This is a genomic window from bacterium (assembly GCA_024224155.1).
Taxonomy (GTDB): Bacteria; Acidobacteriota; Thermoanaerobaculia; order Multivoradales; family JAHEKO01; genus CALZIK01.
In genome coordinates, this window is the sequence record JAAENP010000311.1 from 1 (window position 1) to 57472 (window position 57472).

At 64.7% G+C, this 57472-nt stretch carries 53 protein-coding genes (1 of these 53 cut by a window edge); 24 read left to right on the top strand and 29 right to left on the bottom strand.

Annotated features, from left to right (window positions below):
- The first annotated feature begins 31 nt into the window (after positions 1–31).
- Both GY769_16070 and GY769_16075 read left to right on the top strand, forming a co-directional pair.
- On the top strand, positions 32–307 hold the full coding sequence (locus GY769_16070; GenBank protein ID MCP4203434.1) for a hypothetical protein: 276 nt from the start codon (positions 32–34) through the stop codon (positions 305–307).
- Between the two features lie 214 nt (positions 308–521).
- Entirely contained in the window at positions 522–734 is a 213-nt protein-coding gene (locus GY769_16075) for a hypothetical protein (protein ID MCP4203435.1), read from the top strand.
- Positions 735–961: 227 nt separating this feature from the next.
- On the opposite strand, the gene GY769_16080 is transcribed toward GY769_16075, so the two are convergent.
- Both GY769_16080 and GY769_16085 read right to left on the bottom strand, forming a co-directional pair.
- Complete coding sequence (locus GY769_16080; GenBank protein MCP4203436.1) at positions 962–1249, bottom strand: hypothetical protein; 288 nt, start codon at positions 1247–1249, stop codon at positions 962–964.
- A 75-nt stretch (positions 1250–1324) separates the two neighbouring features.
- A complete protein-coding gene (locus tag GY769_16085; protein ID MCP4203437.1) occupies positions 1325–1765 on the bottom strand; it encodes a hypothetical protein in 441 nt (146 codons plus the stop codon).
- Positions 1766–1950: 185 nt separating this feature from the next.
- Between GY769_16085 and GY769_16090 the strand changes: the two genes are divergently transcribed.
- The gene (locus GY769_16090) at positions 1951–2934 is read left to right on the top strand and encodes a ketopantoate reductase family protein (protein MCP4203438.1); all 984 of its coding nucleotides are present in this window, start codon (positions 1951–1953) and stop codon (positions 2932–2934) included.
- 205 nt (positions 2935–3139) lie between these two features.
- Here GY769_16090 and GY769_16095 read toward each other — a convergent pair whose 3' ends face one another.
- The 10 genes from GY769_16095 to GY769_16140 all read right to left on the bottom strand — a co-directional run bounded on the left by GY769_16095 (position 3140) and on the right by GY769_16140 (position 14138).
- Entirely contained in the window at positions 3140–3703 is a 564-nt protein-coding gene (locus GY769_16095) for a hypothetical protein (GenBank protein MCP4203439.1), read from the bottom strand.
- Positions 3704–3771: 68 nt separating this feature from the next.
- A complete protein-coding gene (locus tag GY769_16100; protein ID MCP4203440.1) occupies positions 3772–4386 on the bottom strand; it encodes a hypothetical protein in 615 nt (204 codons plus the stop codon).
- Positions 4387–4537: 151 nt separating this feature from the next.
- Entirely contained in the window at positions 4538–5044 is a 507-nt protein-coding gene (locus GY769_16105) for a hypothetical protein (GenBank protein ID MCP4203441.1), read from the bottom strand.
- Between the two features lie 82 nt (positions 5045–5126).
- Positions 5127–5693 (bottom strand): hypothetical protein, encoded by a 567-nt coding sequence (locus GY769_16110; protein ID MCP4203442.1) that lies wholly within the window; start codon positions 5691–5693, stop codon positions 5127–5129.
- 662 nt (positions 5694–6355) lie between these two features.
- On the bottom strand, positions 6356–8386 hold the full coding sequence (ligA, locus tag GY769_16115) for an NAD-dependent DNA ligase LigA (protein ID MCP4203443.1): 2031 nt from the start codon (positions 8384–8386) through the stop codon (positions 6356–6358).
- Positions 8387–8792: 406 nt separating this feature from the next.
- Positions 8793–9923, bottom strand: a complete 1131-nt coding sequence (locus tag GY769_16120) for a hypothetical protein (protein MCP4203444.1) — start codon at positions 9921–9923, stop codon at positions 8793–8795.
- Positions 9920–10429: a hypothetical protein gene (locus GY769_16125; protein MCP4203445.1), complete on the bottom strand. Its 510-nt coding sequence runs from the start codon at positions 10427–10429 to the stop codon at positions 9920–9922. Before GY769_16125 ends, GY769_16120 begins: the two co-directional genes overlap by 4 nt.
- A gap of 523 nt (positions 10430–10952) precedes the next feature.
- On the bottom strand, positions 10953–11531 hold the full coding sequence (locus tag GY769_16130; GenBank protein ID MCP4203446.1) for a hypothetical protein: 579 nt from the start codon (positions 11529–11531) through the stop codon (positions 10953–10955).
- Between the two features lie 471 nt (positions 11532–12002).
- Positions 12003–13043 carry a hypothetical protein gene (locus GY769_16135; protein ID MCP4203447.1) on the bottom strand — a complete coding sequence of 347 codons (1041 nt, stop codon included), beginning with the start codon at positions 13041–13043 and terminating at the stop codon, positions 12003–12005.
- 3 nt (positions 13044–13046) lie between these two features.
- Entirely contained in the window at positions 13047–14138 is a 1092-nt protein-coding gene (locus GY769_16140; protein ID MCP4203448.1) for an N-acetylmuramoyl-L-alanine amidase, read from the bottom strand.
- 192 nt (positions 14139–14330) lie between these two features.
- Here GY769_16140 and GY769_16145 point away from each other — a divergent pair, with 192 nt between their 5' ends.
- Genes GY769_16145 through GY769_16160 form a run of 4 tightly spaced genes read left to right on the top strand, consistent with a single transcriptional unit; the run spans position 14331 to position 18144 of the window.
- Positions 14331–14936, top strand: a complete 606-nt coding sequence (locus tag GY769_16145) for a PH domain-containing protein (GenBank protein MCP4203449.1) — start codon at positions 14331–14333, stop codon at positions 14934–14936.
- A complete protein-coding gene (locus GY769_16150) occupies positions 14933–15733 on the top strand; it encodes a PH domain-containing protein (GenBank protein MCP4203450.1) in 801 nt (266 codons plus the stop codon). Before GY769_16145 ends, GY769_16150 begins: the two co-directional genes overlap by 4 nt.
- 50 nt (positions 15734–15783) lie before the next feature.
- Entirely contained in the window at positions 15784–16908 is a 1125-nt protein-coding gene (locus tag GY769_16155; GenBank protein ID MCP4203451.1) for a hypothetical protein, read from the top strand.
- A 36-nt stretch (positions 16909–16944) separates the two neighbouring features.
- The gene (locus tag GY769_16160; protein ID MCP4203452.1) at positions 16945–18144 is read left to right on the top strand and encodes a M24 family metallopeptidase; all 1200 of its coding nucleotides are present in this window, start codon (positions 16945–16947) and stop codon (positions 18142–18144) included.
- Positions 18145–18351: 207 nt separating this feature from the next.
- Here GY769_16160 and GY769_16165 read toward each other — a convergent pair whose 3' ends face one another.
- The 6 genes from GY769_16165 to GY769_16190 form a co-directional block, all read right to left on the bottom strand.
- Positions 18352–18861 (bottom strand): DinB family protein, encoded by a 510-nt coding sequence (locus tag GY769_16165; GenBank protein ID MCP4203453.1) that lies wholly within the window; start codon positions 18859–18861, stop codon positions 18352–18354.
- A gap of 93 nt (positions 18862–18954) precedes the next feature.
- A complete protein-coding gene (locus tag GY769_16170) occupies positions 18955–19389 on the bottom strand; it encodes a winged helix-turn-helix transcriptional regulator (GenBank protein MCP4203454.1) in 435 nt (144 codons plus the stop codon).
- Positions 19390–19651: 262 nt separating this feature from the next.
- Positions 19652–21988: a molybdopterin-dependent oxidoreductase gene (locus GY769_16175; GenBank protein ID MCP4203455.1), complete on the bottom strand. Its 2337-nt coding sequence runs from the start codon at positions 21986–21988 to the stop codon at positions 19652–19654.
- 494 nt (positions 21989–22482) lie between these two features.
- The gene (locus GY769_16180) at positions 22483–23343 is read right to left on the bottom strand and encodes a hypothetical protein (protein MCP4203456.1); all 861 of its coding nucleotides are present in this window, start codon (positions 23341–23343) and stop codon (positions 22483–22485) included.
- Entirely contained in the window at positions 23340–24005 is a 666-nt protein-coding gene (locus GY769_16185; protein MCP4203457.1) for a metal-dependent transcriptional regulator, read from the bottom strand. Before GY769_16185 ends, GY769_16180 begins: the two co-directional genes overlap by 4 nt.
- 36 nt (positions 24006–24041) lie before the next feature.
- Positions 24042–24776, bottom strand: coding sequence for a metal-dependent hydrolase (locus GY769_16190; protein ID MCP4203458.1), 735 nt, complete (start codon positions 24774–24776; stop codon positions 24042–24044).
- A gap of 60 nt (positions 24777–24836) precedes the next feature.
- Between GY769_16190 and lpxA the strand changes: the two genes are divergently transcribed.
- Positions 24837–25619, top strand: coding sequence for an acyl-ACP--UDP-N-acetylglucosamine O-acyltransferase (lpxA, locus tag GY769_16195; GenBank protein ID MCP4203459.1), 783 nt, complete (start codon positions 24837–24839; stop codon positions 25617–25619).
- A gap of 50 nt (positions 25620–25669) precedes the next feature.
- On the opposite strand, the gene GY769_16200 is transcribed toward lpxA, so the two are convergent.
- Together GY769_16200 and GY769_16205 are read right to left on the bottom strand one after the other, a co-directional pair.
- Complete coding sequence (locus GY769_16200; GenBank protein MCP4203460.1) at positions 25670–26233, bottom strand: porin family protein; 564 nt, start codon at positions 26231–26233, stop codon at positions 25670–25672.
- A 160-nt stretch (positions 26234–26393) separates the two neighbouring features.
- Complete coding sequence (locus GY769_16205; GenBank protein MCP4203461.1) at positions 26394–27278, bottom strand: hypothetical protein; 885 nt, start codon at positions 27276–27278, stop codon at positions 26394–26396.
- Positions 27279–27322: 44 nt separating this feature from the next.
- Between GY769_16205 and GY769_16210 the strand changes: the two genes are divergently transcribed.
- The 4 genes from GY769_16210 (at position 27323) to GY769_16225 (ending at position 33683) form a co-directional block, all read left to right on the top strand.
- The gene (locus tag GY769_16210; GenBank protein ID MCP4203462.1) at positions 27323–28357 is read left to right on the top strand and encodes a zinc-binding dehydrogenase; all 1035 of its coding nucleotides are present in this window, start codon (positions 27323–27325) and stop codon (positions 28355–28357) included.
- Positions 28358–28390: 33 nt separating this feature from the next.
- Entirely contained in the window at positions 28391–31276 is a 2886-nt protein-coding gene (locus GY769_16215; GenBank protein MCP4203463.1) for a hypothetical protein, read from the top strand.
- A 91-nt stretch (positions 31277–31367) separates the two neighbouring features.
- Entirely contained in the window at positions 31368–32159 is a 792-nt protein-coding gene (locus GY769_16220; GenBank protein MCP4203464.1) for an SDR family oxidoreductase, read from the top strand.
- Positions 32160–32207: 48 nt separating this feature from the next.
- Positions 32208–33683, top strand: a complete 1476-nt coding sequence (locus GY769_16225) for a glycosyltransferase (protein ID MCP4203465.1) — start codon at positions 32208–32210, stop codon at positions 33681–33683.
- Here GY769_16225 and GY769_16230 read toward each other — a convergent pair.
- Genes GY769_16230 through GY769_16240 form a run of 3 tightly spaced genes read right to left on the bottom strand, consistent with a single transcriptional unit; the run spans position 33630 to position 36984 of the window.
- Positions 33630–35711 carry a phospholipid carrier-dependent glycosyltransferase gene (locus tag GY769_16230; protein ID MCP4203466.1) on the bottom strand — a complete coding sequence of 694 codons (2082 nt, stop codon included), beginning with the start codon at positions 35709–35711 and terminating at the stop codon, positions 33630–33632. The two genes, GY769_16225 and GY769_16230, sit on opposite strands and share 54 nt — an antisense overlap.
- Positions 35708–36184 (bottom strand): winged helix-turn-helix transcriptional regulator, encoded by a 477-nt coding sequence (locus tag GY769_16235; GenBank protein MCP4203467.1) that lies wholly within the window; start codon positions 36182–36184, stop codon positions 35708–35710. Before GY769_16235 ends, GY769_16230 begins: the two co-directional genes overlap by 4 nt.
- 41 nt (positions 36185–36225) lie before the next feature.
- The gene (locus GY769_16240; protein ID MCP4203468.1) at positions 36226–36984 is read right to left on the bottom strand and encodes a GNAT family N-acetyltransferase; all 759 of its coding nucleotides are present in this window, start codon (positions 36982–36984) and stop codon (positions 36226–36228) included.
- Between the two features lie 40 nt (positions 36985–37024).
- On the opposite strand from GY769_16240, the gene GY769_16245 reads away from it, so the two are divergent.
- The 8 genes from GY769_16245 to GY769_16280 all read left to right on the top strand — a co-directional run bounded on the left by GY769_16245 (position 37025) and on the right by GY769_16280 (position 46807).
- Positions 37025–37990 (top strand): pyrroloquinoline quinone biosynthesis protein PqqB, encoded by a 966-nt coding sequence (locus GY769_16245; GenBank protein MCP4203469.1) that lies wholly within the window; start codon positions 37025–37027, stop codon positions 37988–37990.
- A 32-nt stretch (positions 37991–38022) separates the two neighbouring features.
- Positions 38023–38745: an MBL fold metallo-hydrolase gene (locus GY769_16250; GenBank protein MCP4203470.1), complete on the top strand. Its 723-nt coding sequence runs from the start codon at positions 38023–38025 to the stop codon at positions 38743–38745.
- A 111-nt stretch (positions 38746–38856) separates the two neighbouring features.
- Positions 38857–39549: a TetR/AcrR family transcriptional regulator gene (locus GY769_16255; GenBank protein ID MCP4203471.1), complete on the top strand. Its 693-nt coding sequence runs from the start codon at positions 38857–38859 to the stop codon at positions 39547–39549.
- The gene (locus tag GY769_16260) at positions 39546–41075 is read left to right on the top strand and encodes an efflux transporter outer membrane subunit (GenBank protein MCP4203472.1); all 1530 of its coding nucleotides are present in this window, start codon (positions 39546–39548) and stop codon (positions 41073–41075) included. Before GY769_16255 ends, GY769_16260 begins: the two co-directional genes overlap by 4 nt.
- Complete coding sequence (locus tag GY769_16265; protein MCP4203473.1) at positions 41072–42262, top strand: efflux RND transporter periplasmic adaptor subunit; 1191 nt, start codon at positions 41072–41074, stop codon at positions 42260–42262. The genes GY769_16260 and GY769_16265 overlap by 4 nt, the downstream gene beginning before the upstream one ends.
- Complete coding sequence (locus GY769_16270; GenBank protein ID MCP4203474.1) at positions 42259–45441, top strand: efflux RND transporter permease subunit; 3183 nt, start codon at positions 42259–42261, stop codon at positions 45439–45441. Before GY769_16265 ends, GY769_16270 begins: the two co-directional genes overlap by 4 nt.
- 45 nt (positions 45442–45486) lie before the next feature.
- Positions 45487–46281 carry a thymidylate synthase gene (locus GY769_16275; GenBank protein ID MCP4203475.1) on the top strand — a complete coding sequence of 265 codons (795 nt, stop codon included), beginning with the start codon at positions 45487–45489 and terminating at the stop codon, positions 46279–46281.
- A 22-nt stretch (positions 46282–46303) separates the two neighbouring features.
- The gene (locus tag GY769_16280; protein MCP4203476.1) at positions 46304–46807 is read left to right on the top strand and encodes a dihydrofolate reductase; all 504 of its coding nucleotides are present in this window, start codon (positions 46304–46306) and stop codon (positions 46805–46807) included.
- Here GY769_16280 and GY769_16285 read toward each other — a convergent pair.
- On the bottom strand, positions 46804–47301 hold the full coding sequence (locus GY769_16285) for a peroxiredoxin (GenBank protein MCP4203477.1): 498 nt from the start codon (positions 47299–47301) through the stop codon (positions 46804–46806). The two genes, GY769_16280 and GY769_16285, sit on opposite strands and share 4 nt — an antisense overlap.
- 102 nt (positions 47302–47403) lie before the next feature.
- On the opposite strand from GY769_16285, the gene GY769_16290 reads away from it, so the two are divergent.
- On the top strand, positions 47404–48459 hold the full coding sequence (locus tag GY769_16290) for an amino acid dehydrogenase (GenBank protein ID MCP4203478.1): 1056 nt from the start codon (positions 47404–47406) through the stop codon (positions 48457–48459).
- A gap of 97 nt (positions 48460–48556) precedes the next feature.
- Here GY769_16290 and GY769_16295 read toward each other — a convergent pair whose 3' ends face one another.
- Together GY769_16295 and GY769_16300 are read right to left on the bottom strand one after the other, a co-directional pair.
- Positions 48557–50182 (bottom strand): sulfatase-like hydrolase/transferase, encoded by a 1626-nt coding sequence (locus GY769_16295; protein ID MCP4203479.1) that lies wholly within the window; start codon positions 50180–50182, stop codon positions 48557–48559.
- Positions 50179–51261, bottom strand: a complete 1083-nt coding sequence (locus tag GY769_16300; protein ID MCP4203480.1) for an aminopeptidase — start codon at positions 51259–51261, stop codon at positions 50179–50181. Before GY769_16300 ends, GY769_16295 begins: the two co-directional genes overlap by 4 nt.
- A 20-nt stretch (positions 51262–51281) precedes the next feature.
- On the opposite strand from GY769_16300, the gene GY769_16305 reads away from it, so the two are divergent.
- Positions 51282–52400 carry a peptidase gene (locus GY769_16305; GenBank protein MCP4203481.1) on the top strand — a complete coding sequence of 373 codons (1119 nt, stop codon included), beginning with the start codon at positions 51282–51284 and terminating at the stop codon, positions 52398–52400.
- On the opposite strand, the gene GY769_16310 is transcribed toward GY769_16305, so the two are convergent.
- Entirely contained in the window at positions 52397–53572 is a 1176-nt protein-coding gene (locus tag GY769_16310) for an EAL domain-containing protein (GenBank protein ID MCP4203482.1), read from the bottom strand. The two genes, GY769_16305 and GY769_16310, sit on opposite strands and share 4 nt — an antisense overlap.
- A 157-nt stretch (positions 53573–53729) precedes the next feature.
- Here GY769_16310 and GY769_16315 point away from each other — a divergent pair, with 157 nt between their 5' ends.
- Positions 53730–54698, top strand: coding sequence for a metalloregulator ArsR/SmtB family transcription factor (locus tag GY769_16315; GenBank protein MCP4203483.1), 969 nt, complete (start codon positions 53730–53732; stop codon positions 54696–54698).
- Positions 54699–54767: 69 nt separating this feature from the next.
- Positions 54768–56252: an adenosylhomocysteinase gene (locus GY769_16320; protein ID MCP4203484.1), complete on the top strand. Its 1485-nt coding sequence runs from the start codon at positions 54768–54770 to the stop codon at positions 56250–56252.
- A gap of 676 nt (positions 56253–56928) precedes the next feature.
- Here GY769_16320 and GY769_16325 read toward each other — a convergent pair.
- Entirely contained in the window at positions 56929–57429 is a 501-nt protein-coding gene (locus GY769_16325) for a hypothetical protein (GenBank protein MCP4203485.1), read from the bottom strand.
- A 5-nt stretch (positions 57430–57434) separates the two neighbouring features.
- A protein-coding gene (locus GY769_16330; protein MCP4203486.1) for an NAD(P)/FAD-dependent oxidoreductase crosses the window boundary here: on the bottom strand, positions 57435–57472 show its 3' end. 1168 nt of this gene lie beyond the right edge of the window; only the last 38 of its 1206 coding nucleotides appear in the window; its start codon lies off the right edge, out of view; its stop codon occupies positions 57435–57437.

Genomic DNA, 57472 nt, shown 5'->3' on the forward strand with positions numbered 1-57472 from the left:
CCCGATCAAGATGCACGTGGAGGCGCCGCCGATGACCGTAGCCATCGTCGAGAAACCTACGACTCTCGTGTTGCACGGCAATCCCGCTGAATCGGATGACAGCGCGGTGCTCTCGACCACCTGGGCTTTCCTCCTCCTCAAGCAGCCAGACGGGACCACAAAACTCCTCTCCCGAACTCGCTACCACCACAATAACGATTTCCGCTCCAAGCTTATGGGAGGTCAGTTGCTGATAGAGCCCATATCGTTCGTGATGGAGCGCAAAATGCTCAAGGTCATCAAAGCGCTCGTGGAGTCATCTCAATGACCTCTACTTCCCCGCCGACGACAAGACCATCGAATGGTGGACAGTTCTCAAGAAGTGGGTGGCACCTCGGTCTTGCCCCGATCTCGTAGACAGTTATCGTACTTAGCATCGTCATCTTAGGTCAGGGTGGGGGAAGCGGTGGCTGGGGCCGCGAAAGCGGGCGGCCGCTGGGAGATCGACACCGACCACCGCTTCTTCAACGACGACATCTCCTATGGCGTCTGCATCGCCAAGTGGATGGCCCAGGAGCTCGGCCTCGAGGTTCCGACCATGGACGGCCATCATCGCCTGGGCCCAAGAGCTGCGCGGCGAGAGCTATCTCGAAGACGGCCGGCTGCTGATCGACAGCCCCAGCCTCGCCGCGCCGCTGCGCTCCGGCATCCCGCCGGTCTACGGCATGCGCACCGTAGACGATGTGGTCGACTGAAACGGCCCCGGCGCGAGTCGCTCGAGCCGACGGCCTAGTCCCCGGTTCCAAAGCCGACCGGAGCTACCGAGAAGTCAGAGCGCCTATTGCACAAGAAACTGTGGAGGCGGGTGAGGTGACGGTACGCCGGCGAGCGCCGACGACCGAGACGGCACTGCGCCGGTTCTTCGGTCCTCGTGAGCGTTCGACCGACTCATCTCACCTAGCACCTCTTAGTGGGGGCACCTCTATGAGGGCAGCTCGGTGTCGGATTCAACATCGTAGATCAGCTCGAGCATCGAACTGGCCGCGGTATTGACTCCAGTCACGTGCTCGCGCTGGCCGGGGGTGAGACTGGTCTCCAAGAGTCGGCCCGACGTTTCGACGATGCCATTCAAGGGTTTCTGGATCTCATGACTCATCCGCGCAAGAAACTCGGACTTCGCGCGGTCGGCTCTCTCCATCGCGAGGAGAGCGCTGCGCCTCTGGGTTTCGTAGATGATGGAGATCGTCAGCAGCAGGAGAAGAAACGCCACTAGGCCGAACAGATCTATCCAGCGTTCCTGAATCGAGCTCAGCCGAACCGGCAGGCCGCGCCCGGAGAGCGTCAGCTATCCGAGAATCGCGTACTTGCCAGCGACCGCCAGCAGCCAGACGCCGGCCGCTCTCCGCTGCCCGAGGAACACCGCCAGCATCGGAACGGAGATGCTCCACATCAACGCCGAGACTGGATAGCCGCCTCTGACTACGCTGACTCCGACAACGGTTGCAAAAAGGGTCGCGAACAGAACATTGGCGGACATCGAGAGACTTCCACTCGTCCGGAGAATCAAGGGGATGGCGGCGATCGTGAACCCGGAGAGGAGCAGCGCGGTCGCTACTTCGAGCGAGGCACCCACCAAGACAAACACGAGTGCGAACACGGGACCCCAGACGAACCCACAGAACGACAGGAGGACCAGAATCCGTCCTCGACGGAACTCCTCGCTGCCCGCTTTCAGGTGGCCCGGAACAAACCGGTCCGCAAGAGAGACAATGCTCGACAGTTGCACGCCCGGCTAGTTTCTCACAGCCCTGCCCTAAGAGGTGTCCCCTAAGAGGTGCCAGCCTCCTCTGGATTGGGCGCACAGGGCGCCCTCAGGAAACGGGTGGCACCTCTATCTGGGGGGGCGCCACCCCTCTGGACGGTGTGCGCCGATTGGACCGGCCCGTACACTGACTCGGAGAGGTTTTCACGATGAGGATCCTCGTATACGGCGCAGGCTGCCTCGGCAGCCTCTACGCTGCACTGCTCACCGAGTCCCGGCAGGAAGTCACTATTCTGGCGCGGGGCGAGCGGCTTGCTCGCATCCAAAGCCATGGCATCGAACTGACGGAAGGCAAGTCGGGCCACGCGCTAGACGTTCGCGTGCCTGCGATCGAGGTTCTAGACCCGGCCGACGTCTTTGACCTCGTGCTGGTCGTCCTGCCGCGGCACCGGGTCGGCGAGGTGCTGCCCGCCCTGGGGCGCAGCGATTGCCGGAACGTCCTGTTCCTTGGGAACAACGCATCCGGCCCGGGGGAGCTCGTCGACGCGCTCGGCCCCGAGCGAGTTCTTCTCGGATTTCCGGGTGCCGCAGCCGTTCATGCGCGTGACCGCATCCGCTACCTCATCCTGTCGCGACGGGAACAACCCACCACCCTTGGAGAGCTCAACGGGGGACGAACGCCGCGGCTGCGAGCCATTGCCGACACCCTCAGCAGCGCCGGATTCCCGACTGCGACCAGCGCCAACGTGGACGCCTGGCTCAAAACCCACGCGGCCGAGGTCTCGCCCACGGCCAACGCCTTCTACCTGGCCGCCGGCGACCACCGCCGTCTCGCCCGCACCCCTGACGGAGTCCTGCTGATGCTCCGAGCCATTCGCGAGCTCTACGCTTGCCTGAACCGCCTTGAAGTGCCGATCACGCCAGCCGCTCACCGGGTCTTCCAGTGGCTGCCCGAGTCCGTCCTGCAATCGATTATGAAGCGGATGCTCGCAAGCGAGACCACCGCGATCAAGGTCGGCCACGCCCTTGAAGCCCGAGACGAGTGGCGAGTGATCGCCAAGGAGCTCCGCGTCCTCGCGGCATCGGCTGAGCTTCCAACGCCGGCGTACGACCAGCTGTGTAGATACCTTGACGCCGAAACTCCTCCGCTTCCGGACGGATCCGCAGTGCTGACCGCCCGACGGGCGGCCTAGCGCCGGGCAGGGAAAAGGGATAGACACCTGATCGCTCCGGGTGCCTTTCTCCCCAAAGGGTGCCTGTCCCCTTTTCTCCCACCAAAAGTCGCTCAGTCCATCCATCAACGCCTCATACTAGCCTCAACGGTGCTCACCGTGAGCCGGACTTGCACAGGAAACTGTGCACGTTCCGAGAAATGGGTGGCACCTCTATTGGGGGGCCTTAGGATCCCTCAGCAATAGCCAAATCGTGCTCCAAGTAGTTGATCCCCGGAATCGTCACTTCAATACCATCGGTGGAAGCAGTGTCGAGCCAGCCCTTTCTGGCTGCAGTGTCAATCAGGCTCTGCCGCAATGCGGAAGGTACCTTGAGGCCCGGGATGTCGCGATAGCAGGTGAAGATATGGTCGACCGAGATCGCCTCAATCTTCGCCAGCTGCTGTAGCCAGTACGCGAATATGAGATTCCGCTCAAAGTTCGTCGTAGGAGCGTATTTGCTGTAGAAGTCCCGGAGTCTGGGTCTGGAGCCTGAAGCTGACAGGTCCAGGTCTTGTACCAGAGCGGGCTTGCCACTGCCCTTCCGCGCGCTCCTCTTCGTTGACCTTTGTGCGTCGGCGCCCTTGGATACCGTTCGACGCTGGTCGGCAGGAGCGCTCTTTCGCCTTGTCGATGTGACATCCGTCAGCAGCTCCTTGTAGTCAGCGTAGATCATGCGTACAAACTCCTCGGTACCCTCCACCTCAACCGCCCTCTCCGCAAGATCGATCCTCAACCGTGTGTCAGCCATTTCATTCTCCTTTCCATTTCCCCAAAACAGGCTCTAAGCTTACGTGCTCGGCTCGTCTCACTGGGCGTTCAGACCATGCCTGCCAGGTGCAGAAGCTCCTCCGAAGCGAGTCGAACTCCATCGCGAACCCTGTCGATGTCGTTCTTTCGTGCATTGAATCGGCGGTTGTGAGCAGATTGATCTCCCAGCCTCTTGCAGTCCCTCAGACCTTTGGAGGTATTTCGGCCTGGCGAGATCGTCTTGTCTCTCTCGAGAATCGCTAGGAGCGCTGAGAACATCAGATAGTTGCCGTCGCTTCCCCTTAGCTCTGCTTGCCTCCCAAGATGCTCGTAGAGTTCTATTACGAGCGTTTCCAGCAGTCTGCGACACATGACGGCGCAACAATCGTAGAGGCCTCCGTCGTAACTTCCGTTGATCTGAGCCACGACCCGCTCCAGGTAACCGCGCGTCCCATCGAACAGCTCACGCGGAAGCACTGAGTCGCTTGGTTTGAGTGGCCTTACCTGCAGATACGTACCGAACTTCTGCTCGATCTCCTGTAGTGAGTTTGTCCGAATTCGAAAGGCGCCTCTCTTGGCCTTTGCCGTGAGTGGACTTCTGGTGAGGTTTTCCTTCAACCGCGTGAGGTTCTGACGTGCGTACCCTGCGTCCTCCATCGCCTCTCCGATCTCAGCTGCGGTCATCGAACTCCTACCGCCGACCAACTGGCCCCACCACAACAGCCCGACTGCTCGATCGGTCTGGGTCAACCTCGCTTGGCGAGCGAGCACTTCAAGAAACTCCGTCGAGGTTGGATTGCTCAACGGGCCTCCCACGTGTCAGATAGCCGCCTGATCATTCCTTGTTGTCCTTACTTTGGCGCGGCTTCTTCCCCTTCAGTACCTTGTAGGTCTCCTTGATGAAGGCTTCGCCATTGACAGTCAGTCGGTAGCCTTTGCCTTGCCTTCTGAACAAACTCTTTCCCCCCTTTCGAGCTTGGCGCATCGTCATGTCGGGGCGCTCAGGTATCGTGAGACCGGTGTCCTCAGCAATGCAGCGGAGGTCCTCCACTTGGATGGGGAAAACTCCATGCTGGAGGTAGAGCCAGGCCACAATGCGGAACAAACAACGACTCGGCCTCTCGGAAGAGTCAACGCTACTGAAGAACGACTCGTAGTCCGACTTCGACGGCTCCGCGCTCGATCCTCCGTCTCTCTCTTCCGCCCCGCCCGAACCTCCACCGACCTTTTCCTTCCCGAGCAGTTCATCCAGCGCTCGATTGAATGCGGCCTCTTGGAGGTTTTCGGGTACCTTCTTTGCCATCGCAGCCGCTACTTCCAGTGCCTTCTCAAGATCCTTCATTTCTCTCCTCCACAATTACTAGGCCTCAGCTCAGCGCGGCCAACTGCGGGATGCTCACGTGCGCCCTCAAGAACCACGCCAACTACAACTGGTCGCCTTCCGTGAGATCCCGAAGAAGACCAGACAACTCCTCTGTTCCAGGCCTGTTCATCTTGATCTCTCGGCTTCTGCCGCTGCCTTTGAAGCCAAACCACTTCTCCATTCCTCGGATCGTGGCTGCGAAGTTCGCCTGGTCGTACCTTCCGAAGTGTTCACACACCTCCCTAAGGCTGTCCACACGGGTCCACTCCTCAAGGCCTCCAAGCTGGCGACCGCCCGCAACCAGAATTGCCAGCTGCCTACTCGCTCCCGAATTGCTCTTCGCAAGCCTCCCACTTCCGACAACTACCGCGAGCTCTCCGTCGGACGCGTCGTAGACCTCCTCGACACGTGAGACCTCCATCCCGACGGCCTGAGCAATCCGACTCACCGTATCCCTAGCCACATCACCAGTTACGTCCCTCACCCCACCCCCGGTACCTCTATTCACTAGAGCCTCTCGGCTCATCAGCTCAACAGCCATCTTAAAACCAACCGGTCGCAGCTCCGGGGGGAGGTCAGCGCGCTCCAACTCTTTTAGCGCCCGACTCAGTAATTCATATACTTCCATAGCCATTGCTCCTCATTGCACGGTGGCCGTCAACCAAACTCACCTCTCAAGGGTCCAACGCAGCTTGACCGTACCACCCAAGGCGAGCCTGTGTCAAGTCAACATGGAATCTTGTCTTTCGTATCCAGGAATCTCTACGCAATCTGGACCACTTCACTCGGATGAAATGCGGCCGGCACGGCCACCAATGGCGTGCTCGCCTTCGATCGAATCGACATATTGACTCCAAGAATAGCCAGTATTATCCACTCCAGAACAAAGCATCGCCGGCCCAGACAAAGCTCGAGCGAGCAGGCCGAGGTGTCACGGAATTAGCCCGGCTCAGGTCGGCGTGGCGAGCACACTCTTATTCTCCCCGCATGATCTCTAACATATTATGGAATACCATATTGAACTAACCCTTAGTGCTCAGATAGATACAGCTAGGTCTATGCATGGAAATATTGCGGTTAGCAATCCCGAGAAGAAACAGGCCGCACTTCACTCGGATGAGATGCGGCCGGCACGGTCACCAACGGCGTGCTCGCCTTCGATCGAATCGTCTAGGCAGGCGGTGCTCCGCTCAAAGAGCGTCTGTCCACACCCGGAGCAGGCCCTCATCTCCTGACGATTCTCAGAATGAGGCTTTGTTGGCCTGAATCGCTGCCCGATCTGGTGGCCCCCTACCCCACCAACCCCCTAAACCCCTCCTCATCCACCACAGTGATTCCCAACTCCTCCGCCTTCTTCAGCTTCGACCCCGGCTTGTCCCCCACTACGACATAGCTGGTCGCTTTCGACACGCTCCCTACGACCTTCCCGCCCGCAGCCTCGACCAGCCTCTTCGCCTTGTCTCGGCTCATGGTCTCGAGTCCGCCGGTGAACACGAACTTCGCGCCTTCGAGCTTGCCGCCCTCGACGGAAGCCTCCGGCACGATCAGGTCCATCATCGCCAGCAGCTGATCGAGCACCTTGGCGTTGTGCTTTTCTTTGAAGAAGGCGACGATCTGTTCGGACATGCGCGGGCCGACGCCGTCGATGGTCTGGAGGGTCTCTTCGTCGGCGTTACGGAGGGCATCGAAGTCGCGAAAGTGGCTGGCGAGGTCACGGGCGGTGGTGAAGCCGACCTCCGGGATACCGATGCCGAAGATGAATCGGTGGAGGTCGGTCTTGGAAGCCTTGGCCATGGCGTCGACCAGGGCGGTGGCGGACTTCTCGGCGAATCCTTCGAGGTCGACGAGCTGCTCGGCGGTGAGCTCGAAGAGGTCGGGCAGGTGCTTGACGAGGCCGAGCTCGACGAACATCTTGGCGCTCTCTTCGCCGAGGCCCTCGATGTCGAGGGCATAGCGCGAGCCGAAGTGGATGATCCGGCCCTTCAACTGGGCCGGGCACTCGAAGCTGTTCGGACAGACCGAGAACGGGCCACGCTCGATGAGCTCGGTGCCGCACGATGGGCACGTCTCCGGCATCTTGAACTTGGGCTTCCGGCGCTTGCCCTTCTCCGGGATGCGCTCGACGACCTGGGGGATGACGTCGCCGGCCCGCTGGACGCGGATCTTGTCGCCCTTCCTGATGTCCTTCCTCGCGACCTCTTCGCGGTTGTGGAGGGTCGCGCGCGAGACGGTGACGCCGCCGATCTCGACCGGGCGCATCATGGCGACCGGGGTGACGACACCGGTTCGGCCGACGCTCGGGAAGATCTCGAGGACCCGAGTGATCTCTTTCCGGGGTGGGAACTTGAAAGCGTAGGCCCAGCGCGGATGGTGGGAGGTCGAGCCGAGCTCGTCGCGGGCGGCGATGTCGTCGAGCTTGATGACGACGCCGTCGATCTCGTAGTTGAGCTCGTCGCGGGAGTCGATCATCTGCTGGTGGTAGGCGGCGATCTCGTCAAGAGTCGTGACTCGGCGTGGGAGATCGTTGACCCGGAGGCCGAAGTCCTGCAGAGCTTCGAGCATTTCCCATTGGGTATTGGAGCCAGGTGCGCCGATCTCAGCCAGGTCTCCCACCAGCAGGTCGTAGACGTAAATGTCGAGTGGGCGCTCAGCGACCAGGCGCGGGTCGAGTTGGCGGAGTGCGCCGGCGGCGGTGTTTCGAGGGCTCGCGAAGGGCTCCTTGCCCTCGGCGATGAGCTTCTCATTGAAGGCCTCGAAGTCGTTGATCGGCATAATGACTTCGGCGCGGACGGCGAGGAGCGGTGGGACGCTCTTTCCCTTTGGTGCACGGAGCTTCAAGGGAACGGCTTTAATCGTGCGGACGTTCTCGGTGACGTCCTCCCCCACTTGGCCGTCGCCGCGGGTAACACCGCGGACAAAGCGGCCGTTCTCGTAGACGAGCTCCATCGAGGCGCCGTCGAGCTTGGGCTCGCAGACGTAGGCGATCTCGGTATCGGAGCCAGGCTCACCCAGAGCCTTTTCGATCCGACCCATGAAGCGCTCGACCTCGGAGAGCTCGGGGCTCGAGTCGAGGGAGCGCATGGGGGCGGTGTGCTCGACGGTCTCGAGGCCGTCGAGGGGGGCGCCGCCGACGCGCTGTGTGGGCGATTCCGGGGTGACGAGGTCGGGGTGCTCTTCTTCGAGGCGTTTTAGGTCACGGAAGAGCTTGTCGTAGGCCTCGTCGGAGACCTCGGGGCGGTCGCGGACGTGGTAGAGGTAGTTGTGGTGGTCGATCTCGGAGCGGAGCTCGGAGATGCGCGCCGATGCTTGCCTTCGGTTCATCGGTGTCTATCGTAAAGCGAAGCACAGTGAGGTCCAAGCACGGATAGTGTCGCGCGGGTGACACCCCTTCGGGAGCGAAGAGAGGCTCCTTTCGGGGTGCACCACGCGCTCCTTCCGGCACAGCGAGGAAGAACAAGACCGCGGTGGCTGTGCAGACAGCGTCGCAGGGGTGTCGCCCCTTCGGGAGCCATCGGGAGATGGAGAGGCTCCCTACCGTGTGGGACTCTTCGCTCGGCTCAGAGTGACGGCCGGCGGCATAGGGCGAGCCCCGCTCCGAGATCGAGCGGAAGGGACACGAAGAGGAGGGCCGGCAATGCCGGCCGCTACAACCCCCAGTCGACAGGGACGTCGACCGCTACAAGCGCCGGGGACAGAGACCCGACGCAACTGCCAACGCGGTCGGCCGCTACAACCCTCCCTCGAGGCGCGCGATGCGCTTGTCCTGCTCGATCGCATGAAGTGTCAGCTCTTCGATCTTCTCGAGCAAATGTGTGATGAAGAGGTTGAGATTGAGGCCTTCGGACTCGACGGTCTCCGCGCTCGGCACGTTCGGCAGCCGCTTCTCGGTTTGGATGAACCGCTCGAGCTCGTCGAGGGGCATGAGCTCGTAGCCGGGCTCGAAGACGTAGTCCGGATGGATCGGGACGCCCTTGAGATAGACGTGCCCCTCCCCGGTGATGCCAAAGACGGCTTCGCCACGCACCCGCGGCCGGGTCCCGGGCCCTGGCCTTAGGCTGGTGGCTTTCGTGATCACGAAATCGTCCAGGGCGTCGGCCGTGGTCAGGCCGCCTTCGATGGCGCCGATCCCGGCCAGCCACTTGACGCCATTGGCCTCGTTCTCGAAGACGATCGAGGTCGGCCTTCCCTCCTGGCGCAGGTGCAGCGATGCCGCCGGTGCGTCGGTTCCGAGGCCGACGCGGCCGTCGCTGCCGACGAAAAGCGCGTCGGCAGGCGCGTCCGGCTCGATCCGAAAGACCAGCTTGGCGTCGTGAGTAGCGTCGCGCACGTAGAAGTGGTCCTCGTTCGCGCCGACGTCCCAGCTCTGAGGGTCCCATCCCATCGAGCCGTCCTGCTCGAGGCGCAGGGTCGGGGTGTTGCCGGTGATCACGTGAAGCTCGGTCGCAGGCGTCGAAGTGCCGAAGCCGATGCGGCCCGCCTGGTCGATGAAGAGGGCGTGGCCGGGAGCCCCACCCTCGATCGTGAACGGCGTCTCGCCCGAGGTGATGTCATCGATCGAGAACTTGTCGGCGCCACCGTTCTCGCGCTCGTTGATCGTGATCTGCCAGTCGTTGGAGGGGTAGGCGGAGGTCGTCGAAGTATCCTCGAACTTGATCCTCAGGGTGTCCTCCTTCAAGAGAATGGTGTCGTAGCCGAAGGCGGGATGGTCTTCGCAGCCCCAGCCGACACACAGGCTTTGTTGGCAGACGACGTTCTCGTCGAAGATCTCGTTGGCGGTAGCCGGCGGCGCCACCGCGAAGAGCACAGTCGCCAGCGCGACGGGAAGGACAAGGAGTGTCTTACTGATCTCTTCCCTCATTTCTGACCTCCTTTCCCTCTCGGCTCCTTGGCGTTCGGGTCGGGCGCGATGAGCTTGCCGTCGCGGACGGCAAAGACACCGCTCCAAACCTTGGGGCGGCGCTCGAGCTCGCCGGACATCAAGAGGAGCCGACTGGTCTCCTCGCGCTTGCCGGTCTTACGGCCCGCTTCGAGGGCCTTCTTGGCCTCCGGGCTCAACACTGGAACCGGCCGCAGCTCGTAGCGGTAGCGCCCGTCCGGAAGCGCCTGGCCGTCGGCGCCGAAGGGCTTGAACAGCACCGGTTCGCCGGCAGCGAATTCCAGACCCCAATGATCGAAGGGGCCGGACACGGTGACGATCACCTTCTCGTACTGCTCGCCCAGAGTCCACTCGACGGCATCTGCGACCGTCATCTTGGCTACGGTCGGGTCCGCGGGCTTAGCCTCCTGTGCCAGGCCGGCGGCAGCACCGCACAGAACGACGACAAGGACCAGGCAGGTGAAGAGTCTCACTTCTTCACTCGGCATGATGGACCTCCTTTCGCCCCAGTTTCGGAGCGCCCCCATCCGGTCACAACACCCCATCGGGTAGGTATCAGGGTCAGCGTCGGGGTATCGATGATCGGAGGATGAGGACAGCGGGCGGATCTGCTGCGAGCGCTGGGCGAGAGCGAGTAGGCGGCGATAGTGTCGCGCGGGTGCGACCCCTTCGGGAGCAAAGAGAGGCTCCCTCAGGGGACCACCGCGCGCTCCTTCAGGCACAGAGCCGACCTCGATGTGCTCCACGGCAAGCGGGCGCCCGCGTGCCGTCTTTACCTTCTGCTCAGGACGAACTGTTGGTCCTGCGCCGTTGAGGGCCGGCCGCGTGCGCCTCGGAGCGAGCCTCTCCATCTGCTGATGGCTCGTGGAGAGGCGGCACCGGCGGCCCACTATCGGTAGTGTGGATCGAGCTGGCCTCGGCGACGCCAAAACGGCCGACGTCCTTCGCTTCCCTCGGAGGCGGGCGGTGGTCGATCGCAACTAGGGATTCTTCGCTCCGCTCCGCTCAGAATCACGGGGAGGGATCGACGACCGCCCCGACCTCGATGACGACGGCATCGGAGGGGACGTGCCACTCTCGAAGAAGACCCTTGATCTCTGACTCCGGAGCCTCCCCAGTCACCACGATCTTCAGCCGATTGGCGACTTCGTCGAGATCGGCTGAGTCGACTCCCGGGAGCGCCAGGATCTCGCCGAAGTTCCGGTACCAGCTCTGAAGCTCGAGGACGGAGTAGCGACCTTCAACCAGGCGCACCTTCTCGGCCTTGCCCTCGAGGCTGTCTTCGAAGACGGTTTGCAGGGCCGCCTCGAGCTCGATCTGTTTGGCCTTGCGCTCCTTTCTGCTCAGCCGACCGAGGTTCTTGACGACGATCTGAAGAGCATCGCCCTTCAAGTACATGCCGCCGAAGTCGGGAACCAGCTCACCCACTTCGACGAACTGATCGTCGAGGGTGACGATTCGGGGGCCGGTGTAGGCGGGCTTGGTGGTCGGGTCAGGTTTCTCGTCGGCGGCGCGGGTCGAGAGCGAGAGGAGCGTGACGAACACGGCGGCTAGGGTGGCGGCCGAGAGGAGGGGCGCTCTCCTGTTCATGGGATTCACTATCGTACAAGAGTGTCTGCGGCGCAGATACCGATAGTGTCGCGCGGATGACACCCCTCCGGGGGCGAAGAGAGGCCCCCTCCGGGGTGCAACACACGCTCCTTCATTAACCGAGACGACTCAGTGAGTTATCTCGGTACGGCTTTTGATGTTTCGAGTCGACTTGACCGGTGCCAAAGAGATGCTGAGCTTTCTCGCTACGCTCGGAATGACAGATAGAGCGCTGCCTCGAGGGACTCGGGGCAGCAGGAATGACAAGACGGTCGACACGGTGGTCGACTGCTACACACTTCGGCCGACGAAAGGCCGGCCGCGTGCGCCTCGGAGCGAGCCTCTCTGCGCTCGCGGAGAGGCGGCACCGGCGGCCTCTATCGAGACGTGGATCGAACGACAATCGGCGACGCGAAAAGCCCGGGATCTCGCGGCAGCGGGATCCCGCACCTTTCAAGAGCTCCGCCCCTCTTACACCTTCGCCGGAACTTTTTCCCAGTCGCTCGCCGGGGCGTCACGGGCGATGGCGAGGCCGCCGTCGGAGCCGACGAAGACGGGGTCATCGACGCGCTTGACGGAGCCGCCGCCGTATTCCTCGAGCGCCCCCTCGAGGCTCTCGCTCAGGCCGCGGGTGAGCGCCGAGCCGCCGGTGAGGAGGACGTGGTTTCGCACCTCGCTCTGATACTCAGGCTCGACCTTGGCGAGAAGCTCGATCATGGTCTCGGTGACCGGTGCCACAAGGCTCTCACAGGCCGAGCGGATCTCGGCGGTGATGTCGATCTCGGTGGGCTTGCCCTGGACCGGAGCGGTGACCTTGACGGGACCCTCGGGCTCGCCGACGAAGGCGTGCTTCTCTTTCCACTCGCGCACCATGTGCTCGGAGAAGGTGACGTCGGGATGCGAGGCCGAGATGAGCTTCTGGAGCTGCTCGTCGATCGAGTCGCCGGCCTGAGTGAGGGTGCGCTGGTCTTCCTCGGTCGGAAAGCGGCCCTTCATGACACAGAAGTCGGCCGTGCCGGCACCGACGTCGATAATGAGCGAGTGCAGCAGGGCGTCGAGTCCGTAAGCCACCGCAAACGGCTCGGAGACGATCATCAACGACTCGACCAAACCGGCAAGCACGTTGCGGAGCTGCTGCTTGTTGACGCGCATGGCCTCGGCGGGAACGCCGATGACCGCGCGCACCGGTTGGCCGGACTTGATGCCCGCGCGCTTGAGCAGATGGCTGATGATCTCGCGGACCGCCTGGAGGTCCTTGTCCGAGCCCTCCTTGATCAGCCCCCGCTCGAGCGGCCGGTGGAGATCGAGCATGACGCGGTTCTTGAGCGCCTCTTCGCCGATCAGGATCTTTTTCTTCAGGACCTTTTTCGCGACCATATCGGCCGGCCAGCCGACGTAGCTGTCGACCACGAACTTCTGCCCGTCCGAGGCCGAAATCGAGCTACGGGACGTGCCGAGGTCGATGCCGACGTGCAAAACACCTTCTTCTTCTGTCGCTTCTTTCGCTGTCATGTTTCAGCTTCCTCTCAAGCTCGTCTGGTTCAACTCGCTCGCATAGCCCTCGATACCTCGAGAAAGCGCCTCGGCAATGAACTGACGATATTCGGGGGTCATCAATAATCTAGCCTCTCGTTCGTTCGACAGGCAGGAAACTTCGGCCAAAATCGCCGGCATCTCGGTCCCCGTCAGAACGATGAACGGAGCCTTCTTGACTCCCCTGTTCTGCAGGGTCGGATTGATTCGACGGAGGGAATTGTACAGGGAACTCTGCACCGATCGAGCGAGTTTCTGAGATTCGTCCTGACGCACATCGGCGAAAACCCGATCGAGCATCCGGCGAAAGTCGGCAAGCGAGTAGCCGGAGTGCTGGTTCTCGGCGGCGGCGAGCTCGGTGAGAAAGGGGTCGTCGGTCGGGCCGAGGTAGTAGGTCTCGACGCCACGAACCTGTTGGGTCTCGATCCAATTGAGGTGCACCGATACGAAGAGGTCACCGTTGTTCGAGTTGGCGATCTCGGCCCGCTCTTCGAGCGAGATAAAGGTGTCCTCGGTGCGGGTCAGCGCGACCTCGAAGTCGGCCTTCTCGAGCAGCAGGCTCAGACGCTCCGAGATGTCGAGCGCGATGACCTTTTCGGTAAGGCCGTCGGGTGATCTGGTGCCGAGGTTCTCGCCGCCATGGCCCGGGTCGAGAATGATCTTCTTGACACCCAGGGGAAAGACAGTGCGGTCGAGCGCCGTGGCCGCGGCGAGGTTGTCGGTGGGCTTGGCAGGAGCTCCAGCGGCGTCGCCGGCATCCCGGGCCGACCCCACCAGACCCAGCGCGCCGGGAAGCGAGAACAGCTGGTCACTGCCGACGCGGGTATCCTCCGCCACCCGCTCGGCGAACTCGGCGCTGCGCAGCTCGACCCAGCTCTCGGCGGCCTTCGAGCCCAGATAGCCGGCGAAAAACACCGCAACCGGCAAGGTGAGCAGGAAAACGATACGCGCGTAGATCTGCAGCCTCTGCTCTTTGCTCCGACGACGGAAACGGTAGCGGCCGCGGATGACATCCAGGTTCTCGCGCACGGCCTCGCTGATGACGCGCTGCTTGATGTCTGCCAGGTCGCTCATCGCGGTACTTCGAGAAAAGCCGATCGGGTCAAGGGTATGTCACCCAGCCGGACGCCGCGAGTGAAAATCTCCACTCCTGGCGCCACTTTGCGCCACCGACGACTCGGAGAATCCTACCAGTCCGAGTCGCCATTCTCGCCGGTCTCGAGTTGAACCGGCGGTCGACACCGGGGGCCATGAGAGGATCGACAGGTGCCGACGACATCAGCGACCGAGCCGCAGGAACGGCGCCCCCACCCCAACCTCTTCAAGTACTACTTGCTCGAGTCGCTGCTCCTGGGGCCGTTCTTTTTCGTCGCGCTGATCCCACGGTTCCTGCGCTACCGCACGCTTCGCTACCGCTGGGATGATCAGGGGATCACCGCGCGCTGGGGAGTCATGTTCCGGCGCGAGATCAGCCTCGACTTCGAGCGCATCCAGGATATTCATCTGAGCAGCAACTTCTTCGAGCGCTGGCTGGGGCTGGCCAAGGTGCAGGTGCAGACGGCCTCGGGATCGTCCAAGGCCGAGATGACGGTCGAGGGCCTCCAGGACTTCGCCGAAGTGCGCGATTTCCTGTACGCGCGCATGCGCGGCGTACGCCACGCCGAGAGGGCCGCGCCCGGAGACGCTCCACCGGCGCCGTTGCCGCCCGCGGCAACACCAGCGACGGACGAGGTGGTGCGCGCGCTCAAGGCGACCGCGGCCGAGCTGCGCGCGTTACGCCAAGAGCTCTCGGCGCGGCGCGCCGGCGGTGCGGCCGAGGTGAGCGACCCGGAGCTCTCCGGAAGGAAACCCGTCGAGGACCGCGACCGATGAGAGCGCGCCTGCTCGCCCTGCTGCGCGTGCCCGAGCGGCCCGATCCCCCACCGGGTTCGGGGGATGCGCTCGAGACCTTTCGCGCCGCGCGGGGATTCCTTCACTACAGCGTGCTCATGTGGTTTCCCAAACAGATCGCGGCGTTCGCCGGCCTGATGGCCTCGCTGGCTTTCTTCGGCGGCATCGACGATGTACCCATCGAACTGGTGGACGCCAAAGGCTGGGATTGGCTGGTGAGCAAGCTCGGCGGCATCGAGCTCACGGTCGGGCCGTTCGACCTGACGCTGACCACAGCCATCGGCTTCTTCGAGATTCTGGCCGTCTTGACGTGGGCCGGCCAGCTGATCTTCACCGGGCTCCTGCTCAAGCCCTCCTGGGAGCTGCGCTGGTACATGGTCGGAGAGCGCTCGCTGCGGATCCGACACGGACTGTGGTCGGTGCGCGAGCAGACCATGACCATCGCCAACATCCAGAACATGATCGTGCGGCAGGGGCCGGTGCAGCGTCTGTTTGGAATCTCGGATCTCGAGGTCCACACCGCCGGCGGTGGATCGGGAAGCGGCATGGGGGAGGATCCGACGGAACAGAAAGACAGCTTTCACGTCGGCCGCTTCCGCGGACTCGAGGACGCCTCGGCGCTACGCGACACGATTCGCGAGCGGCTACAGGCGGTCCAGGGCCTGGGAGCGAAGAGTCAGGTGGCGACCGAGGCGAAGGGTGTCGAGGAGACCGGCGATCTCGCCGCCGCGGCGCACGCGGTCCTTGCCGAAGCCCGGGCGTTGCGGCGGGTCGTGTGAATCGAGATGAGACACCAAGCAAGAGGGTCCCGGATAGACTCGGTGGTGCCATGACCCCATCCGTTCCGCGGCTCCTGAGTCTCATCCTCTGCGCGGGCCTTGCTGCCGCCTCGCTCAGCGCACAGTGCGACGCGCCGATCGACCTCGGTCGCGGCCCGATCGCGTTCGAGGTGCCGTCCTCGTACGATCCGGCGACGCCGGCTCCGCTCGTCATTACGCTCCATGGCCGCGGCGCGGACGGTGCCTCGCAGGAGTCGTATTTTCGCTTCGCGGAGTTCGCCGAGGAGCTCGGGTTTCTCTACGCCTACCCGGACGGAGACATCGACGTCCAAGGAGCCCGCTTCTGGAACGGGACCGACGCTTGCTGTGACTTCTTCGACAGCGGCATCGACCACTCGTCGTACGTTCGTGAGCTGATCGAAACGGTGCGCCGGCAATGCAGCGTCGACCCCTTTCGAATCTACTTCGTCGGGCACTCGAATGGCGGCTTCATGGCGTACCGGATGGCGTGTGACCACGCCAAAGTAGTGGCGGGAATCGCGAGCCTCGCGGGCGCGACGTTTTTCGACATGGAAGACTGCGCTCCGAGCGATCCCGTCCACGTGCTCCACATTCACGGCACCCTTGACACGATCATCCGCTACGCCGGAGGCCTGAACGGAGCTTCCCTCTACCCGGGTGCTGTGCGGAGTGCGGAAACCTGGGCGGCCTACAACCAGTGCTCTCCCGAGAGCGAGACGGTGCCCGAGCGGCTGAACCTGGATACGCAGGTCATCGGAAACGAGACCGTGGTGCAGCGCTGGGGCCGCGACTGCCGGCCCGGCGGCTCGGCCGAGCTCTGGACGATCGGCGGAGGAGGGCATGTGCCCGGCATTACACGCGACTTCCGGTATGGAGTGGTCGAGCACCTGCTCTCGCACCCGGCATGCCGCCGAAAGGAGAGGCTCAAGAGGCCCCGGTGCAGCGCCGCCGGCACGCTCAAGCTGAAGCTCCGCAAGGGCGTGCCGGGAGACAGCTACGGCTTACGGCTCTCGACCGGCGAGACCCTCGAGGGCATGCTCAGCGCCAGCGGCAAGGCGACCTTGCGTATCCGCAAGCTCTCCCCGGGCTCGGCAACAGCGACGGTCACTTGGGGCTGTGGCGCCAGCACTTCACGCTCGTATACCTGTCCCTAGGACAGCACGGATGGCCTGACCACAAAGGAGACCTAGATGCTCAAGGACCGCATTCCCGAGATTCAGAAGGCCCTCGCCCAGATGGGAGTCGACGGCTGGTTCTTCTCCTGTTTTCAGCAGAGCGACCCGGTGGCACTGGAGCTCCTGGGGCTGACCGGCGATCATCTCGTCACCCGTCGCTGCTACTACTTGATTCCCGCCCAGGGTGAGCCGCGCCGGCTGATGCACAAGCTCGAGCCCAGGATGCTGGCGCATCTACCGGGCAGCGAGAGCCACTACCTGACCTGGGCCGAGCACCGGCAGGGACTCGAGGCGCTGATGGCCGGCTGCACGACGGTCGCGGCTCAGTACTCGCCGAACAACGCGCTGCCCGCGGTATCGCGGCTCGACGCCGGCACGGTCGAGCTGCTCTCGGGCCTCGGCGTCGGAATCACCTCGTCGGCCGACCTGGTTCAGAAGTTCGCCGCGGTCTGGAGCGACGAACAGCTCGCGAGCCACCGGCGCGCGAATACCCATCTGCACGAGATCGTACTGCTCGCCTTTGATCTCGTCGCCGACACGCTCAAGGGCGGCAACGAGATTCAGGAGTACAAAGTCCAGCAGTTCATTCTCGAGCAGTTCGACAAGCGCGGCATGTGGACCGAGTCGCCACCGATCGTGGGCGCGAACGAGCACAGCGCGGACCCTCACTACCAACCGGGTCCGGATCTGACCACGGCGATCAAGAAGGGCGATTTTCTCTTGATCGATCTATGGGCCAAAGAAAAGCCCGAGGTATCGGGCTCAGGGGCCATCTATGGCGACATCACCTGGTGTGGTGTGTGCCGGGCCGAGCCCACCGAGCGCGAGATCGAGCTCTGGAGCACCGCGGTCGCGGCGCGCGACGCGGGCTGGCAGCTCATCGCCGACAACTATCCGAGCAACGTGGTGCGCGGGTTCGAGGTCGACGACGCGACCCGCAACGTGATCGAGGCCGCCGGCTTCGGCGAGTGGTTCATCCATCGCACCGGTCACTCGATCGGGATCCAGGATCACGGCCAGGGCGCCAACATGGACAACCTCGAAACTCACGACACCCGGCCGCTCGAGCCGATGACCGGATTCTCGATCGAGCCCGGAATCTACCTGCCGGGCGAGTTCGGGGTGAGGACAGAGATCAACGTCGCCCTGACCCCGGAGGCCGCCGAGATCACCGGGGCGGCGCCGCAGATCGACCTCCTGCGGCTGCTAGCGTAGCCAAGACGGTCGACGCCCTTCGCTTGGTTCGAGGGCAGGCAGTGGTCGACCGCTACGAACGACTCCGGCGATTCGCTGCTGAAGGCCGGCCGAGTGCGCTTCGGAGCGAGCCTCTCCATCTCCTGATGGCTCGCGGAGAGGCGACACCGGCGGCCTCTATCGCGTGTGGATCGAGGTGTCCTCGGCGACGCCAAGACGGCCGACGCCCTACTCCTTCTTCGCCGCGTAGAGGACCTTTCGCATCGAGGGATACCCCATTTCGGTGCGCAGGATTCCGATCTGGCCGATGTGGTACGACTCGTGCCAGGCGATGAACGTCAAGCGACCTCTGAGAGTTGGATCCGGAATCGGAAAGCCACCCTCCTCCTCCGCGAGCGCTTCTTCGTCGGTGATCGCGTCGAGAGCGGCGTGCAGCTTCCCGGCCGCCTCGTCCCAGCCGGCCTTGAGCTCGGTGATCGGAGGGTAGGCCGAGCCGTCTTTCGAACCGACGCCGGCGCCGTGGAGATCCTGAAAGGGGTTCTCGCTGGCGACGCCCAGGGACTTCAGAAGCCCGTAGCGTGAGGACGTGATGTGGCCGACCAGATAGGCGATCGAGCTGCCGTCGCCGTTTTTCAGCCGATGCACCGCATCCTCCTGGCTCAGGTCGGAAAGACCCAGAGAGAGCATCTCGGAGTTGAATCGAAACAGGGTGGCCGCGGGGAGGATGAGTTCACTCATGGGTATCTCCTATTTGGTGGCTGAGCCCGTCGACGTTGGCATGCAGCACCGATTTGGCGACCTCGAGTTGCATGGTGAGTGTGTCTTGCATCCTTACTCCTTCCTCAGTTGGACTTGGGTCACCTCTCCGAGGGCGTCGAGCACCCGTTGAAACCCGTCCAGGTCTTTCGATTCGACGAGATCGAGAATGCTCTTCTCGAAAGCCTCCACGAGCTTGCGGGCATCACGTCCCACCCGAGCGCCCTCGGCCGTAGCCTCGATCAGGAAGCCGCGACGATCCTCCGGGTCGATCGAGCGCACGATCCAGCCGCGGCGCTCCAGGCGGTCGAGAAGGCTGGTCAGAGTGGACGGCTTGTGGCCGAACACCTTGCGCAGCTCGACGATCCTCGAAGGACCGTAGGCCGCCACGAAAGCCAGCAGGTGGCCGTCGGCTCCTTCCATTCCCTGAGCTCGGACGGCATCGCCCAGGTAGAGGCTCATCTGGCGCATGGCCTTGTGCAGCGGCGAGACGACTTTAAGTGGCTTCATGTCACAGTTGTTACGACATCGTTTTATCCGATTTCGTATTATCTCCGATCGTAGCAACTTGTCAAGCGAGGCACCGATTCCGGCGATTCGCGGCTCGAGGCCGGCCGCGTGCGCCTCGGAGCGAGCCTCTCCATCTCCTGATGGCTCGCGGAAAGGCGACACCGGCGGCCTCTGTCGGGTGTGTGGATAGCGGTGTCCCCGGCAATGCCAAGACGCTCTACACCCTTCGCTTCGCTCGAGGGGTAAGCGGAGGTCGACGACCTCAGGTCGCTCGAAGGCCGTCGGTGGTCAGCGGCACCAACCGCACCGGAACGTACTTGTGGTACGGCGTCTTGGCAATCGGATCACAGTGATCGGACGAGGTCAGCCGGTTGATCCGGGGGCCGTTCTGCTCCTCGTCGCCGCCCTGGCCGCGATAGGTCTGGCCGTAGCCGTGCGGTAGGGAAAGACAACCGGGGCGCACCGAGTCATCGGGCTGGATCACCACTTCGACCGAACCGGTTCGCGACTGGCAGACGGCGAGCTGGCCGGCCGCGAAGCCCAGGCGCTCGGCATCTTCGGGATGGATGCGTAGGGCCCCTTCGCGGTCCCTCCGTCTCCACTCCGGATCGCGGTAGATCTGGTTGGCGTTGTAGGAACGGCGCTCGCCCGAGGCGAGAACGAACGGAAAATCGGCGCTGAGGTGCTGATCGGTCGACTCGTCGCGGAGCGCGCCCAGTTCTTCGAGCATCTCGGGGACCTCGAGATGAATCTTGCCATCGTCATGCCGGACCAGCGTCCACATCTCGTCATAGGTGTGGGTGCTGATCGGCACCGCCGTCTCGCTCGCGAGGATGGCCTGGAAGAGGGACTCACCCAGTGCCGTACCGTCTCCGCGATGCCCGGCGCGGCGCACTTGCTCCGGATGGCGGCGGGCGTAGAACTGACACGAGCCCCAGATTGCGGCGGCCGCGGCCGCGCCCTCGACTCTCTCGGCCAGGGCCCGGCCGAGCGTCGAGTAGAGCACCAGGCTCGCGACCTTTTTGAGTCTCGGGCGCAGCGCGAGGGTCGCGGCAAGGGCCTTGGGAAAGAGACCCAGCGCCGGCATGCGGCGATCGAGCTTCGCGACGGCTTCCAGGATCGGAAAGCGCGCCGGCAGCTCCCCCATCGCCACCATCAGCCGCCGGTAGATCTCGGGCTCGGCCAGGGTGTCGCCGCTCGGCTCGACGATCGGGCGGCGCAGGTGGAAGTAGTTGGTCGGGAAGCTGAGCGTGAAGAACGTGGCCTCCCACTTCTCATACTGCGAAGGCGCGGGCAGCACGTAGTCGGCCAGCCGCACCGTCTCGGTGTCGGCGACATCTATCGCGACTAGCAGCTCGAGCTTCTCGAACGCTCGCCCATAGGCGCCGGTGTCGGCGGCCGTCTGCATGGGGTTCGAACTGTCGACGATCAGCGCCCGGATCCGCTCGGGGTGGTCGGTGTCGATCTCCGCCGGCAGGATGTTGGGCGGATAAAACTTGCTGATCTCGCGCATGCCGGTGACCCGGGTGGTCTTGCCGCCGGCTCCGGGCTCGCGCGAATGGCCAATGAGCGGCACGAGTTGGGTGTGAAGGTTGTTGCCGCCCTCGCGACCGAAGTTGCCGGTGACGAGGCTCAGGAGCTTCTCGAGATAGGTATTGAGGGTCGAGTGCAGGCTGTGTTCGACGCCCAGATCGTGGCGGGTGCAGGCGCTCTCGGCGGCGGCGAAGCCGCGCGCGATCTTTCGAAGCAGGTCGGCCTCGACGCCGGCGCGCTCGGCGTATTCGTCGACCGGAACCTCGGCCAGCTGCCGGAAGAGCTCCTCGTGGCCGGTCGTTCGCCTGGCCAAGAACTCCCGATCCTCGAGGCCCTCCTGGACGATGACCGCGAGCAGTGCCGCCATCAGGAAAGCGTCGGTCCCCGGCCTCACCTGGAGGTGGACGTCGGCCAGCTCGGCGGTCTCGGTGCGGCGCGGATCGACCACCACCAACGTCCGGTTCGGGTCCTTGCCGATCTCGCGAATGACCTGGCGCGCCCGCGGAATACCGTGCGCCTGCCAGGGATTGGCACCGATGATGATGACGAAGTCGCTCTCTTCGATGCCCTCGGTCACGTGACAGGTCTGGCGCCCGAAGAGCTTGCCGTTGACCCAGAAGTCTCCAGTCTTCTCCTGCGCCAGCGAGTTGTAGATGTAGGGCGTGCCGAGCGCCGCTCGAAAGGGCACGGCGTAGGCTCCGCCCAGGTGGTTCCCTTGCCCACCGCCGCCGTAGTAGGCGATGGCGTGGCCGCCGTGGGCCTTGCGGATCTCACCGAGCTTCGCCGCCACCTCGCGGATGGCCGTGTCCCAGTCGATCTTCTCGAAGCTGCCGTCGGGCGTACGACGGAGCGGATGGGTCAACCGGCCGGCGTGGTTCTGGTAGTAGTCGAGGCGCGAGGCCTTCTGGCAGAGGTAGCCCTGGGACGTCGGATGATTCCGATCGCCACGGATGTGCTTGAAGCGGGGTTTCTCGGCACCGCGATCGACTTCGATCTCGATGCCGCAGTTGAGGCTGCAGAGATTGCAGGCGGTGGCCTGCCAGTTGGAGTGGGTCGCCTGAGTCATGGGGAGTGAGCATACAGCGAGGGCGAGTTTCGGTGCCGGAGTCAACTCCTTCCCAGCTCGTGCCCGTCTCCACTCGAAGGGCCAGTCCTGGCCTCTTCTCTCGGCCCCGTCGAGGTCGTCGACGGACACCGGGGACACGATTCTGTCGTGTCCCCTCCCAACTGGTTTTCCGAGAGTCCCCGAGCTCTGAAGGAGAGCGCGCCGATAGTGGGCCGCCGGTGCGCTCTTCTTCACTCGCCGACGGCTCGCTCAGGGGGCTCGCCGCAAGCGCCCCAGGAATCGACGACTCGAAGGCCTCGAACGATGAGCGCGTAGCGGCGCGCAGGCGAGAGCCCACCCGTCGAAGGCCTCCCAGCTCGAGCCGTCCCCTGGCGAATACCTGCCGACCGCCGCAGACCTTATAGCCCGAGCCGTCCCCTGACGAATCACCTGCCGACCGCCGCTGATGCGCGGCGCCGATCGGCAACGCCGGCCGGCCGCACGAGCGCGTGCGGCTACCGCGGCCGGAGCGCCGACGCGGCCAGAAGGCGCAAGCGCCCGGCGAGACCGAGTCGCGCGCCGGCGCCGGAGCCGCCCTCGCTCAACAACCGAAGCAATGCCCTCTTGCCATAGCTTGCTGCCCGTCTCCAGCCGGCTGGTGCGATCGCGACCCGAACCGAGCGAACCGACTCGATCCACGCATCGAGATCGTCCGCCGTACCGCCGGTGGCGGCGCGCGCGAGCGCGACGTCGATCAGGGGCGCCAGGCCGCGCGCGGCCGCGGTCCCGACTCCCGAAGCCCCGAAGAGAGTTTCGAACACCGGCCGGCCGACGGGGGCGAACTCGTCCGCCAGCGCCACCCTTCGCGCGCAAGCCACGAGTCGGTCCAGCGCTTCTTGTGGCCACGGCTCGATCTGGTTTTCGTTCGCCATTGCCACGAAGACCGGTTCACCGGGAGGGCCGCCATCCAGCGCTTCCTCGGTGCGAAACTCCCAGGCGTTGATCTGTGCGAGGCGATCACCATCGAGACCCGCGAGGCCGGGCCGGCACGCCAGATCGAAGAGCGTCACCGTCCAGGCAGTCAGGACCTGAGCTCGACGACGGCGCTTCTTCGAGAGCAGGATCAGCGCCGGGGCGAAGTCGCCGAGCGCCTGGCGAGCGATTCGGGAACATACGAGCTCCGCCCGCGCCGGATCCGGGTCGTTCGACGGCGGGCGCATTTCGTCCGCCAGCCGGCTGTGCCGGCTGCGACCGAGAGCGTCCGCCCGCCAGGAAGCGTCGGGGACACCGTTCCTCGGCGCCCCCTCCGCATCGGTCGCTTCGAGCAGATCGATCGCTCCGGGCGGCCGGCCGGGCGGCAGAGGTTTGGCGGTCACGCAGCCGGCTCGACCAGGATCTTTGCCGCGGCTCTCAAGCCCAGGCTCAGGCCGACGCCTTCGGACATCTCCAGCCTCATGGCGTCGGCGGCCCGGTCGAGTTCGAGGACGCGCACGCGGCTGCCCAGCTTCAAGCCCTCGCGCTCGAGGAGCTGAAGGAACTCGGCGCTCTGGTCGACGATCCGCGCGACGACGACGTCCTCGCCCACGCCGGTGCGCGCCAGCGAGGACTGGTCCAGAGTCGGCACTTCGCCACCGGCGGTGGGAATCGGGTCCCCATGAGGATCGACGGTCGGCCCGCCGAGCATCTCGTCCATTAGCTCGAGCAGACGGTCCGAAACCGCGTGCTCGAGGCGCTCGGCCTCGGGGTGAACCTCGCTCCAGCCCATGCCCATGACCTGGACCAGAAACAGCTCGATCAGACGGTGCCGGCGCAGAACGTGGAGAGCCAGCTGCCGGCCGGAGTCGGTGAGCAGCACGCCGCTGTAGGGCTCGTAGTCGACCAGGCCGCTGTCGGCCAGGGTCTTGACCATGGTCGTGACCGTGCCCGGCGTGAGCTCGAGAGCGGCCGCGATCCGGCCCATGCCGACTCTCCTCCCCGGCTCGCGCTGCTCCTCGAGCGAGATCTGCTTGAGGTAGTCCTCGACGGTACTGGTCGGCATCGCGCTGTCATTCCTCGAGACGGCCTCGAGAGGGTCTCAGAGAGTATCTCCCGGAGCCAGCTCGACGACACTGCAGTCGATCCCGAGAGTGGCGACTTGCGATCGAAACTCGGCCGGCGTCCCGGTGAGAACGGGAAAGGTGCCGAAGTGGATCGGGACCGCTTGCTCGAGACCGAGGAATTTGCAGGCCAGCGCGGCTTCGCGTGGACCCATCGTGAACAGATCGCCTACCGGAACAAAGCCCAAGGTCGGCCGGTAGAGCTCGGCGATGAGCTTCATGTCGGAAAAGACCGCGGTGTCGCCGGCATGATAAAAGCAGAATCCCTCCGCAGTTCGAACGCAGTAGCCCGAGGCGACACCGCCGTCGAAGATCTCGCCACCCGGTTGCTCGCCAGCATCTTCGATGATGCCCGAGGAATGATCCGCACGCACCATGGTCACTTCCAGACCCAGAACGTTCTGGCTGCCGCCGAGCCCCATCGGCGCCAGGTTCTCTACGCCCTTGGACCCGAGCCAGTTGCAGATCTCGAAACTCGCGACGACTTTCTTTGGTTGATGACGCCTGGCGAGCTCGACCGCATCACCCATGTGGTCCATGTGGGCGTGGGTGATCAAGAACGCGTCGATCTTGTCGAACTCGTAGAGCGACTCCGGACACATCGGATTGCCCTCGACCCAGGGATCGATCAGTACCGTCTGGCCGTCGAGCAGCTGGACTCCGACCGTGGAGTGTCCGTAGTAGAGGAACTTCGGGCGTGCGACATCAGGCATGGTGATTTCCCTCCAAGGCCCCCCGGCTATTGTAGCCCCGTAATAAGATCGTCGGAGGCCATGCCCGAGACCTTGATTCACCCCACCGCCGCGGTCGCAAAAACGGCAGCGCTGGGCACCGGCGTGCGGATCGGACCGTTCGCGGTGGTCGAGGATCACGTCGAGATCGGGGATGAATGCATCCTCGACGCGCACGCAGTGATCCGGCCCTTCGTGCGGATGGGCGCTCGCAACCGGGTCTACTCGAACGCGGTTCTGGGTGGCGAGCCGCAGGACGTGTTGTTCAGCGGCGAACCGACGGGCCTCGAGATCGGCGAGGAGAACCTGTTCCGCGAAGCCTCCACCGTCCATCGGGCCACCAACCCGGAGCGGCCCACCCGAGTCGGCTCCGGTTGCATGCTCATGGTCAACGTCCACATCGGGCACGACTGCCAGCTCGGCGACAACATCGTCCTCACCAACGACACCAACCTCGCCGGGCACGTCGAGGTCGGCGACGGCGTGCTCATGGGCGGCATGGCCCAGGTGCATCAGTTCGTCAGGGTCGGGCGCCAGGCCATGGTCGCCGGCTCGACCTCGCTCGCGAGAGATGCCCTACCCTACGCGTTCATGTGGGGGATCCTTGCGCGCCACTACCGCTTGAACACGATCGGCCTGCGCCGCTCGGGAATCAAAGGTGATCGCTACAGGGAGCTGCAGAAGGCCTATCGCGCGCTATGCGACGGTCAGCCGCTCGATGACCTCGAGGCAACCGAGGAGATCGAGTACCTCCGGCGCTGGTTGGCGGCACCGTCGAAACGCGGCCTGGCCGGATTCGCCAAACGGGGCGAGAAGGAAGGCTAGAACCGGGAGGGGACTTCGGGAACACCATGGAATGGTGTCCCCGGCTGGGATTACCAGCGCAGCATGACGCCGCCGGTGGCCGCGGGTCCTGCAAAGTCGGACTGGAAGTCGGCGAAGCCGAAGTTGTTGGCCGTGAGGTTCAGCTTGGCCTGGCGGTAGAGAACCTCGCCGAAGACGCCGAAGCGTTCGCTGACACCCACGTCGACCCCGAGCACCAGGTAGTAGCCGAACTCGTCGTCGACCTCAGGGCCGCCGGCGACCGGAATCTGACCGCCGTCAAAGACGGCATTGGCGAAGACGAACGAGCCACCGGCGCCCAGATAGGGATCGGCCTTGCCGCCACTATTGAAGTGATAGGCCACACCCAGATCCACCGGGGTCGCCTCGAGCCGGAACAGAGCGTTGTTGCCGACCTGCGCGAAGGCGTCGAAGAACGCCGCGCGAAACTCGACCTCGACCGATTCAGTCACACCGAAGGCCACCTTGAGCCCGAAGCCTTGATCTTCATCGGCATCCTCGGTGTCCCAGTGGGCGACACCCACGCCGATACCTGCGGCCCATGACGGGACGGCCATCAACAGCGCCAGACCAAGGACGATAGCTAGCTTTTTCATCTCAACCTCCCATCGTTACCGTACAGCGATGTCCGGCATTGCCCCGCGAGCGGGCGCTCCGAACCAAGCGAGCCTAACTATGCTTCACTTATAGTACTTTATGTCAAGGGCAGAGGTCACGCCGGGTTGATTCCGGGCCGCTCTCGGCGCTCTGAGAGCCTCAGAAGCCGCTGCCGGGAAGCAGACCGCGCACTTCGGGGAACTTCTCGGCGACCTGACGCGCCGTGGCCGCCCCCCCGCTCTTGCGCAGCAGCTTGAGGATGGCCTTGGGCGCTTTCGAAGCGCCCCGCTTGGCGATCAGCGCGTTCGCGGCCTCGTAGTATGGGCGCTCGCTCGCCAAGCGAGCACGCCAGAGGTCGTCGCCACTCGGCGCGCCCAAGGAGGGATCCGGCTCTCGTACCGAGTACACGCGCCGGATCTCCCCGAGCGAGAGGCTTTCGTGGAGGTGCGACGCGGCGAGAGCGACCACGTGGGCGGCGAGATTCAGCACGTCGGGGTCGGCACCGGCGAAACCGGATCGCTCGAGTAAAGTCCTAGCGCCGACTCCCTGGGCCAGGAGGTCTGTGAGCAGCAGGCTCGCGGCCTCGGCACTCGATCCGTGAAGTGGATGGCCCTCGAGCTGTGGCAGCGGTCCCTCCAGAAGCGCACGCCACAGGGTCACCGTGCCGAAGTCTCCCCACGCGCAGAGGGCGACCTCCCCGTTGGACAGCCGAACGGGCAAGCCGTAGGGAACGGCCAGATCGAGCGACTCCCAGTCGGTCCGAGAAAGAAGCACCGCAGCGATGGGCATGGCGTCCTTGTTCCATTTCCGGAAGTCCGCGGCGAGCAGCGCGAATCGTTGCTGCACGTGAGACGCGCGATCGAGGGCTCCGGGCGAGTAGCGCACCAGGGCAAGCCTGTCGCCGACGTCGAGCAGGTACGGCAGCGGCTTGGACCGACTCTCCTGGCCGGCACCGGGTGAGGAACTCGCGACGCCGGCCAACACCGCCACCGTCAGGATGGCAACGGCGGACGCTCGCGCACAGATGGGGGCCGGATCACTCACCGCACACAGTCTAGCCCGATTGGCGCTTGCTAGACTCGCGTTCGGTGCAGGCGTTCAGAATCAGTGAGCACGGCGGCCCCGAAGTCCTGGAATGGGTCTCGCTGCCGGATCCCGAGCCGAGAGCCGACCAGGTCCTGGTGGAGGTTCGAGCCTGCGCCCTCAACCGGCTCGATCTATGGGTGAGAAACGGCGTTCCGGGGCACGAGTTCCCGCTGCCGCTCATCCCCGGTTCCGAGGTGGCCGGGACCATCGCCGTCGTCGGAGAAGCGATCGAGGATCTCGAGATCGGAACCGACGTACTGATCGCGCCCGGGGTTTCCTGTGGCGTCTGCGATCGCTGTATGGCGGGCATCGACATGCTCTGCCCGAGCTACGGCATCCTCGGTGAGCACTGCGACGGCGGCTACGCCGAGCTCGTCGCCGTGCCGAGACGCAACATTCTGCCGCTCCCCAAGGGACTCTCGCACGCCGAGGCCGCCGCTATTCCGCTGGTCTTCATGACCGCCTGGCACATGCTGGTCGCGCGGGCGAGGCTCGAGCCGCTGGAAGACATCCTCATCCATGCGGCCGGCTCCGGGGTTTCGAGCGCCGGCATTCAGATCGCCAGGCTCCTCGGAGCCCGGAACATCTTCGTGACGGCCTCGACCGACGCAAAGCTCGACAAAGCCCGCAAGCTCGGCGCGACCCATACGATCAACTACACGCATGAAGACTTTGCGCGCGTGGTCCGCAAGGCCACGGGGGGCAAGGGTGTCGAAGTCGTCTTCGACCACGTCGGCGGCAAAACCTTCGAAGACAGCGTCAAGGCGCTGGCGTGGGCGGGCAGAATCGTCATCTGCGGCGCCACCACGGACCACCAGGCGAAGGTCAATCTGCGCGCGGTGTTCTACAAAAGCCTCTCGGTTCTGGGCTCGACGATGGGCAGCCAGTCGGAGCTCAGAACTCTGATCGGTCACGTCGAGCACGGAGACCTCGCGCCGGTGCTCGACCGGACGCTGCCGCTGCGCGAAGCGCCCGAGGCGCAGCGCCTTCTCGAGCAGCGCGAGCTCTTCGGAAAAATCGTCCTGACTCGAACCTGAGCGTTGTCGCCGCGCCGGAGAGTCCTCGTCACCGTGGCGGTCGTTCTCTCGGGAGCGGCGGCACTCGTCTACGAGGTCGTCTGGACGCGGCAGCTGTCCGTTTTCCTGGGAATCACCATCCGCGCCGAGGCCATCGTGCTGGCGGCGTTCATGCTCGGCCTGGCACTGGGCAGCCGTGTGCTCGGCCGGCATGCCGACCGGATTCGCCGCCCGCTGCTTCTCTTTGCGGGTCTCGAAGCCGCGATCGGCCTCTATGGCCTCGCCAGCTCGAGACTCCTGCCGCAGCTCGCTCCCTGGTACGCGCAGTTCGCGAGAGCGACGGAGCTGGCGACTCCCACCGGCGACGTCACTCGCTTCCTCACGGCCGCCGCGGCCCTGCTGCTTCCTACGTTTCTGATGGGAGGAACCATCCCGGCGCTGGTCCGCGGCCGGCTTCCGGCCGGTCCTACCGGGCGGCACCCTAAGACCCGGAAGCCAACCGAATCGTTGGGCTCCGTGATCGGCAGCATCTACGCGCTCAACACGCTCGGGGCGGCCATCGGTGCGTTCGCGGCCGGATTCGTGCTGCTGCCCACCCTGGGTACGACCCACACTCTGCTGACCGCCGCCGCCGTCAACCTGGCGATCTCCCTTGCACTCTGGGCCGAAGCCCGGGAGCCGACCGGGGGTCCCGAGGTCCATGGGGAGGGCGCCTCGGGTTCCCGACCGAAACCGACCCCCGAGCCTTTCAAAACTAACACCGCTCTGACTGCTTTTGCGGTTTTCGGCGCCGCCGCTCTCGCCATTCAGCTGGGCTGGATTCAGGCTCTGACCCAGATTCTGGGTTCGAGCGTCTACGCCTTCAGCCTGACGCTGTCGGCTTACCTGGCCGGCCTGGCGGCGGGCGGCTTCGTCTTCGCGACCTGGGCCAGGAACCGATCAAGACAATTCTCCTCCATCGCACCATGGATCGCCGCCGCCTCGGCCATCGCCGTGGTCCTGGGCCTGCTGGCGTTCGATCGCCTGCCCGGTCTGTTCCTCCAGGCCTTCCGCTGGAATCTCGAGAGCCAGCTTGGCTGGCTGGTGGTCTTCTCGTTCTTGCTCGTCTGGTGCCTGGTTTTGATCCCGACCGCGCTCTTCGGCTTCCTGTCACCGCTGATCGCGAGCGGCTGCTCGCCGCGGCAGCGAACGGCGGGTGAGGACGTCGGTACGGCCTATGCCGTCAACACCGCCGGCACGACGCTGGGCGCACTGGCCGCGGGCTTCTGGCTCTTGCCCAACGTCGGGCTCCAGAACACACTTCTCCTCGGAGCGGTCGGCCTGGCGGCCTGCGGCGCTCTGCTCCTGGTCGCCGGGCGTCCGCGGACTCGATGGGCGACCGCCAAGGGTTCCGGGGGTCTTCTGGTATTCACGCTCGCCGCCGCGCTGACCCCACGTTGGGACCCGGTGCTCACCACCAGCGGGCCATTCATCAACGCCAGCCGAATCCTCGACCTGCCGGCCGGCACGAGCTTCCGCGAGGCCCTCAGAAAGCGCAACCGCATCGTGTTCTACCGTGAGAGCGCCGTCGGATCGGTTTCGGTCCGCGATGTCGCCGGCGACCGCCTTCTGGTCATCAACGGCAAGACCGACGGCAGCCGTTCCGGCGACAGCCGAACGCAGCTGGCGCTCGGGCACCTACCGGCTCTCCTCCACCGCAACCCCGAGCGAGTGCTGGTGATCGGCTTCGGCACCGGCATGACCCCGGCCGCGGTTTCGGCTCATCCCGAAGTCGAGCGCCTGGACGTGATCGAGATCTCGCCCGAGGTCGTCGAGGCGTCGCGCTTCTTCGCGGCCGAAAACCGCGGCGTGCTGTTCGACGCGAAACTGCGTTTGAAGTTCGCCGACGCTCGCAACTTTCTTCTCGCCAGCGACAGCACGATCAGCAGATGGGACGTGATCATCTCCGAGCCGTCGAACCCCTGGATCAGCGGAGTCGCCAATCTGTTCACGCGCGAGTACTTCGAGCTGGCCCGAAAACGGCTGGCGCCCAACGGCGTCATGGGCCAGTGGTTTCAGAGCTACGGCATGTCGAGCGAAGACCTGCGCTCGGTCGTCGGGACGTTTTCCGAGGTCTTCACGCAGGTCACGATCTGGGCGCCGCAACCGGGGGACCTGATCCTCGTCGGCAGCGACGAGCCGCACGCTCTCGACGGCACACGAGCGCGGCGGCTGAATCGGCTACCGGGCGCGAGCGAGGACATGAGCGTGGCCGGCTGGAACGGCATCGAGGACTTCGCCCGCATGCTGCTGCTCGATTCGGGCGCCGCTCGAACCTTCGGCGCCGACGCTCCGGCCAACACGGACGAGCATCCCCGGGTCGAGTTCAACGCGCCTCGGAACATGTACCGGGAGACCACTTTCGCCAACCTGCTGGAGCTGGTGGAGCACGCCCGGCAAACCGGAGCCGGTGGCCCGTCGCCGTATGCCGTGGTTCCGATCCGGGACGGTCGAACGAACAGGAAGACGGCCTTCGGCCTCACCGCAATCGACAATGACCTGATTCCCGAGCTGCGCATCCAATGGGTGTCGTTGCGCGCGGCCGCGCCAACGGCGCTGCCCACGTTGGGCGTCAGCCTGCGTCGCGTGATCGTGCCGGTCGTCTCTGACGGCGCCGCCGCGGGTGCCGAGATCGAGGTTCTGAGCGAAGCCGAGGCACCGGGCCGCCCGAGACTCGAAGGGCGGATCGAGAACCTCTCGGAATCGACCATCGCGAGCTTTCAAGAGGGGGCGCTGGCCGACCGCGTGCCGACCGTGCGCGGGATTCCTGCTCGCAGAAAGGGGGACGTCGTCATCGCCTGGGCCTGCCCCCAACCCGAGCCGCCCTTCAGGACCTACCTGGCTTTGGTTCCAGATGACGGAATCGAGAGGTTCGAACGCTCGCTCACGTGCGCCGGCTAGATCGGGGACACGATTCTCATGGTGTCCCCTCCCGATTGGTTTTGCCTGCGAGGCTGGCCCATCCTGCGGATCTCAGCGATACACTCACCACATGCAGCAGGAGGATTTGTCCGACCGAGTCGCCCTGGTCACCGGCGCGAGCAGCGGGTTGGGATTCGCCGCAGCGGCCGCCCTTGCGCGCAGGGGTGCGCGGATCGCGCTCTCGAGCCGGGGTGGCACGAAACTGAAGCAGGCCGAGGAGATCCTGGCCGAGACTGCAACGGAGGTGGTCTCTTTTCCGGCTGACGTGAGAGAACCGGAAGCGCTCGAGGATCTGGTTTCGGACACCGAGGAGATTCTTGGACCGGTCGATATCCTCGTGGCCAATGGCGGCGGCCCCAAGGTCAAGCCCGCGGCCGAGCTCGATGAAGCCGACTGGAATGAAGCCCTACCCCTGGTCTTCTTGTTCATTCCGCGCCTGTGCCGCTTGGTAGTGCCCGGCATGGTCCGGCGCGGTTGGGGTCGGATCATCGCCATCAACTCGGTCTCGACCAAGCAGCCGATTCCCGATCTCGCACTGTCCAACACCCTCAGACCGGCGGTCGTCGGCTACCTCAAGACGCTGTCCCGGGAGGTTGCCGCTTCCGGGGTGACGGTGAACTCCGTACTGCCCGGGTACACCAAGACCGCCCGCCAGCTCGAGATCGCCGAAGGCGTCGCCGCGCGGCGCGGAATCGACGTAGCCGAAGTCCTGGCCGAACGAGGTGCGGGCTTTCCTATTGGACGAATGGCCGAGCCCGAGGAGATCGGCGAGGTAGTGGGCTTCCTTGCGAGCCCGGCGGCCTCGTACGTGACCGGCCAGGCGATCACCGTCGACGGCGGCTACGCGGCCGGGCTTCTGTAGCTCCGCCTCAGCTAGACTCGACCGCGCTATCGGTTTCGGGGAGGGATCTTGACACTCACGACAAGCACGCCCTGGTGGCGACTCGACTGGCGGAACGAACCGCCCCAAGAACTGGGGCTCACGCTCGTCGTTCCGGTCTACAACGAACGCTATCTGGCCGCTATTCTGCTCGGCCGTCTTTTCGAGCTCGATCTGCCCCACATCTCCCGTCTCGAGATCATCGTCGTCGACGACGGCTCGACCGACGGAACTCGAGAGATCCTGAAAGACATCGCGAGCGAAAACGGCGAGCGCATGCGCCTGATCCTCCAGGAGAAGAACCAGGGCAAGGGCGCCGCGATCCGCACCGGAATCGAGGCCGCGAGCGGAGATCTGATCGTGATTCAGGATGCCGACCTGGAATACGACCCGCGCGACCTGGCGCGGCTCATCGAGCCCTTTATCGAGGACGGCGCCGACGTCGTCTATGGCTCACGCTTCCTCGCCGGCGAACGGCGCCGGGTGCTTTACTTCCGCCATGAGCTCGGCAATCGCCTGATCACATTCATGAGCAACTGGTTCACCGACCTGAACCTCTCGGATGTCGAGACCTGCTACAAGATGTTTCGGGCGCCGCTGCTCAAGTCGCTGCCGATGCGCTCGAACGATTTCGCGATCGAGATCGAGCTGACCGCCAAATCGGCGAAGCGACGTTGGTCGATGTACGAGGTGCCGATCAGCTACCACGGTCGAACCTATCGCGAAGGCAAGAAGATCGGCATCAAAGACGGCTTCCGCGCGCTTTGGGCGATTCTCAAGTTCTGGATCGTCGACGATCTCTACAAGGAGGACGCCTACGGCGGCAACATCCTGCACAACCTGGAGCGGGCGCAGCGCTTCAACGGCTGGATGGCCGGCGCGCTGGAGCCGTGGGTCGGTAGCAAGGTGCTCGAGATCGGCGCCGGTATCGGCAACATCACAACCTTCATGATCCCCCGCGATCGCTACGTGGCATCCGACATCAACGATCACTACCTCCACTACTTGAACAACTTCGCCGGCGGCAAGCCCTACCTGGACGTGGCGAAGGTCGACCTCGAAGATCCGCAGACCTTCGCCGAACTGGGTGAGCAATTCGACACGGCGATCTGCCTGAACGTCCTCGAGCACGTGCGGGATCCGTTGGCCGCCTTGCGCAACCTGCATTCGATTCTCGAGCCGGGCGGCCGCGCGGTGGTCTACGTGCCCGCCGGACAATGGCTGTATTCGTCACTCGACGAGTCACTCGACCATCGCTGCCGCTACGGCAGGATGATGCTAACCGAAGAACTCGAGTCCTGCGGCTTCGAGGTCGAGCATCTGCAGGGCTTCAACAAGGCGTCCGTGCCGGGCTGGCTCTGGAACGGCAAGGTCCTCAGGCGACGCGGTTTCAGCCGCAGTCAACTCAAGATCTTCGACTGGCTGGTGCCGATTCTGCGCCGTACCGATTGGCTACTGCCCTGGAAGGGCCTCGGACTGATCGCCGTCGCCAAGCGCGTCGACTAAGTCGCCGCTTTGGCGGTCATCCGGCTCGAGCCGGAGCTCGAGCAGCTTGACACCCAGCATCCGCGGTACCTTCTCCTGTCCCGGCCAGGCCTTCTTGCTCCAGATCCAGACCAATCGCCGCTCGCCCGGCTCGAGATCCGCGAGGCGAAGTCCGCGTATTCTCTGGCGCCCGAAGGTCAGCCGCAACACTTCGCCTCGGTCCTGAAGACGAACCGGGACCGGTCGGTACTCCCGACCCGCCATTACGGCGAGTCGGAGCCCGACGCCGAGCGGCCGAAGTCCGGGATTCTCGAGCGCCAAGACTGCCGGCTGGGTCGCGCGCGTCCAGTGTCCGTGGCTGGTGCCGAGCAGGACCGCCCGACCGTCGGGATCGATCTTCGACCCCCAGCCCTCCCGAAGCATCAACTCGAGCAGCGCTCGCTCCGTGCCGGCGTCGCCTCGACTGGCCTTGCGGTTCAGAACCCCAATCAAAGACGCCTGGTCGATGCACGGACGTTTCGCGCGCCGGAAGATACGAATCTCGGGTGACAAGAACATGAGGTTCGAGCTCGTCGCTCCCCATCCGGGTGGCTTCACGCGCGGCAGGAAGCGCTGCTCGAGCTCATAGTTGACGCGCCCGATCTCGAAGCTACGCAGGATCTCCCGTTCGCGCGCCGTGCGTATGTCGCTGACGTTGAACACCACCCGCTCCGGCCGTTCTCGATCGACGAACTCGCAGCCCTCGGGTCTGAGCTTCCCCCACACCGCGTTCTCGAGGTCCCACGGCAGAACCGTGACCCGTCCGACCCCGACCGCGGACTCCCCGGCCGAGCCGGCGGCGCCGGCGGCAAGGAATCGCTCCGCATCCAAGCGGGTATCGGTCAGCATGGCGGCGCCCACGCCGATGCAACGCACCAGGGCCCAGGCGAAGACCATGACCGCCGCCGCCCTGGTGCCCCGCGGCCAGCGCCGTGCGAGAGCCACCCAACCTCGGCCGGCGAGTATGGCGAAGACCGGCAGCAACGGCAGGAAGAAGCGAACGTAGTGGAAGCCGATGACCCAGATGAAGCTCAAGAAATAGCCCAGCGGCACCAGAGCCAGAACCATTGCCGTGCTCTGCCGATTCCGAATCGCTACTACGACTCCGAGAATCGCAACCAGAAACAGCGGCCAACCGGTGACAAAGGCGCTGCGGCGAAGCGCCGACCAGGACATCGACGCGACGCCGGCGAGGCTTCTATCGAACTCCCGGTACTGCATGGTGTTGTGGCCGACGATCTTCTTGACGTGGTCGACGAAGTCATCGACACCCCCCGAGACGGCATAGATCGCGCCGAAGAGACCCAGCGCCATCAGTGCCGAACCCCAGACCCGGCGGTCCAACGCCGTGGCCCGGACGCGAGCCCAGACGCCCGGGAGCTCGGAGTGGTCACGGGCAATTCGCACCAGACTCGCGGCCATCAGTACCGGATAGAGTCCATACGCCTGGTCTTTGGTGGTGACCGCCGCGATCGTCGCGGCCGAGCACCACAGGAAATCCCGCAGCGCACCGCCCTGCCAGGCTCGGACGAAGAACAGTAGGGACAGCGCGAACCAGAACAGGTATGCCGCTTCGAGGTTGGCGGTCTTGGCGTAGTAGACGAAGGTCGGCGAGACCACAACTACGGCGGCCGCCGGCAGGGCCGCCCGTGCGTAGCCGGCCTGGCGAGCCGTTCGAAAGACCAACACCACGACACCCGCGGCGGCGAGGATGCTCACCAGACGCTGTAGAACGCCGAGCCAGTTCCTCTCCGTCTGCCACGGCACCGAGTCGCTGGCCTCGAATCCGGCCTTGGCGGGCTTCAGTACCACCGACAACAGCAGCCGGTGGAGCGGTGGGTACTTCTCGGACCAAGCCGCGGGCTCGAGCACCTGCTCGGGCCGGATCTCGTCGGGAGCCCAGGACCAGACGGGGCTCAGACCCCAGCCGATTCCGACCAGGTTCAGACACAGACTGACCAACAGCAGCGCCGCAAGCGCCAGGCGCTCGCGCTTCGACGCTTCCGTCACCAGGACTTCCAGTCGTCGGAGTCCCCACCCGGCTCGACCTCCGGAGGCGGCGAGGCTTCTGCCTCGGACCGCGGCTTCGAAGACTTCGCTGCTCGCTTGCGGCTGGCCGAGCGAGGGCTCTCAGCCCCGCCCGCATTGCTGGTCTCTGCGCCTATCCCGGGACCGGCACCGGTCCCGACGCCGGTTCCGGCACCGGCCTTGACGCTGACGCCCGTCATCCAGGCGAGGGTGGTGGCGACCGTCCCGAGCTCGAGACGGTAGTAGCGTTCGCGTCCCGAGCGCTCTTCGCTTACCAGCCTGCCCTCGCGGAGGATTCGGAGATGCTTCGAGACCGCGGGCCGACTGATCGACGGGAAGTTCCCGGCGATCATGCGCACCGGCAAGGGGCCTGCCGCAAGCAGGCTCACGATCTCCCTGCGCGTGGGATCGGAAAGAGCGCGAAACGGGTCGGTGATATCGACAGGTGCCGGCAACCCCAGGAGTATAGGGCTCAAAACCGTAACTTTCCAGTTACTTAATCGACCCGGTTTTCCTCGCGCTCGTTCTCGAACAAGCAGAGCCTGCCGCTGGGTTCGAACCCCAGCTTCAGCGCCAGGCGCCGTGAGGCCACATTCTCCGAATGAGCACCCCAGACCGCGCGCTTGCCGCGATCTCTCATCTCGGCGGCCAACCACGCCACGCACTCCGCGGCCAGGCCCCGACGCCGGTATTCGGCGGCCGTGTTGATCGAGACATCCCAGAGCCGCTCACTCTCGCAGGCGACATGACAGAAAGACACCGGCCGAGCGTCGACCCAGGCCGCGACCACTTCGGAGCGGACCAATGCCTCCGAGAGCTCGGAAGCGAGGGCTTCTGACAGGCCTTCGAGAAGCGATGATTCGGCCCGCGACATCCGGCGGACCCCCTCCGACGGCCGCATCGGTGGCGACACCCCCCCTTGCGGCTCGCGGAAGATATCGGCTTCGTCGGAGGTCCAATCTCTCAGCGCCGAGCGCACCTCGGGTGTGAAGCCCTCGGGTACCACCACGGCCCAAAGCGCGCTCGGGTCGGACCCGGCATCCGGGATGTCCGCGAGCGCCTCGCGGACCAGCGACTCTGAAGCCTCGCCGACGACAGCGCCCAGCCGCAGATCGTCGGAGCGAATGACGAAGCCCCGCGGGTCTCCGAACAGGCGGCTGCCGGGGTCGAGCAGTGCGGCCCGAGCCTCGATCCACACGGGCTGGTCGGGAACGAGTCTCAGAAGCTGGTGACGAAGGCCCTCGGCTACCGGCACGCGGCCTAACTTACCAGCACCGATTCGATAGCATCGAGCGATGAAGCGCGCCGTGCAGCTCCTGTGCCTGACGCTTCCGTTCGTGGTCGGGTGCCGCCCCTCGACGCACGGCCTTGCGAGAGCCGCCGAGCCTGAAGCGCCGTTCCTGCGCGTGATCGGCTCGGTGCAGGACGGCGGAGTTCCCCACGCGGCCTGTAGTGGCCCCACCTGCAGACGAGCGCGGGAAACAGGCTCCCATCGCCTCGTGGCCTCGCTGGCACTGGTGCTGCCCAGCTCGGAGAAGGTCTACTTCTTCGAAGCGACTCCCGACGTGCGCGAGCAGCTCGAGGCGGTCGCCGACGTCCGCGGGCCGCTCCCGAACGGGGTCGACCGCGCTCCGGTCGACGGCTTGTTCTTGAGCCACGCTCACATCGGGCACTATCTCGGCCTGGCCTTCTTCGGCTACGAGGCGGTGCATACTCGGCGCTTGCCCGTGTACTCCACCCCACGCATGGCCGCCTTCCTGCGCAGCAACGGTCCCTGGAGCCAGCTCGTCGACAAGCAGAACATCAGCATTCAGGAAGTCCCATCCGGCGGCAGGGTCGAGCTCGAGGACGGTGTCTCGGTCACTCTCGTGCCCTCGCCACACCGTGAGGAGTACACCGATACCGTCGGGTTTCTGATTCGAGGCCCCGAGCGCGCGCTCCTGTTCGTGCCCGACACCGATGCCTGGGAGCATTGGTCGCCGTCGATCGAGCACTGGCTCGGCCAGGTCGATGTCGCGCTGCTCGACGGCACCTTCTACTCGGGAGCCGAGCTCCCCAATCGCTCGCTCGCCGAGATCGGTCACCCGCTGGTGGCTAGCTCGATGGACCGCTTCGAGAGCCTCGGGGAGCCGGCGCCCGAGATCGCCTTCATCCACATGAACCACTCGAACCCGATTCTCCTCGACGACACTCCGGAGCGTGCGACGCTGGTGAAGCGGGGATTCAAGATCGCGGCCGAAGGCATGGAGTTCGACCTCTAGCCAACGAAACGAAAGCTGCCGGAGACAACCGAATGGACACACTCGATCAACACCTCTACTTTCGCCAACTGCTGGCCGGTCGCCAGGTCGCGACCAACCACGTCGTGGCCGGGCAGATGGCGAACTTCATGTATCTACTGGGCGATGTCGAGAGCCGGCGGGCCTTCATCGTCGATCCCGCCTGGGACGTCCAGAGCCTGATCGATACGGCCCAGGCCGACGGCTATGAGATCGCCGGCGCACTGGTGACTCACTACCACCCGGATCACGTCGGCGGCGATCTCTTTGGGCTCTCGGTCGAAGGCCTCGGCAAGTTGCTCGAGCACAAGGCGGTGCCGGTGTACGTCAACAAGAACGAGGCCGACGGCCTCAAAGTGGTAACCGGCCTCTCCGAGGGCGATCTGCGCAGGGTCGAAAGCGACGAGACCCTCGAGCTCGGTCGAATCCCGATTCGCTGCCTGCACACTCCCGGACACACTCCCGGAAGCCAGTGCTTTCTGATCGGCGACCGGCTGGTTGCGGGCGATACCCTGTTCGTCCAGGGCTGCGGCCGCGTCGACCTCCCCGGCGGCGACCCCGAGCAGATGTACGAGAGCCTGACCCAGAAACTGGCCAAGCTGCCGCCGGAGACCGTGCTCTTTCCCGGCCATCACTATGGGCCGACCGAGACCTCGACCATCGCCGACGAGCTCGAGAACAACGCCTATCTGAAGATCGATAGTCTCGACGACTGGCGCCGGATGTTCGGCGCCTAGCAGTCCGTGGCAAGGGCCGGATCGGCCAAGGCAGTTGCGGTGTCCGAAGGAATCGCCTACGATTGAAACATACGTTTGATTCAAACGTACGATTGACTCAGGAGTAGCATCATGGCCGAACCTCTAGACGAGAGTTCTCCCCCACCAGAGCCGACCGGCACCGCCGACACCAAGACCAGCCTGCTCGACGCCGCCGAGCATCTTTTCGCTCACGAGGGTGTTGACCGCGCGTCACTTCGAGCCATCACGCAGGCCGCTGGGGCCAATCTCGCCGCGGTTCACTACCACTTCGGGTCCAAGGAGGCTCTCGTGCGCGAAGTGCTGGCGCGTCGGCTGAGCCCGCTCAACGAGCGCCGGATCGAGCTTCTCGATCGGGTCGAGGCCGAGAGCAGCGAGCCCAAGGTAGAAGACATCGTTCGCGCCTTCGTGCAGCCGACGCTCGAGATGGTGCAGCGCGAACGGGGCGGGCACGCCTTCGCACGCTTCGTCTGCCGGACCTTCTCCGAGCCCGACGAGACGTTTCACGACATCGTTCTCGATCAGTTTCGCGGCATCGTGACTCGCTTCAGCTCCGCCCTCGCGCGCGCACTGCCCGAGTTGCCTCGCGACGAGCTGTTCTGGCGATTCCACTTCATGGTCGGCTCGATGGTGCACGCCGCCGGCCTCGGCTCTTTGGCCCACCGCCTGTCGGGCGGGCTCTGCAACCCGGCCGATCTGGACGGACTGACCACAAAGCTGGTCCGCTTCCTGAGCGGCGGTCTCCAGGCCGAGGCGGCCGCACTTGGTGGAGGAAACGAAACATGACGAAAGGACTCCGGAATGGCCCTGCAGCGAGAGGGGCGAGACCGGCGAACCTGGCGCTGCCGGCACTGGTCGCGGTCGGGCTCTCGAGCCTCGCCTGCGCAAGCGCGGGGCCAACCTTGGAGATCAAGGCCCCGATTCCGAGCGAATGGAGCAGTCCACGATTCGACAACCTCGAGACCGAACCGGTCACCACAACCTGGTGGCGGGCGTTCGGGGACACGGAGCTCGATCGGCTCATAGAGCTGGTGTTGGCCTCCAATCGAGACTTGCGGTCCGCCTCGGCGCGACTCGACGCCGCGTTGGCTCAGGCCCGAATCGCCGGCGCTGCGCGCAAGCCGCAGGCCGGCTTCTCCACCGACGGCAGCCGAAGGAAACAGAATTTCATCGGCCTTCCGATTCCCGGCGCTGAAGGCCGAGTGCTCAGCAACACCTCGACGACGCTGGGCGCTGCGATCAACGTCTCCTGGGAAGCCGATCTCTGGGGGCGCATTCGAGATGCGGGGCTCTCCGCGCAGGCCCGGGCCGAGGCCGCGGCCTACGAGCTCGAGGCCGCCCGGCTCTCGATCACCGGACAGACCGCCAAAGCCTGGTTCGCCTTCCTGGAAGCCAGATCCCAGGTCGCGCTCGCCAAGGAGACCCTCGAGAACCGAGCCAGTGTGCGCAATCGCCTGGAGAAGCGCTACCGGCAGGGGCTGAGGACCGCGCTGGATCTGCGCCTCGCGGTAGCCAACGAAGCCAATGCCGAGGCGCGCTATGCAGCCACCAGGAGACAGCAGGACGCCGTCCAGCGCCAACTCGAGATTCTGCTGGCCAGGGACACCGAGGCAATGAAGATCCTGAGCGAAGCGGACAGCGACCTCCCGGCGCTGCCGGCGGCAGCCGAACCGGGCCTGCCCGGCGAAGTCCTCCGGCGGCGGCCCGACCTTCAAGCCTCCGAGCGCCGCCTGGCCTCGGCCGGGCTCGACATCGCCGCAGCCCGCAAGCTGCTCTATCCACGCCTGACGCTGACCGGCTCGACCGGCCGCACGAGCCAAGAGCTCGATGATCTCCTGGACAGCAACTTCTCCGTCTGGAGCTTGGCGGCCGGACTGCTGCAACCGCTTTTCCAGGGCGGACGGCTGCGAGCCGGAGTCGCCCTTTCCGAAGCCGCCCAGAGAGAGGTCCTCGCGCAGCACGAGAGCGCGGTGATCCGAGCCGTGTCGGACGTCGAAGCGCAGCTCGCCAACGATACCTACTTGGGTGAACAGCTCGAAGCGGTAGCGCGCGCCCGGAAGGCGTCGAGCGCGGCCGAGACGCTCGCTCAGGACCGCTACTTCTCCGGCCTGGCCGACTACCTGAGTGTCCTGGCCGCACAGAGCCAAGCGACCACCGCCGCGAGCCAGTTCTTGGAGATCAGCCGGCTTCGACTCGCGCAACGAGTCGACCTCTACCTGGCCCTGGGCGGCGGCCTGCCGGTAACCGGAACCACGACGTACTCCCCGAATGAAGTCGATCGGGCTCTCTCCGAAACCGAGGAATCGAAATGACGAAACGACTGAGGCTATTTCTTCCCCTTCTGGTCATCCTGGCGGCGGCTGTCGCCATGGCCATGATCGTGAAAGCCAAGCCGGCGGTAGAGCGAGTTGAGCAGGAAGTGCAGCCACCGCTGGTGCGGGTGGTCGAAGCGACGCGGGGATCGGTGGCGCTGAATGTGTATTCCAACGGCACGGTCGAGCCAACGACGCGCTCGACTCTCGGCTCCCAGATCGGCGCCCGGGTCGCAAACTTGACCTCGAGCTTCGCCGAGGGAGCGTTCTTCGAGCGCGGCGACCTTCTGGTGCGTCTGGATCCGAGCGACTTCGAGTTGGCGGTTACGCAGGCCGAAGCCCGGGTGGCTCAGGCCGAGGTCCAGCTCGAGCGCGAAGAAGCCGAGACGAGAATGGCGATCGAGGAATGGAGCGAGCTCGGCGAGGGTGAGCCGACCTCTCTTGTGCTTCGAGAGCCGCAGCTCGCCCAGGCTCGGGCCGAACTCAAATCGGCGCAGGCGGCGCTCGAGCAGGCCAAGCTCCAGCTCGAACGAACCCGAATCCGAGCCCCGTTCTCCGGCCGCGTGGAGAGCAAGCTTGTCGACGTCGGACAATTCGTCGGCCCCGGCACGCCGCTGGCCCAGGTCTATTCGACCGAACGTGCCGAGATCTCGCTGAAGGTTCCGCAGAGCGAGCTGGCGTTTCTCGACATCACTCTCGGCAGGCCGGACGGACCGCAGCCACGGGCGCTCCTGAGTGGGCGAATCGGCTCTACGGACGGCTCGTGGCCGGCCAGGGTCGCGCGCACCGGCAGTCGGATCGATCCACAGACCCGAATGGTCTCGGTCATTGCCGAAATCGAAGACCCCTTCTCCCTGACCGGTATCCATGCGGCGCCGCTGCCGATCGGGCTCTACCTCGACGCGGAGATCGAGGGCAAGACCGCCGAGGACGCGATTGTCCTGCCGAGGGCCGCTCTGCGTGAAGAAGACCGGATCCTGGTCGTCGACTCCGAGAACCGTCTCCGCATCCGCGAGGTGGAGATCCTGCGCGTCACCTCCGAAGAGCTCGTGATCACCCGCGGCCTCGATAGCGGCGAGCGAGTTTGTGTATCGCCGCTCACCGCGGTCGTAGACGGCATGCGGGTCCGGGTCCAGAGTCCCGACGAACCGATGGAAACCCCGGCCCTGGAGGGAGTCAAATCATGAACGGCGCAATCCGTTGGTTCGCCCGAAACGGCGTTGCCGCCAATCTGCTGATGGTCCTGATCGTGGTCGGTGGCCTGATGACTGTCCGGAGCATCAAAAGGGAGGTGTTCCCCGAGTTTTCCATCGACCTCATCAGCGTAACGGTGCCCTACCCGGGCGCCGCGCCCGAGGAAGTGGAAGAAGGCGTTGTCGTTCGAATTGAAGAGGCTATTCAGGGTATCGACGGTATCGACGACATTCGCTCGACCGCTGCCGAGAACGCCGCCGCGATCATCATCGAGATCATGGATGACGCCAACCTCGAGCGGGTGATGAACGACGTCAAGTCGAAGGTCGACGCCATCGACACGTTTCCGCTCGAAGCCGAAGAGCCGGTCATCGAAGAAATCATCCGGCGTACCCAGGTCATCGAAGTCGTGATCTCCGGAGACGCCGATGAACGCACTCTCAAGGTCCTGGGAGAACGGGTGCGCGACGACCTTTCCAACCTGCCCGAGATCACCCAGGTACAACTCGTCGCGGCGCGTCCCTACGAGGTCTCGATCGAGATCAGCGAGCAAGATCTGAGGAGCTACGGCCTCACCTTCGATGAGGTCGCGGCCGCGGTGCGCCGCTTCTCACTCGATCTCCCCGGTGGTCGCATCCGCAGCCGCGACGGCGAGATCCTGCTGCGCACCGAGGGCCAGGCCTACGAGGGCCCAGAGTTCGAGCGGCTGCCGCTGCGCACCCAGAGGGACGGCACCAGTCTCCTCCTCGGAGATGTCGCCACGGTCGTTGACGGTTTCGCGGACACCGACCTGTGGTCGCGCTTCAACGGCCGCCCGGCCGTCGTGGTCCAAGTCTTTCGGGTCGGCGAGCAGAGCGCGCTCGAAGTGGCGGACGTGGTCAAGCAATACATCGCGGAGACGCGCCCCAGGCTGCCTGAGGGCATTTCTCTCGATACCTGGCACGACGAGACGATCGTGCTGCGCAGTCGGCTCGATCTGCTGACGCGCAACGGTCTCGCCGGTTTCGCTCTGGTCCTGCTCGTGCTCTCTCTCTTCCTCAAGCTCCGCCTGGCGGGCTGGGTGTCGCTCGGAATTCCGATCTCGTTCCTGGGCGCGGTCATCTTCATGCCGTGGAACGACGTCTCGGTGAATCTGATCTCCCTGTTCGCCTTCATTGTCGTACTCGGCATCGTTGTCGACGATGCGATCATCGTGGGCGAGAACATACACACCGAATACGAATCCGGCCTCGAAGGCCTCGAAGCGGCGGAAACCGGTGCCATCGAAGTAGCCAAGCCCGTGGTGTTCGCGGTACTGACCAGTGTGGCGGCGTTCGCACCTCTGCTGGCGGTAACCACCACCATGGGCAAGGTCATGAGGGTGGTGCCGATCATCGTCATCGCGACCTTGATGTTCTCTCTGGTCGAATCACTCTTTATTCTTCCGAATCACCTTTCCCATCTGAAGCAAGAAAAGCCCGGCGCCGCCCGCAAGACCGGTCCATGGCGCCGCCTGCAACGACGGGTGAGCACGGGCCTCGCCTTTCTGATCGAGAACACCTACCGCCCGACGCTGAAGAAGGCCATCGAATGGCGATACCTGACGTTCGCCTTCGGCATCGCCGGACTGCTGCTGACCTTCGGGGTCGTGCGCGGCGGCTGGGTCAAGTTCAACTTCTTCCCGGCGGTGGAGGCCGACAACACCGCGGCGATGCTGACGTTGCCGCAGGGCACGCCCGCGGAAGTCACCGCCGCCGCGATCGAACGAATCGAAGAAGCGGCGCTGGAGCTGGCGCACGAGATCGAGGAGGAGACCGGCGATCGAGCCATCCGCCATGTTCTGTCATCGGTCGGCAGTCAGCCATTCCGTGCCCAGCAAAGCCGTGGTGTGACCGGGAGCGCCAATTTCGATTCTCCTCATCTCGGAGAAGTGACGCTCGAGCTGCAGGCGGCAGAGGAGCGAAGAATCGGATCCACCGACATCGCCGACCGCTGGCGAGCCAAGGTCGGGGAGATTCCCGGCGCGGTCGAGCTGACCTACAGCTCGTCTCTATTCAGCTCGGGTGAAGCGGTGAACATCGAGCTCTTCGGCCCCAGCCTCGACCACCTCACCGCGGTGGCCCAGCGGCTCAAGGAAGAGATCGCCGCCTACCCCGGAACCCGAGACATCGCCGACTCCTTCCGGGAAGGAAAACGGGAGATCGAGCTCCAGTTGACCCGCGAGGCTGAACTGGCGGGCCTGACCCAGCTGGACCTCGCCCGCCAGGTCCGCCAGGCGTTCTACGGCGAGGAGGCCCAACGAATCCAGCGCGGCCGCGACGACGTCAAGGTGATGGTGCGCTATCCCGAGAGCGACCGCAAGTCGCTGGCCGATCTCGAGCAGATGAGAATCCGGAGTCCACAGGGAGCCGAGGTGCCGCTCGCCACCGCCGCTAGGACGACGCTGTCACGCGGGCCGGCGGCGATCAGCCGGACCAATCGCAATCGAGTGGTCAACGTCACGGCCGACGTCGATACCGAGATCGCCAACACCAACGAGATCATCGCAGACCTCGCCGCCCGGGTCCTGCCCAGGGTTCTGGCGGACTATCCCGAGATCCGGTTTTCCTTCGAAGGCGAACAGGAAGAGCAGCGCAAGACCATGTCCGATCTCCTGAGTGGATTCATGATCGCTCTGCTCGTGATCTACGGCCTGCTGGCGGTTCCCTTCCGCTCGTACCTGCAACCACTCATCGTGATGAGCGCGATTCCGTTCGGCCTGATCGGTGCCGTCTGGGGCCACGTGATCATGGGCCTGGACCTGGCCATCCTCTCGATGTTCGGAATCGTGGCCCTCACCGGAGTGGTGGTCAACGACAGCCTGGTGCTGGTTTCGTTCATCAACCGGGCGACGCGGCGAGGCGCCACGCTTCGCGAGGCGATTCTGATCGCCGGCGAAGCCCGTTTCCGCCCGATTCTTCTGACGTCCCTCACGACCTTTGCCGGTCTGACACCGCTTCTGCTCGAGAAGAGTATGCAGGCCAAGTTTCTGGTGCCGATGGCAGTCTCTTTGGCCTTCGGCGTGCTGTTTGCTACATTCATCACGCTCATACTCGTTCCGTCCCTCTACTCGATCGTCGAAGACGTCAGGGAAGGCCTAGGCAAGCTCGTGGCGGCAAACCGCAAGGCAGACGCAAAGGGAGTCACCGCGTAGCAGGACCGTACGGGATCCGGTCACTCGGTACAGTAGCGAGCTCGAATGCAACCGTATCTGGACCTCCTCCAAAGAATCCTCGACGAGGGTGCCGAGCGGTCGGACCGCACCGGCACCGGTACCCGGGCGATTTTCGGGCACCAGATGCGCTTCGACCTGAGTGCGGGTTTCCCGCTCCTGACCACCAAGAAACTCCATTTGCGCTCCATCATTTACGAGCTCCTGTGGTTCCTTCGGGGCGATACCAATGTTCGGTATCTGCAAGAGAACGGCGTCAAGATTTGGGACAACTGGGCGGACGAGAATGGCGAGCTGGGCCCGGTGTACGGTTCCCAATGGCGCTCCTGGCGCGCCGCCGACGGCCGGTCCATCGATCAGATCTCGAATCTGCTTCGCGACCTGCGCGAGAACCCGTATTCACGCCGCCACATCGTCAGTGCCTGGAACGTCGCCGAGATCGATGACATGGCCTTGCCCGCCTGCCACGCTCTGTTTCAGTTCTACGTGGCCGACAGAAAGCTGTCTTGCCAGCTCTATCAGCGCAGCGCCGACGTCTTTCTCGGCGTACCTTTCAACATCGCTTCCTACGCGCTGCTGACGATGATGGTCGCCAGCGCGGTCGACCTCGAGCCCGGCGACTTCGTACTGACCCTGGGCGACGCCCATCTCTACCTGAATCACCTCGATCAGGCGTGCACCCAGATCGCGCGCGAGCCGCGGCCGCTGCCCCGAATGCGCATGAAACGGAAGCCGGACTCGATATTCGACTTTCGCTACGAAGACTTCGCGCTCGAGAACTACGATCCCCACCCCCACATCAAGGCGCCGATTGCGGTTTGATTCCGGGGCCGCCGGTTTCGTGATGAAGCTATCGATCATCGTTGCCGTATCCGAGAACGGCGTTATCGGACGAGACAATCGCCTGCCCTGGCGGATCGCGGCGGACCTCAAGCGCTTCAAAGCCCTGACCCTGGGTCACCACCTGGTGATGGGCCGCAAGACCTTCGAGTCGATCGGCCGGGTTTTGCCCGGAAGAACCACGATCGTCTTGAGTCGCGACACTCCCCAGCTGCCTGAGGGCGTCGGGCTTGCCGCCAGCTTGGCCGAAGCCGTCGAGATCGCCAGAGCTGCCGGCGAGACCGAAGCCTTCGTCGCGGGCGGCGCAGCGGTGTACTCCGACGCACTCTCTCTGGTCGACACCCTCTACCTGACGAAGGTCGCCACGGTTGTCGAGGGCGACACCTACTTCCCGGAATGGCACCGGGAGGAATGGCAGCTCTTCTCCGTTGAGACCTGTCCACAGAAAGACGGCGAGCCGGCGGCCGCCTTCGAGACCTGGAAACACGTCGAGCGAAGACCGAGCTAGCCGGAGCCGCTCGCCAGATGCTCCAGAACCGCTTCGGCGCTCGAGACCCCAACATCGCGTCCCGGCTCGACCCCTAAGTAATCGATGACTCCGTCGCGCACGAGCGCGGCGTACCGGCGATTCCGGATCCCGAGTCCGACGGCGCCGAGATCCAACTCGAGGCCCATCCTCGTCGCCAGCTCGGCGTTGCCGTCAGCGAGAAAGGTGATGTGCTCCGCGGCGCCGCGAGCCCGCCCCCAGGCGTCCATCACGAAGGCGTCGTTCACCGCGACGCAGACAATCTCGTCGACCCCGGCCTCGCGCAGGGCATCCGCCGCAACGACGAAGCCAGGCAGATGCACATCGGAACAGGCCGGGGTGAAGGCTCCGGGCACGCCGAACAAGGCGACGCTCTTACCCCGGAAGAGCTCCGCGGTTGAGACTGTCTCCACGCCATCCGGGGTTTTTCGACGCAGGGGCACGTCCGGAATGCTGTCGCCATTTGAAAGCGTCATGGATCCTCCGTTGTCTTAGCGAGAAGTGTATCCAAAAGGAACCTTCCCGGGACCGGTCCCAAGTCGGCTCGAGAATCGATCCGAGCAGGTAGACTCGGGCCCGTGAGAGAACTAGAGCGGCTGATCGAGGCCTGGGACGGCCTCGCCGTCGTGGCCAACTTCGACAAACCTACCGGGTCGTGGATCTTCATCTGTATTCACGACAACACCCTGGGACCCTCGACCGGTGGTACCAGGATCGCGACCTATGCCAGCCCGGCTGACGGTCTCCACGACGCCATGCGACTGAGCGAGGGAATGACCCAGAAGTGGGCGGCGGTGGATCTGGGATTCGGCGGCGCCAAGGCGGTGCTTGCGGTGCCGCACCCGATGGCCGGAGAAGAGCGCAGGGGGCTGCTCGAGCGCTACGCGAAACAGATCAACCTTCTCGGCGGCGCCTTCCTGACCGGTGAAGACATGGGGATCTCTCCCGAAGACATGGAGTTCATGGCCCGGTTCACCGATCACCTCCACGGCTACGACGACAGGGGCCGGAAGGTGGATCCGAGCCCGTACACGGCTCGCGGAGTGCTGACCGGCATCAAAGCCGCTCTCGAGCGCAGATTCGGCGAGGCATCGGTTCGCGGCCGGAAGGTCGTCGTCCAAGGCGCCGGTAATGTCGGGTCGCACCTGATACGCATGCTGGCCGACGAAGGTGCGCGGGTCCTGATTGAAGACGTCGACGAAGAAAGAGCCCGTAGCCTGGCGAAAGAGCATGGCGGCGAGCTCATCAACGGCGGCGACTCTTACTCGACAGCCTGCGACGTCTTTGCCCCCTGTGCCGTCGGGGCGATCTTGAATCGCGAGACCATTCCAAAGCTGGAATGCCCGATCGTGGCCGGCTCGGCAAACAACCAGCTGGAAGAGCGCGAAGATGTCGAGCGGCTGAGAGAGCGCGGCATCATGTACGCGCCGGACTACATCGTCAACGCCGGTGGCGCGATCTCGTTCGCCTATCTGGGACGCGGCATCTCGGAGCCGGCCGAGCTCATCGAGAAGGTCGACTCGATAGGAACGACGCTTGCGGAGATTCTGAAAGAGGCCGAAGAGCGAGGTGAGTCCACGCTCGCGGCCGCCGAGCGCCGGGTGGCGCGCACGCTCGAGCGCGCCCGCGGCTGACGCTGACGGCTGGCGTCAACGGCGACCGCGGCCGTGGCGGCCGGTGCCGACCAGCCCGCGATGACCCTGGAGCCCTTCCGGCCGGAAACGGCTCCGGTTACGGAGCGCCCGGCCGGTCCATCAGGTCCGCCAGACTCCGGCCCGAGATCGACTCCGGAGGATCGACCCCTACCCATGAGGCGAGAGTCGGTCCGATGTCGACCGTGCGCACCGGGTCGATTTGGACGACCGGTGCGACTCCCCGCCGCCAGAAGATCAGCGGCACATGGGTATCGTAGCGGTGGGGAGTGCCGTGGGAAGAGGCCTGAAATCGAGACGGTAGGAAGAACTCATCCCATTCGATGGCGAAGTCGGCGCTGCGCTCCGGGAAGTAGCTGTGCGCGAACTTCCGCTGCATGTCGCCAGGCCCTTCGCGGGAAACTTCCCCCGCGAGCCAGACCCGGGCCACGGAAGGACACTGCTCGAGCAGCACCTTGGTCCTTTGCAGAAGCTCATCCCGGGACACCCGCGCGTCGGCGGGCAGCGGCGCAAGAAAGGGCCCCGGCAAGAGCCACCGGGCCTCGCCAAATTCCTGGTCGAGCGTCGACTCGACTCCTTGAAAACACCCGACCTCATCGGCTCCCGCGCGCGCACCCGGCAGTCCCTGGGCCGCTCGCAGCTCGGGTACGGGAACCGAGCCGTGGTCGCTGGTCAAAACTACGACCACGTCGCCTAGACCCACGGCTTGCTCGAGAAACTCGAAGAATTCTTCCAGCCGGCGATCCAACCGGACCAGAACGTCGAAAAACTCACGACTGTCGGGTCCATACTCATGTCCCACCGTGTCCGAGGTCGAAAAACCGATCGCCAGCAGATCGGGATAGACGTCTTTCCCCAGCCCCTCCTCCGAGACGGCGCGGCGAGCCAAGCGGAGCAGGAAATCGTCCATCCAGGGCGACGACCGAGCGTCCCAGAAGAAGTTCTCGTCGGCCGCGAGCGACAGTCCTCCGATGACGTGCGGAAAATCCTCCTCGAGCGGGCCCAAGTCGTAGGAGACGACCTCCATCTCATCGAGGTGCTCGGGTTCGAACGCCAGCGCCTCCCAGACCTGGCCGAACTTGCTCTCGAGGAAACTCTCACTGTTGAACTCCTCCAGCCACGGCGCCTTGGATCTCGGATAGTAACTCGACGAGACGAAGGCGCCTTCCTCTCCGTACCAGTAGGCGCCATCGGCCCGATGCCCCCCCATCAGAACTGCCGACCGGTCCTTCCTGCTCATGGCAAAGACCCGGCTCTCCGGATAACGGTCCTTGAGCCAGTCACCGATCGCGCTGCATTCCAACCGCGTCGGCCCCTTTTCATCGTCTTCGCCACTTAGCTCATGGCGTTCGTCATCGACCGAATACACGCGCTCGCCGGTCGCGCGATCGATCCAGTAGTTGGAGATGATGCCGTGCTCGGACGGGTAACAGCCGGTCGCGATCGAGGCGTGTCCCGGCGCGGTGTGGGTAATGGCGTGCTCGTGGTGGGCTTCGGCGAACGACGCGCCTTCGTCGAGCAGCCGGCGGAGACCACCCTCGAATACGCTGTCGAACCTGGTCAGGTGCTCTCCTCCGAGCTGGTCGACAACGATGAGCACGACCAACTTGGGGGTCCCCGCAGGTGGCGCCGCTGACGGCTCGCGCGAGCAGCCCGAGGCCAGGCACGAGCCAAGGACGATACAAGTGACCCAGTTCAACCTCATTCCGGCTTCTCGGAGCCGGCGAGTATACAGTCGGTCCAGTCCCGAGCGTCGAGGCGCCGCCTCCGCTCCTCGAGATCGAGCTCGGCGAGGCATCGCGCGCCCGAGTAGAAAGGCGCCAGGTTTCCATCAACCGCCCCAAGCAGTGCCGTCAAGGCACCCAGCCATTCGCGGTAGAGACCCAAGCCGGCCAGATCCGCGTTGTTGAGCTCTCGGCCGATCCAACCCGAGAAGGGAGAGTCGTTCTCGCCAGCCAGTGTGAGGAGCTCGCCTTCGAGCTCCTGGAACAGCTCGGCCTTTCGCGCCCTCTGGTTCGGGTCATCACCCGCATACAGCTCTTCGAGTCGGGCCCGAGTTGTCGCTATCGAATCGTAGGCCCGATCCCCTCTCGCGAGATAGCTCCGGTAGTCCTCTGCCCGATCCCCGGCATTCCCATCTTCCGTCCTCGCCAGCCAGCGGAGCACACCGGCGCGCTCGACCGCGGTCGCGAATGACTCGTTGAAGGCGCTGTCGTCCTTGACGTATACGACTGCGTGAGCGAGCTCATGGAAGAGCAGCGCCGCGACATCCCGATCCCCTGAGAAAAGAAACGTGCTGAGCAGCGGATCGCCCATCCAGCCCAGACTCGAGAAGGCTCGCACGCCGCCAACCGAAACGTCCATCCTTTCCCCTCGCAACTTTTCCGCAAACCGTTCGGCCTTTGCGCGAGAAAAGAAACCGCGATAGGCAACGCACCCGGCTATGGGAAAGCACCAGGTTCGGGGCTCCAGGCCGAACTCCGGCGCCGCAACCACGGTCCAGACCACGTACGGCCGCTCCAGATCGAGATACTTCTCGTACCTGCCGTCGACCGGCAGGTCGAGCTCGGCGGCGGCAAAGGCGCGCAGGTCGCGAGCAAAAACCAACCGCTCCTTGAGCTCGGCCGGGGTGTCCGATTGCGCAACCAGTTTGTCGATGTTGCGGCCGCGGGTCATGAGACCCAGCGCGCCGCCGCCGAGGTGCGCGTAGTACCCGAGCCGCGCACAGCCCCCGGTGGCCAGGGCGACTACGATCAGACCGAGGATCTTTGCCGGTACCTTCAAGTCGAATACGCTACCCGATAATGGTGCAGTTCCCCCGCTTGCCGGCGGCCGAGATCCTCGGCGGCGACCCGACGATCTGGGAGAGCTCGGCTTCGACCATCGGCTCCTCCAGGGGAGGCCGCCCGATTCGAGGCTTGCACGCCGGGTCGGGCGGTTTTCAGATCAGCTTGATTGGCGGCTGCCACGCCGACGAGCCGGTCGGACCCGCCATGCTCGACCGCCTCGCGAGCCACCTCGTCACGCTTCCCAGAAACCACGAGTTGCTTCGCGACTGCACCTGGCGAATCGTGCCGCACGTCAACCCTGACGGCGAGGCGCGTAATCGAGTCTGGACCAGCAAGCGGGTCGACACCCACGATTGTCTCGGCAGCCCGGATCACGGCTACGACTTGCCCACCTACCTCGAGCATGTTGCGCGCGAGCTGCCCGGCGACGACATCGAGTTCGGTTTTCCCAGGCCAGGTGAGACGCCAACCGCCGGGCTTCGAACCGAGAACGTCGCGGTAGCGGAGTTCCTTGCCGAAGGCGCTCCTATACGAGTACACGGCTCATTTCACGGCATGGGTCTGGCGCCCGGCCCGTGGTTTCTGCTCGAGGCCTCGTGGACCGACCGTACTTCGGCCCTACGAGCAAGGCTCGCGGCACGGGTCGCCGAAATGGGGTACCGGCTCTTCGACGCCGAGCGCCATGGCGAGAAGGGGTTCCATCGGATCGCTCCAGGCTTTGCCACGCGCCCCGACTCGACGGCGATGCGGGAGTTTTTCAAAGCGCGAGGCGAGCGCGACGAGGCGGCCAAGTTCCGGCCGAGCTCCATGGAGTTCGCCCGCGCCCACGGCCCCGACCCGCTGACCTTCGTCAGCGAGATGCCGCTCTTTCTGACGCCATCGCTCGGCGGCGACCTGGTCGAGCATCACCAGCTTCAGGAGCTCCGGAATCGGCTGCAGGAAGCGACGGCGCGCGGAGCCGAGAGCCTGACCCAGGTACAGGCCGAGCTCGAGATCTCACCCATGCCCATCCGCGATCAGATGGTCTTACAGCTCGCGTTCTTGGACGAAGCGTTGGCGGCGGTGCTGGCCTCGGAGCCGGTTCACCTGAACCGCGCCCAGCCAGAGCACACCCCAAAGGAGGGCGGGCACTAGCGCGCCGGACTCACGGGTCTCTCGTCGCCCACCGCTTCTTCGCCAACCGGTCGAGGCAACGAGTAGTAGTAGCCCTGAGCGCATTCGAAGCCCGCGCTCGCACAGGCTTCCGCCTCACCTCGCGATTCGATCCCTTCGGCTATCGGCACGATCCCGATCGAGCGGGAAGTGGCAACCAGGCCGGCGACGAATTGAAGACGCTCCTCCGGAGCCCGGTGCAGATCCCGAATCAGGCTCATGTCGAACTTGAGATAGTCCGGCGGCACCTCGGCAATCTGGCGCAAACGCGACTGCCCGGTACCGAAGTCGTCGTAGGCCAGCTGAACGCCCAGATCCCTCAAGCCATCTCGAATCTCGGCGATTCGCTCGCTCCCCGTGACCGCGGCTTCATGAATCTCGATGGCCAGACGAAGACCGGGCTCCTCATCGCGCAGCTCTTCGACCGAGCGCAGGAACCGTTTCGGCTCCTGCAGCTCGGCCGGGTGGGTATTCATAAAACAGATGGGACTTCCGGGCAGGCTCCGCGCCGCTCTTGCGCCGACCTTGCGGCAGAGCTGACTCAGCTCGCGCTCCCGTCCCAGTCGTTCTGCAATGTAGAAGAGCTCGAGCGGCAGTGTTTCCAGGTCCCCGAGCAGTCCTCGCGACAGCAATTCGTATCCCAGCACGTCCTGGGTCCCGGCGATGTTGTACATCGCCTGGAAGTAGGGCTGGACCGCTTCTCTGTTCATCAGCCGAGTGAACTCGCTGGTGTGCTCTCGCAGTTGGGCCGCGAGCACCTGAGTGTCCAGCTCCCGGGTTTGTCCTTCGTCTGTATCCAGCGGCGGCCGATAGGCACCGAGCCTGAACACCAGATCGGCGAAGTGAATCGTATCGCCGTCGTTCAACTGGACCGCTTCTTCGATCCGAGTCGAATTGACGTAGGTGCCGTTGGTGCTGGTCAGGTCGCGGACCCAAAGCGCTCCGTCCTGTTCGAACAGCTCAGCGTGCTCGTGGGACACGCTGGTCGAATACAGGTAGAGGTCCGCGCCCGAGTGACGCCCGATCTTCAACGGAAGAGATCGAATGATGGTTCGCCACTGCTTCTGGTTCTTGTCGACGAAGCCGACCAGGTACCAGTACGCATCCGACGACAGGCCCCGGTTTGCGGGATGAGGTTCGGCTCGGTCTTCCATTCTTCGCCTGGTGCTTCTCCGGCGACCCCTTCTTGGCCGCAACTTAGGCTGAAGCATGGCATAGGCACCGCGCCAGCGAAGCGAAACAGATCACAAATCGAGAGCCGGCTTTCGACGGCTTGACAGCCGATGGAAAGATGAGTATCCTTCCATCCGGATGAACGGATTAAACCTTGAGCCCCAACGCTCATTCGAGCCCGGAGTCCTGGACCGCATGGCGGTCCTGGGAGACTCCGTGCGCTGTCGGATCCTGCTCTCCTGTGAGCAGCAGGAGCTGACGGTTTCCGAGCTCTGCACGACTCTCCAGCTACCTCAGTCCACGGTCAGTCGGCACCTCAAGACCTTGCTCGACGACGGCTGGTTGGAAGCACGCAAGGACGGCACCAGTCGGCTCTACACGGCGCGCGAGCCCAACTCGGCCACCGCGGTCGAGCTTTGGGATCTCGTACGCCGAGAGCTCGTGGCGAGTCCCCGGGCACGAGAAGACCAGCGCCGGCTTCTGGAGATTCTGGCGGAGCGCCCGGGACGATCCCAGGCGTTCTTCTCGTCAACGGCCGGCCAGTGGGCCGAAATGCGCCAGGACCTGTTCGGCAACCGCTTCGACCTGGAAGCCATGTTGGCCCTTCTGAGCGACCAGTGGACGGTCGCCGACCTGGGCTGCGGCGCCGGCGACCTCGCTGCCGCGCTCGCCCCTCACGTCCGACGCGTGATAGCCGTGGACGACTCCCCAGAGATGTTGACCGCCGCAACCGAACGGCTGGCGCGATTCGAGAACGTCGACGTTCGACTCGGAAGGCTCGAAGAGATCCCGGTCGGGGACGCCGAGCTGGACGCCGCCACCGTGATGCTTGTGCTTCACCACGTCGCCTCACCGGAGGCGGTGCTGGCCGAGGCCGCGCGCTGCCTACGCCCCGGCGGCCAGCTCCTACTGGTCGACATGCTGCCGCACGAGCGTGAGAAGTTCAGAAACGAGATGGGCCACGTATGGCTCGGTTTCGACCCGCAGCGAATCGAGCAGTGGCTCACGAACGCGCAGCTCGAGCGCACCCGCGTCACTACCCTCACACCCCAACCCGATGCCCAGGGGCCGTCGCTGTTCGCGGCGAGCGCCGTGAAACCCAAGTAAAACGACCAGTTCCAAGACCAACGACCGGTTCCAAAACGCCGTAACAGGAGAAACCCAACCATGACCGTGATGACCGAATCCAACCCGACAAGCGCGGAGGCTGCCACCCGCGTGCCGTTCAAGGTGGCCGACCTGAATCTCGCCGAAAGCGGCCGCAAGGAGATTCGACTCGCCGAGCACGAAATGCCGGGCCTCATGGCCCTACGCTCGAAGTACGGGCAGACCAAGCCGCTGGCCGGGGCCAAGATCATGGGCTCGCTGCACATGACGGTCCAGACCGCCGTCCTGATCGAAACCCTGACCGAGCTCGGCGCCGATGTGCGCTGGGTGTCGTGCAACATCTTCTCCACCCAGGATCACGCCGCCGCCGCGGTCGTGGTGGGCCGGCCCGAGACTGGCGGCACACCGGCAGCCCCCAAGGGCATCCCGGTCTTCGCCTGGAAGGGCGAGACCCTGGAAGAGTACTGGTGGTGCACCAAGGAAGCGCTCCTCTGGCCCGACGGCTCGGGCCCGGACCTGATCGTCGATGACGGCGGCGACGCCACCCTGTTCGTCCACAGAACCCGCGAGTTCGAGCAAGCCGGCACAATTCCGGAGTTCGACGCCGACAACGACCCCGAGGAGTGGGGCGTCATTCTCGGTGCGATCCGGACCGAGCTTGCAGCCCACCCGGGCGCTTGGACAAAGCTGGCCGAAGGCATCAAGGGCGTGTCCGAAGAGACCACGACCGGCGTCCACCGCCTCTATCAGATGGAAAAAGAGGGCAGCCTCCTGTTTCCGGCGATCAACGTCAACGACTCGGTGACCAAGTCGAAGTTCGACAACATCTACGGCTGCCGGCACTCGGTCGTCGACGGCCTCAACCGGGCGACCGACGTGATGATCGCCGCCAAGACCGCGGTCGTCTGCGGTTTCGGCGAAGTCGGCAAGGGCTGCGCCCAGGCCCTGCGTGGGCAGGGCGCCCGGGTGGTAGTGACCGAGATCGACCCCATCTGCGCGCTGCAAGCGGCGATGGAGGGTTATGAGGTCACAACGCTCGAAGACGTCGTCGAGACGGCGGACATCTTCGTCACCACGACCGGTAACTTCGACATCATCACCGCCGAGCACATGGCGCGGATGAAGGACAAGGCCATCGTGTCCAACATCGGCCATTTCGACAACGAGATCGACATTGCCGGCCTGAAGAAGATGAATGGCGTTCGCTCGGAGAACGTCAAACCGCAGTACGACGAGTGGATCTTCCCGGACGGTCACTCGGTGCTGATCCTCGCCGAGGGCCGGTTGATGAACCTCGGTTGCGCTACCGGCCACCCTTCTTTCGTGATGTCGGCCTCGTTCACCAACCAGGTTCTGGCTCAGATCGATCTGTGGGCCAACCGCGAGACCTACGACAAGACCGTCATGATGCTGCCGAAGATGCTCGACGAAGAGGTCGCACGGCTGCACCTCGACCAGCTGGGAGTCAAGCTCACCCGGCTGACGGACGAGCAGGCCAAATACATCGGGGTGGATGTGGACGGCCCGTACAAGCCGGACCACTATCGCTACTAGGGCGATACTAGGTTTCAGCAGCTTCAATGAGAGGCCGGCGTCTTCGCCGGCCTCTCCACCTTTCGGAACCGCCCTCGCGCAGACGGCGAGCGGACGAGCCTTGACGCTCGAAGGCGCTGATCGATCGTCCGGAAGCGCCGGCCAAAACGGACAACAGCCGGTCCCGGACTCGCCCCCGCTCAGCCTTGTGGCTTGTGCGATCCGGCGGGCTCATTGCGGGCTAGTCTCGGGCGATTCGCGCGTCTCCTCGCTACCTCCCTCGACAAGGCTCCGCAACGCTAAGAGCCCCGCTGCGGTGCGGGCAAATCGCTGATCCTCGACTCACCCGCACTCGCGACGCCGGATCCTCGCACCGCCCCAAACGGCTTTGCGTTGGCGAGGCCGAGACCGGCTTCCTCTTCTTCGACAGTCACTCGGGAGGCTCGGGAGACAGCCGATTCGGCAGAGCAGCAGCCAGGGGGCTCGCCGCAAGCGCTCGGCAATTCGGCATGAAGGCCACCATCGGCATGCGCGTAGCGGCGCGCAGCCGAGGGCCTGACCGCCGCAGGTCTCCTTGCCCGAGGCGTCCCCTGGCCGCTGCTTTGGCAATCGGCGCCGCCGCGCCTGGAATCGAATGATGGAGGACTCGGCTTGAACGGACCGTCGGAGCACATCGGAGGCGGTTGAAGAGTGGAGGTCAGGGGAGAGATGGAGGCAGCTCTTCGGGCAGCACCTCGAGCTTCTTGATCTTCCACTTGCCGTCCTCCTCGACCCACTCAATCTGGACCGGATAGCTGGCGGTGCCGGCGAAGTCGCCGAGGTCGTTTACGAAACGAACATAGGCGTAGTGCGTGGCAGTTTGGCCACCCGGATCGACGAAGAGCTCCTTACGCAAGACGTCGACCGCGAGGCTCTGCGACCGCGCGCGGTAGGCGATGACGCCGCGGATCAAGTCCTGGCGGCTGGCGGTCGCGTAGCTCTCGGGTTCCGCGCTCAGCTCGAACTCGGTGGCGAAGAGATCGGCAATCGCCCTGGCCTTGCCCGCGCCCTGAAACTGAGATTCCACCAGGGTCTTGCCGGCCAGTTTCTGCAGCCTGGCGAGGCGGCGCTCGATCCGCCGCGCGTCGTCGGTCCACAGATCCAGAATCAGCCAGGCCGCGACCAGGACCGCGCCCGCGAGGACCAGCCGGCGAGCCATCGGGCTCAGGTCCCCACCCACGAACGCAGCAGGCCGCCCAGCA

Coding starts and splice junctions, on each gene's coding strand:
- GY769_16070 (MCP4203434.1), top strand. CDS start 32: ATGACCGTAGCCATCGTCGAGAAACCTACGACTCTCGTGTTGCACGGC.
- GY769_16075 (MCP4203435.1), top strand. CDS start 522: ATGGCGTCTGCATCGCCAAGTGGATGGCCCAGGAGCTCGGCCTCGAGG.
- GY769_16090 (MCP4203438.1), top strand. CDS start 1,951: ATGAGGATCCTCGTATACGGCGCAGGCTGCCTCGGCAGCCTCTACGCT.
- GY769_16095 (MCP4203439.1), bottom strand. CDS start 3,703: ATGGCTGACACACGGTTGAGGATCGATCTTGCGGAGAGGGCGGTTGAG.
- GY769_16100 (MCP4203440.1), bottom strand. CDS start 4,386: ATGACCGCAGCTGAGATCGGAGAGGCGATGGAGGACGCAGGGTACGCA.
- GY769_16105 (MCP4203441.1), bottom strand. CDS start 5,044: ATGAAGGATCTTGAGAAGGCACTGGAAGTAGCGGCTGCGATGGCAAAG.
- GY769_16110 (MCP4203442.1), bottom strand. CDS start 5,693: ATGGAAGTATATGAATTACTGAGTCGGGCGCTAAAAGAGTTGGAGCGC.
- ligA (MCP4203443.1), bottom strand. CDS start 8,386: ATGAACCGAAGGCAAGCATCGGCGCGCATCTCCGAGCTCCGCTCCGAG.
- GY769_16120 (MCP4203444.1), bottom strand. CDS start 9,923: ATGAGGGAAGAGATCAGTAAGACACTCCTTGTCCTTCCCGTCGCGCTG.
- GY769_16125 (MCP4203445.1), bottom strand. CDS start 10,429: ATGCCGAGTGAAGAAGTGAGACTCTTCACCTGCCTGGTCCTTGTCGTC.
- GY769_16130 (MCP4203446.1), bottom strand. CDS start 11,531: ATGAACAGGAGAGCGCCCCTCCTCTCGGCCGCCACCCTAGCCGCCGTG.
- GY769_16135 (MCP4203447.1), bottom strand. CDS start 13,043: ATGACAGCGAAAGAAGCGACAGAAGAAGAAGGTGTTTTGCACGTCGGC.
- GY769_16140 (MCP4203448.1), bottom strand. CDS start 14,138: ATGAGCGACCTGGCAGACATCAAGCAGCGCGTCATCAGCGAGGCCGTG.
- GY769_16150 (MCP4203450.1), top strand. CDS start 14,933: ATGAGAGCGCGCCTGCTCGCCCTGCTGCGCGTGCCCGAGCGGCCCGAT.
- GY769_16155 (MCP4203451.1), top strand. CDS start 15,784: ATGACCCCATCCGTTCCGCGGCTCCTGAGTCTCATCCTCTGCGCGGGC.
- GY769_16160 (MCP4203452.1), top strand. CDS start 16,945: ATGCTCAAGGACCGCATTCCCGAGATTCAGAAGGCCCTCGCCCAGATG.
- GY769_16165 (MCP4203453.1), bottom strand. CDS start 18,861: ATGAGTGAACTCATCCTCCCCGCGGCCACCCTGTTTCGATTCAACTCC.
- GY769_16170 (MCP4203454.1), bottom strand. CDS start 19,389: ATGAAGCCACTTAAAGTCGTCTCGCCGCTGCACAAGGCCATGCGCCAG.
- GY769_16175 (MCP4203455.1), bottom strand. CDS start 21,988: ATGACTCAGGCGACCCACTCCAACTGGCAGGCCACCGCCTGCAATCTC.
- GY769_16185 (MCP4203457.1), bottom strand. CDS start 24,005: ATGCCGACCAGTACCGTCGAGGACTACCTCAAGCAGATCTCGCTCGAG.
- GY769_16190 (MCP4203458.1), bottom strand. CDS start 24,776: ATGCCTGATGTCGCACGCCCGAAGTTCCTCTACTACGGACACTCCACG.
- lpxA (MCP4203459.1), top strand. CDS start 24,837: ATGCCCGAGACCTTGATTCACCCCACCGCCGCGGTCGCAAAAACGGCA.
- GY769_16200 (MCP4203460.1), bottom strand. CDS start 26,233: ATGAAAAAGCTAGCTATCGTCCTTGGTCTGGCGCTGTTGATGGCCGTC.
- GY769_16220 (MCP4203464.1), top strand. CDS start 31,368: ATGCAGCAGGAGGATTTGTCCGACCGAGTCGCCCTGGTCACCGGCGCG.
- GY769_16245 (MCP4203469.1), top strand. CDS start 37,025: ATGAAGCGCGCCGTGCAGCTCCTGTGCCTGACGCTTCCGTTCGTGGTC.
- GY769_16250 (MCP4203470.1), top strand. CDS start 38,023: ATGGACACACTCGATCAACACCTCTACTTTCGCCAACTGCTGGCCGGT.
- GY769_16255 (MCP4203471.1), top strand. CDS start 38,857: ATGGCCGAACCTCTAGACGAGAGTTCTCCCCCACCAGAGCCGACCGGC.
- GY769_16260 (MCP4203472.1), top strand. CDS start 39,546: ATGACGAAAGGACTCCGGAATGGCCCTGCAGCGAGAGGGGCGAGACCG.
- GY769_16265 (MCP4203473.1), top strand. CDS start 41,072: ATGACGAAACGACTGAGGCTATTTCTTCCCCTTCTGGTCATCCTGGCG.
- GY769_16270 (MCP4203474.1), top strand. CDS start 42,259: ATGAACGGCGCAATCCGTTGGTTCGCCCGAAACGGCGTTGCCGCCAAT.
- GY769_16275 (MCP4203475.1), top strand. CDS start 45,487: ATGCAACCGTATCTGGACCTCCTCCAAAGAATCCTCGACGAGGGTGCC.
- GY769_16280 (MCP4203476.1), top strand. CDS start 46,304: ATGAAGCTATCGATCATCGTTGCCGTATCCGAGAACGGCGTTATCGGA.
- GY769_16285 (MCP4203477.1), bottom strand. CDS start 47,301: ATGACGCTTTCAAATGGCGACAGCATTCCGGACGTGCCCCTGCGTCGA.
- GY769_16295 (MCP4203479.1), bottom strand. CDS start 50,182: ATGAGGTTGAACTGGGTCACTTGTATCGTCCTTGGCTCGTGCCTGGCC.
- GY769_16305 (MCP4203481.1), top strand. CDS start 51,282: ATGGTGCAGTTCCCCCGCTTGCCGGCGGCCGAGATCCTCGGCGGCGAC.
- GY769_16310 (MCP4203482.1), bottom strand. CDS start 53,572: ATGGAAGACCGAGCCGAACCTCATCCCGCAAACCGGGGCCTGTCGTCG.
- GY769_16315 (MCP4203483.1), top strand. CDS start 53,730: ATGAACGGATTAAACCTTGAGCCCCAACGCTCATTCGAGCCCGGAGTC.
- GY769_16320 (MCP4203484.1), top strand. CDS start 54,768: ATGACCGAATCCAACCCGACAAGCGCGGAGGCTGCCACCCGCGTGCCG.
- GY769_16325 (MCP4203485.1), bottom strand. CDS start 57,429: ATGGCTCGCCGGCTGGTCCTCGCGGGCGCGGTCCTGGTCGCGGCCTGG.